Below are 54526 nucleotides of genomic sequence, written 5' to 3' on the forward strand. Positions count from 1 at the left end.
CGCCCGCATGAAGGACTTTTTCGAATCCTTCGGCGAGCACTGAACCCAAACCAAGGCCGCCACGCTTCCCGAACGTCATCAACATCTTATGCCAGATCGCGCCTTGCCTTGGACCTGTTAGCTGCTAAGTAGCGTTCGGGGAGTGTTGAGGAGAACTTGCATGGCACGTGGTCCGGGATTGCGGAAGGCGCTGGCGGAAAAGTTCGACGACGAACTCAAATTCTTCAAAGGCTGGATCGACAAGCCGAAGTCGGTCGGTTCGATCGTGCCGACAAGCTCCATCACCGCCCGCAAGATGGCTTCCATCGTCAATCCGAAGTCCGGCCTGCCGGTGCTTGAAGTCGGACCCGGCACAGGCGTCATCACCCGTGCAATCCTCGCCCAGGGCGTTAAGCCCGAAAACCTGTACGCGGTCGAATATTCCACCGATTTCGTGCGCCATCTGCGCCAGCTCTATCCCGGCGTCAACGTCATCGAGGGCGATGCCTTCAATCTCAACGCCACGCTTGGCGAGAAGAGCGGGATGGTTTTCGATTCCGTCGTCTCCGGCGTGCCGCTGCTCAATTTTCCGGTCGCACAGCGGATCGCCTATATTGAAAGCCTGCTAGACCGCATCCCGGTTGGACGGCCGATCGTGCAGCTGACCTATGGGCCGTTGTCGCCGATCCCGCCCGGCCGCGGCAATTACACGGTCAAGCATTTCGACTTCATCTTCCGCAACATCCCGCCGACGCAGCTGTGGATCTACCGGCGGGAAGCGCATTAGCTGGTATTGGGGGCGGGAGAAGTCTCTGGCGCCTTGTAGAGGATCGACGTCTCCCGAAGGAAGCTCGATTGAGGGTCGATCCACATCCTTGACTGTTATCCGCCTCGCAAACTCGTGGCGACTTCTCTGATCGCCGCGCACATGGCCCGCACGGCCGTTGCTTCGGCGCTGCTGGAGAACAGAAGCAACAGAGGCCGACGCGCACGCGGCTCCAGAGGACGCCTCGCGACGGTTCGCTGCCAATCGGCCGGAAACGCCAGGCCTGGCGCAATCGACAAACCGCGCCCGGCCCCAACCAGAGCAAGCAGCGCCGCCATATCGCTCGCCGACAGGATGACAACTGGCGCAACGCCAAAATCCTGGAACAATTCGGCAAGCATTGGTCCGCAGCCGCCGCTCGACATGATGAATGGCTGGCCGTCGAGAGCGCGGATCGGAAATGACCCGCCTTGGACTGAGTTCTTTTGCGATGACGCCACAAAGAGTTCGTCGTCGACAAGTTCCTCGGCTTGGCAATTGCCGGCGATGTAGGACAGTCCAATATCGGCGGCACCGCGATCGACCCACTCCGCCACCTCGGTATCCGTGCCCAAGAGCAGTTCGACAGCAAGCTCCGGGTGCCGGACGGAAGTAATGTTCAACGCATATGGAGCAATCTTTACCTAGGCGCTGCTGACCAGCGCGAGCCGTACTCTGCCTTTGATGGAGTGTTCCCGTAGGCCGGCAAGACGGCCTAAAGCATGCAAAGCGGCGCGCGCCGCATCCAAAGCCGCCTCGCCGGTTGCGGTGAAAGCGACACCGCGCCGATCACGTATGACGAGGGGCGCGCCAACGATCTCCTCCAGCGCCTTCATTGCATGGCTTATGGCCGATTGAGAAAGACAGAGCCGCTCGGCGGTTTTCGTGAAGCTGCGCGTCTCGCTGAGCGATGTCAGGACGCGCACCATCGTGATGTTGATATTAGCTTTGTTCATGGCTGCCGAAATATCTTTCATTTCGCTCATATTAAAGAGCGCTGTAGGTTTTGTGAAGGTGAGGGAAACGACCCTCGAAATCGGCGAGCGGCTTTCCTGGCCTCTCCGGCATGCAGGCGTGCGGTACGACGAGACTGAAACTGGAGTATCGCATGAGCTACCTTCCGCAATTCCTGACCCTTGCTTCGGTCTTCCTGCTCGGCGCCATGAGCCCAGGACCCGATTTTGTAGCCGTGACTTCCCATGCGCTGATCAGCCGTCGCGCGGGGTTCCATGTGGCGCTTGGCATTGCCGCAGCGATCATGGTGTGGGCGGCTCTCGCGATGTGTGGCCTGGGCCTCGTACTGACGCAGATTGCATGGGCTCACCTTGCCGTCCGGATCGCCGGTGCCGTGTATCTCGGTTACCTGGGCAGCAAGATCCTTTTGTCGGCTTGGCAGGCGCGGCTACCGCTGGCCGTCGGTGGCGCAGAGACTACGGCTCCTTGGCGAAGCGGATTCGTTGTCGGAATTACAAATCCGAAGACGGCCGCGTTCTTCGCGAGCCTGTTCATATCGGTATTGCCGATGCAGGCTCCGATCTGGGTCCAGGCAGTGTCGCTGGCCATAATCGGGCTGGTCGCGATGGCGTGGTTTGGGCTTGTCGCGCTAATGTTCTCCACAAGAAGGGTTCGGTCGGTATATGGCAGCGTCCGCAGGCCGATAGATGCCTTGCTCGGAGTTGCACTCATCGCGCTGAGTGCAAGAATTGCGGTCACCCACTAGCAATAGCCCAGCTGCTCGGCACACCTTCGCGCGCTTGCCCCCCGATCGTTTCCGTTTTTTGGGCCAGTGCGTTGATTTGCGCAGCCTCTGGCTGTACCTGTCCGGGAACAAGAGTGGCCAATGGCTGTGATCGCGAAAATCCTCGTCTTCGCCGGCTCGGTGCGCAGCGGCGCCTTCAGCGGCAGGACCGCCGATGTGGCGCAGAAGGAGCTGGCCATGCAAGGCGCCGAGGTGACGCGCATTTCGCTGGCCGACTATCCGCTGCCGATCATCGACGAGGACCTCGAAAAGGAAAAAGGCGTTCCCGACAACGCCGTGAAGCTCGGCCGGCTGATCGCCGCCCATGACGGGCTGCTGATCGCGACGCCGGAATATAATGGCTCGATCCCGCCACTGCTCAAGAACACGATCGACTGGGTAAGCCGGGTGCGCCTCGATGGCGGCTGGCCGGTGAGGCCATTTGTCGGCAAGGTCGCCGGCCTGTGCTCGTCTTCGAACGGACATTTCGCCGGGATCCGCTGCATCAACCATCTGCGCGCCGTGCTGGTGCGCTGCCAGCTGGAGATGGTGACGCCGGAATGCTCGGTATCCGATGGCGGCAGTGCCTTCGACGGCGACGGCAATTTCAGGGATGATAGACTGACCAAATCGATGGAGCACCTATGCCGCACGCTGATCGAAACCTCGCGCATGCTATCGACCCGGACCGGGGCATGATTTCCACAGCCATGCAGGCCCATACCATGAGAGACAGGCTGATCGTCGGCCTCGACGTGCCGACGGTGAAAGAGGCCGAACAGGCGGTGCGCGAACTCGACGGCGTCGTCTCCTTCTACAAGATCGGCTACCAGCTGGCCTTCGCCGGCGGGCTCGACTTCGCCAGGGAGTTGGCCAGCGGCGGCACCAGAATCTTCCTCGACATGAAGCTGCTCGACATCGACCACACGGTGGCCAAGGGTGTCGAGAACATCGTGCGCATGGGCATGACCATGCTGACCATCCACGCCTATCCCAAGGCGATGCGGGCCGCGGTGGAGGCCGCCAGGGGCAGCGACCTGTGCCTGCTGGCGGTCAGCGTGCTGACCTCGATGGACGAGCAGGACGTGATCGACGCCGGCTATGAATATGACCCGCACACGCTGGTGCTGAGGCGCGCCGAACAGGCGCTGCATGCAGGCATGGGCGGCGTCGTCTGCTCGGCCGAGGAGGCGGAAGCGGTGCGCCGCATCGTCGGACCCGACCTGGCGGTGGTGACGCCGGGGATACGGCCCAAGGGCAGCGACCATGGTGACCAGAAACGCGTGGTGACGCCCGGCCAGGCGATCCGCAACGGCTCCAGCCATCTTGTTGTGGGCCGGCCAATCGTGGCGGCAAGCGACAGGCGCGCGGCGGCGGAAGCCATACTGGAAGAGATGCGCGCCGCGTAACGAGGAGAAGAAAATGCGCAAGGGATACTGGATAGCCCGCGTCGATGTGTGCGACGCTGAAGGCTACAAGGACTATGTCGCTGCCGCCAAGCTCGCTTTCGACCGTTTCGACGTGAAGTTCCTTGCCCGTGGCGGTGAGCATGAAAAGGCCGAGGGGCCTGGCCGCGCCCGCAATGTCATTATCGAGTTCGAATCGCTCAGCGCGGCGCATGACTGCTACCACTCGCCGGAGTACCAGCGCGCCGTGGCCATCCGTCAGAAAGTAGCCGATGGCGAGATCGTGCTGGTCGAGGGTATCTGACGCGCGAAGCTGCTCTGCTCAGTGCGGCGCTTCCTCCTGCGCCAGCACCTCCAGTTGATGGCGGTGCCCCGACAGCTCATAGCCGACAACGGTGACGGCCGGCGCTAGCGTGAGTAAGATGAGGCAGACCGCCATGTCGACGCCGGCAATGGCGGCGATGATGGCAAGTGCGACGACCGCAGCCGTTCCCGCCAGCAGCCAGACGTGGAGTGGATCGAAGCGCTGGACGAGATAATAATACAGCGCATAGATCGCCCCCAGGAACACGCCTAGCGGAATGGCGACTGACAGCAGGGTCGCTACCGGGCCGTTATGGGTCATGTGCTCGATGAAATAGGCCGCGACATGCAGCCCGGCGCCGGTGGCGACGATGGCAGCGACGATCACCATCTGGCCATAGCCCCAGACGAAGGAACGGCTGCGGTGCTGGTGCAGCACCGTCCCCGAGGGCAGCATGTAATAGACCCACCACATGCCGAAGGTGAGACCCATTCCGGCAATGCCGATCAAGGCGGCATCGAGGTTCCAGCCCTGCTCCTCGACCACGGCCGACAGCGTCGCCAGCGTGCCGACCACCCCTTCGCCCAGCGCGATAATGGCGAACAGGCTGTAGCGCTCGGCGACGTGATGTGCGTGCCAGGGCGTGCCGCCATCCCGGCGTTCGGCGATGACCGGTCCGGCAAGCTCGATGAGAAGCAGGACCGCGCCGAAAGCCAGGCTCGTCGCCAGCGAGAAATCGACCAGGATCTGCACCACCCAGCCGATCTGGGCGATCGCGATGGCGATGGCATAGGTGAGACAGGCACGCCGCCGCCCAAGGTCCTGCCGCGCCGCGCGCAGCCATTGGAAGATCATGGCGACGCGCATGATGACGTAGCCCAGCACCATGACCGAATTGTTGAGGTGTTCGCCATGCTCGATCGAGGCGAACATGCGCGGCAGGCCGATGGCCAGCACCAGCACGCCGATCATCTGCACCATGGTGACGAGGCGGAAGATCCAATCGTCGGTGTCATAGGCGGAGGAAAACCAGGAGAAATTGATCCACGCCCAGCAGATGGCGAAGCTGGCAAAGCCGAAGCCGATCAGCGCCGCCGCGTAGTTGCCCTCGGCAAGGGCGTGCGCCAGTTGCGCGGCGGCAAGGCTGAAGGCGGTGACGAAGGTTAGATCGAACAGCAGCTCGAGCGGCGTGGCGACGCGATGCGCCTCGTGCGGATCGCGCCCGGCCATGCGCCTGATGTGATGGTGGAGGGAGCTTGCTGGTGTGCTCATCGCGCGGCCTTGCCTGAGGACTGTCCCGCGACACTAAAGGTGGAGCAAAAGCCGTCAAGGCGCGGTAGGTCGCGCTGGTCCCTCGACCGTTCAGATCGCCTGTCGGTTCAGTCGGTTCGCCGCCGTCTCGGCAACCGCATCGGCCAGCGTCATGCCCCATTGCATCAGGCAATAGGCGCGGAAATCGAAGCAGGGCAGGCCGGGACAGACCTCGAACTCGATGAGGTGGACATGGTCGTTAGCCTCGACCCTGAAATCGAGGGAAAACACGTCTCGCAGGCCGAGCCCGCTGACCAGCCGCTCGGCGATGCGGCGGATGGTTGCCGCGGCTGCCGGCTGGGTGTCGGCAACCGCCTCCAGCACCGGCTCGCTGTATAGTCCAGCCGCCTTGGCGGCCTCTCCGGTGTCGCCGTAAAGCGCCATCGAGTCCGCCATGGTCTGGAAATCGCCGCCGGAGTCGACGAATGCAACGCCGAGCGCTTCCGCCCCGGCATCCGTTTGCAGCCCAAGGAAGCTGGCGCGGACATTGCGACCGCCGACATAGGGCTGGACGACGACATCGTCGCGATAAGCGGCATAGACCCGCCGGCTAAGCTCCAGCGCATGGGCCAGGTCGTTGCAGCGTGAATCCGGCCAGATGCCTACCTTGGAGCCGAGCCGGTTCGGCTTGACGAACCAGCCGGCTTCCGAAGCTGGCGGGTCGGCCAGCCAGCGGCCGTCGCGGGCCAGGCCTGCCTGCGGCGCCGGCAGGCCGAGCGCGCAAAGCACGGCGCCGGAACGGAACTTGTCCTGGCAAAGCGCGAACAGCGCATCGTCGGCTCCGATGGTTCTAAGCCCATTCAGCCTGGCAAGTGCGGGCGCTGCAGCACCGCGGAAATAGGCAATGCCGTCGGTCAGCGTCCAGACCAGCGTGGTTGCGGGATCGGCCTTCGCCAGCGCGCTTGCCGCATCGTCGAGTGCAACCGGCATAAAGGCGAAGCCGCGCCGCCCGCAAGCGGCAGTGAGCTCATCGAATTCGGGCGCGAGATCGGTCGATTGCGCCAGATAGGACGAGATTTCCAGGGCGCGCTCGGCGGGAAAGCCGTCGGCGACCAGCCGGTCGAGACAGGCCTTTTCCGGCTCATGGACGAGGATCAGGGTCGGGCGCGGCATGGATCAGGACCTTCGGTGGTGTTGTCCCACCATGGCATGGCCCCTGCTTCAGACTTGCGCGAAACCGACCGAGGCGGACGCCTGCGCGACAGCGCTCAGGCGATGACCACGCGCGGCTCGAAGCGGCCGTTGACGGGGATGTCGAGCAGGAAGGTCATGCCGGCCTGTGGGTCGAGCTTGCGCTGCTTGTCGTCCTTGCCTTTCCAGGCCGAGGTCACCGCCAGCCGATCGGCCTTGGCGCCGACAAAGGCCGGGCACGAGGACTGCCCCGCCGGCACGGCAATTTCGCGCAACAATGTGCCGTCCGGCGCATAAGCCTTCACCGCCTTGCCGCCCCAGACGGCATTCCACAGCACGCCGTCGCGATCAACGACCGAGCCGTCGACAAAGCCCTTGGACGAGCGATGGTCGACGAACACTTTGGACTCGCCGACCGGCAGGCCAGTCGCCGGATCGCAGGCGACCCGCATCAACAGGCCGGTCGAGGTGTCGGTGTAATAGGCAATCGAGCCGTCTTCGGAAAAACAGATCGAATTCGATACTGTGATGCCGGTGTAAAGCGTGCGCAATTCGCCCTTGAAGAACCAGTAGATGGCGCCGGCGCCCTTCTCCTCACCCTTGCCCATCGTGCCGACCCAGAAGGCGCCGCACGGATGGACGCGCGAATCGTTGGAGCGGGTCAGCGCATTGTCGGCCTCGATGGGCGTATGCAGCGTCAGCTTGCCGGTCGAGACGTCGCGGACATGCAGGCCGGTCTCGGTGGCGATGAGCTGGCGATTGTCATCGACAATGGCGATGGCGCTGGCCATCTGACCGAGCTCATGGACTTTCCGCGCGCCGGACGTGACACCCTGCTCCAGCAGCAGGCCGTTGACAATGTCGAACCAGAACAGCGTATCGGTGGCGGGATCGTAGCTCGGCCCCTCGCCGAGCTCGCAGACATGGTCCGAGAAAACCGAAACGTTTTCCATCATGCCGCTCCGCCGAACGCCGCATCCCAGGCCGTCACCGCCGCCTGCGCGCGCGAGGCCACCTCGTCGACGCTCATGCCGGGTTTGAACAGGCTGGAGCCAAGACCAAAAGCAGTCACCCCAGCGGCTTTGTAGCCGGCAAAGTCTTTGTCGGAAACGCCGCCGACGGCGCCGACCACGGTATCGGCCGGCAGCACGGCCCGCATCGCCGAAATGCCGCTAGGCCCGAGCACGCTTGCCGGGAAGAATTTGAGCGCCGAAGCCCCAAGCCTAATCGCCTGAAAAGCTTCGGTGGGGGTGAACACGCCTGGCATCGTCACCATGCCATGGTGCATGGCGCGGGCCATGACTTCGGCATCGATGTTGGGGCTGACCAGCAGCCTCCCGCCGGCCTTGGCCAGGGCGTCGACATCGGCTGAAGTCAGCACCGTGCCGGCGCCGACCAGCGTTGTCTTGGGCACTGCGGTGACAATGCTGGCGATCGATGAAAACGGCTCCGGCGAATTGAGCGGCACCTCGATGGCTTCGATGCCGGCGTCAAACAGCGCCTGGCAGATGGCAACCGCCTCGCTGGGTTTGAGGCCGCGCAGAATGGCGATAAGACCACGCTTGAGCTTCGGGAAGGGGGCGGTCTGGGTCACGCTGTCACTCCACTCTGGTGAGTCATTTGGCGATCATGCCATTTTCCCGCGCTGCCTCGATAAGGCCGGCACGCACCGCCTCGTCGGCGTCGACCGTCCTGACGGCAAGCCCTGCAAGGTCGAGCGCCTGGCGGTAGAGGGCTGCTAGCGACCCCGAGGCGACCAGCACGATTGCGGTGGTGCTTTCGCCATAGCGGCGGCCCGCCGAGGCGATCTCGCCGCCGATCAGCAGGCCGGACAGGCAAGCGGCGGCATCGTCGGCCTTGAGGTCCTGCAGCAGGCCGGCGGCGCGGATCGAGAACAGCCGCGAGGTGACATCGCCGCCCTCGGCCAAAGCCTTGCGGCACCATTCCCGGAACAACGGATTGTCCGGAATGACCGGCTTCGGGCTCTCGCCCAGCGAATGGCGCAGGATCGAGTGAGTGGCCAGCACCGAAAACAGCTCTCCGGTCGGCCAGGTGCAGAAGCCGTCGACCGCGCCGTCTTCAACCAGAACCCACTTCGAATGGGTGCCGGGCATGCAGACGAGATGGCGACCTTTTGCCGGCAAACCGGCGCCGGCAAGCTGGGTTTCCTCGCCGCGGATTACGTCCGGCGCATCTTCCAGGCGCTGCGCCAGGCCAGGCACGATGCGGATGTCGCGGCTCTGGCCGGGAATGCAGGCGGCCCCCGCGAGGATGGCACTGAGCGGCCCCGGCACGGTGACGTAAGGCGCTTCCAGCCAACCCTGGCGCGAGCCGGCCATGCCGCAGATGATGACCGGCAGTGTGTCAGGTGCGCCGAGCGCCGCCAGATGGCCCTCGAGGATGATCGAAAAGCCTTTTTGCTGCGCGGTGATCAACCCATCATCGCCGCGACGCTCGGCAAGCACCCCGCCCGCCTCGTCGACCAGCCAGACCCGCATGCGGGTCGTGCCCCAGTCGACGGCGGCGACTGCTGGCGTGCCTTTTGCCGGATTTTGATTCACCGGGCTCACAGGAAACCCCCGTCGACGATCAACATCTGCGCCGTCAGCATACGTGAGGCGTCGGAGGCCAGGAACAGCACTGTGCCGACGATGTCGTCGGGCTGCATGACCTGCTTGATGCATTGCTTGGCGACATGGGCGGCGAGCCTCTCCTCGGTGACCCAGAGTTCCCGCTGCCGCTCGGTGATCACCCAGCCCGGCGCAATCGCATTGACGCGGATGCCGTCGACCCCAAGCTTGCCCGCGAGACCTTTGGTGAGGCCGAGTATGCCGGCCTTGGCGGCGGTGTAGGCCGGCATATCGGGGTGGTTGATGAGATAGGAGGTTGAGGTGAAGTTGATGATCGACCCGCCGCCGGCCCGCTTCATGCCCGGCGCGACCGCCTGTGCGGTGAAGAAATGCGGGCGCAGATTGACGGCGAGATTGTTGTCCCAGAACTCGACGGTAACGTCGGCGACGTCGTGGCGTTCGTCCCATGCGGCATTGTTGACCAGCACGGTGACGTCGCCATGCGCCTCGGCCGCTTTGGCGGCCGAAGCGCGCAACGCCTCGACGTCACGCAAATCGGTCTTGAGGTAGAGCGGTCGCCGGCCAAGTTCTTTTTCGACGCGGTCGGCAAGCAGCGTGCTTGGGCCATCGGCGATGTCGATGAAGGCGACATGGGCGCCTTGGCGAACGAAGCCCTCGGTCAGTGCCGCACCAATTCCGGAACCGCCGCCGGTGATCAGCACCGAGGCTCCCCTGAGGTCGGCAAAATCGGCCGATGGCATCATATTTTTCTCTCCCGATCCGGTCGGCGCGCATCCTATCCAGCCAAGTCCGGGGAGCAAGGGCGAAAACGGCGATTTGTTTGGCTTATGTCAGACAAAAGGACGCAAGATGGCGGCCACAGTCGATCTTGGCTCGCACCGCTGACTTGCTCGACGCAGGCAAGACCGCCGGTCAGACTGCCTTGGCGTAGAGGGCGCCGCGATAGGAATCGCGGAGGTAGCCGAGCGTGGCGTCGGCGTCGACCGGTTTGCCGAAGAGATAGCCCTGGCCGCCGGCGCAGCCGAACTGGACGAGGCGGTCGGCCTGCGCCTCCTCCTCGATGCCTTCGGCGACGACATCCATGCCGAGCCCTTCGCACATGGCCAGAATGGCGCGGATGATGTGTTCCGACGGGCGGTCGTCGAGGATCGAGGAGACGAAGGCGCGGTCGATCTTGAGCTTGTCGAAATGGAATTCGCGCAAGCGGCCGAGCGAGGACTGGCCGGTGCCGAAATCGTCGAGCGAGACTCGGATGCCGACGCGACGCAGGTCCTCGACGATCTTCTCGGCCGAGGCCGGATCGTTCATCAGGCCGGTTTCGGTGATCTCGATCTCCAGCCGTCGCGGATCGAAGCCGGTGCGGTCGAGGATCGACAATATGTGCAGGCCGGTGTTCTGGTCGACGAGTTGCGAGGGCGACAGGTTGAAGGACAGGAACAGGTCCTTCGGCCAGCTGCGCGCCGCTTCGGTCGCCTTGCGCAGCACCAGCTGCGATAGCGGGCCGATGATGCCGCGCTCTTCGGCGATCGGGATGAACACGGTCGGCGGCACCACGCCGAGGTCGCGATCGGTCCAGCGCGCCAGCGTCTCGAAGCCGATGGTGCGGCGGGTGGTCAAATCGACGATGGGCTGGAAATGCGGTTCGACCTCACCGGCCGAGACGGCACGGCGCAGCGCCTGTTCGATGCGGGTGACGCGCTTGGCCGCCTCTTCCATTTCGCGGGTGTAGACGACGACCCGGCCACGGCCCGAACGCTTGGCGTGGTAGAGCGCCGTTTCGGCCTTGTTGACGAGGATTTCCGTGGTTTCGTCGCCGGAATAAAAGAGCGAGCAGCCGACCGAGGCCGAAAGCCTGGCGGTGCGTTCGCCGACATCGTAGGGCGCCGACAGGATTTCGATCATCATGCGCGACTTCTCGGCCGCCGCTTCCTCCGAGAACACCATCGGATACAGGAAGGCGAATTCGTCGGAGCCGATGCGGCAAACGGTGGAGTGGCTGTCCATCGAAGCGCGCAGCCGCATTGCCACCTGGATCAATATGTCGTCGCCGGCCTTGTGGCCGAACAGATCGTTGATCGGCTTGAAGCCGTCGAGGTCGAGAATGCCGACCGTGAACGGCGCGGGATCGTCCGCACGGTCGCTGATCAGGCGATCGACCTTGTCGAAGAAGCGGCGATGGTTGCCAAGCCCGGTCAGCGCATCGGTGAACGCCAGATCCGAGTTTTCCCTGCTTGCCTGCCCGGTGCCAAACGTCGTTTGCATCGGTATCCCTGTTTGTGACGCCCGAAATTTAGGCTGAGACTGGCAGCAAAGCGTTTAGGAAGCGTATCGCGAAATCGATTTTTCGCTGGCGAATGATGCTTTAGCGGACGCGGTAGAGTTCGACCGGGTCTCCGCGCGTTTCGGCCACCGGTTCGAGCCAATCGGGGACGCTTCCCTGCATCAGCCCGGCCAGGAAGCCTTGCGGCGCCTTGGCGGCGAGCACCTTGCTTTCGGCGCTGCCGCGGCACAGCGCCACCAGGCCGACGTGATGAGCCGCTGCGATCGTCCCCGCCTGGTCCGCCGATCCGAGGAAGGCATCGAGCGCAAGCAGATCGCCGGCGATGTTGCGATGATAGGGGCCGGCAAAGACGCGGTGCCCGGAATAGGCAAGGATGGGCGAGCCGAGATTGGAAATGGCAAGCACCGTGGTGTCCGGCAGCCGGGCCAACGCCGCGAAGGAGGCCTTGCGCTCGCAGGACGGATCGCTGTCGGTGTCCTGTGCCTCGACCGAGACCTTGCTGGCCTCGAATACGTTCGACGTCGCGGCGGCAGCACCGGCCCAGACGGCATTCACCGACACCACCCAGACCGCCGCCATGCGCAGCGATACGCTGCGCGCAGGGCTGATCCTCGCCCGTTCGCGCCAGCTTGCGATCCAGGCCGACAGCGGGATGGCGGCAAAGGCGATCGAGAATGTCGAGCCGCGGACCTGCCAGGCGCTGACGATGAAGGCGCCGACCAGCAAGGCGCCGACGAGGCTGTCCTGGCGGCGCCATGGTCCGCGCAGGCGAAGCGCCATCAGCGCGATCGCCACCAGCGGCGTGACATAGCGCGCCGCCAGCGAGGCCGGCTCATTGACGGCAATACTGAACAGCGACTGCGCCTCGTCAATGTGATCGAGCCACAATTCCTTGAGGCGCGGATCGAGGTTTGCGTAGGGAGCCGCAAGGCATTGCGGAAACAGCGCCACGACGACGGCGCCCAGCCCAAGCGCGAGCAGGGTAAGCGAGATCAGGCGGCGGCTGGCCGTGCCATTGGACACCGTGAGCGACGTCACGGCGGCAAGGCCCAGTCCGGCGATTGCCGCCACCACGAACTGCACAGCCGAGAAGGCATCGCACTGCGGCTGGCCCATGGCCGATGGCGGGATGGTGGTGACGAAGACCAGGGCTGAAACCCCGGCAAAGCCGAGACCGAAATCCCTGGCGATCCGGCGTTCGCCGCCGGGATCGACGACGAACAGCAAAGCGATGCAGGCGCCGATGGTGGCAACATAGGGCGCGGTTTCCATGCCGACGGCCAGCGTCAGGGCCGCACACAGCCCGGAAATCAGCGCCGCCCAGCGACGCGCCGGCGCCTCGAGCAGCAGGCTGAGGCTGGCCATGGTCAGCGTCAGCTGGACATTGTGATGATCGAGCGCACCCGGCAAGAAAATGCCGATGAAATGCAGCGCCGCCGCGCCGATGACGATAGCAGGCAGCACGGCGCCGACGCCGGCGAAGCTGCGTGCCGCACGGGCTGTAAAAAACACCGCCAGGCAAAACAGCAGCGACGGCCACAGCACCTGTGCGATCGCTTCGGCCATGGCCATGCTGCGGGTCAGCGCCGAGGCGGCGAGGATGATGACGGCGAGCGGTGCGTCGACCAGCCGCGACCAGTGCATGACGAAACCGCCTTCCGGCCCCATCCTGTACTGATGCAGGTCGAACCAGCCCTGGCCGGCCAGCATGTCGCGAACCTCGACCAGCCGCAGCAGGCTGTCATTGTCGCCGCCGGCATTGCTCAATTCGCGAAAGCCCGTGGCGGCATTGACAGCCAGCACCACCAGCATGGCAAGCAGCGCCAGCGTCATATCGGACTTCCAGGAGGAAGCACCCGCCTTGGCTGCGTTCATCATCATGACCTTCGTCGGAAAGACTGCGGCCTTAAACCTAGCCTTAACAGCTTCAATAAATAGTAAAGTCGCCTGAGCGAGGCCGCATATGAGCGCGGCCGGAGGCTCCGCCGGGTGTCGGGAGACGGAAATGCCGCACGAAGTCCGCCATGAGCCGGCCATTGCCGTGCTCCTGCCTTGCTACAATGAGGAACTGACCATCGCCGAGGTGGTGCGGCGCTTTCGCGAGACGCTGCCATCGGCCGAGATCTATGTCTATGACAACAATTCCAGGGATTTGACCGCGCTCAAGGCGCGCGCAGCGGGCGCCATCGTCGTCCGCGAGCCGCGCCAGGGCAAGGGCAATGTCGTGCGGCGCATGTTCGCCGACATCGATGCGGACATCTATCTGATGGCCGATGGCGACGGCACCTATGCGCCGGAAGATGCCTCGCTGCTGATCAACATCCTGCAGACCGAGCGCTGCGACATGGTGGTTGGCACCAGGCGCGGCGTCACCGACGATGCCGGCCGTTCCGGCCATGCCTTCGGCAACCGCATCTTCAACAGCCTCTACAAGCGGCTGTTCGGCGCCGACTTCACCGACATCTTCTCCGGCTACCGCGTCTTCTCGAGGCGTTTCGTCAAGAGCTTTCCCGCGGTTTCCGGCGGCTTCGAGATCGAGACCGAAATGTCGGTGCATGCCTCGCAGCTCAAACTGCCGGTGAGCGAGATCGCGCTCGATTATGGCCGCCGGCCTGAGGGATCGTCGTCGAAGCTGTCGACCTATCGCGACGGCGCCAGGATCCTGTGGATGTTCGCCATGCTGATGAAGGAAACGCAGCCGCTGCGCTTCTTCGGCGCCTTCGCGATTTTCTTCCTGGCGTCGAGCCTTGCCCTGATGACGCCGGTGCTGATCGAATTCGCCCAGACCGGCCTCGTGCCGCGCATGCCGACCTGGGTGCTGTCGGTCGGCCTGCTGCTGCTCTCGATGCTTGCGATGGTGACCGGATTGATCCTCGATTCGGTATCGCGCGGACGCGCCGAGCAGAAGCGCATTTTTTATCTCTCGGTGCCGTCGGGCCGGGTCGAACGGCGCGAACGCACTGGTGAAATCCCGAAGGCCGAACCGGGCAAGACGCCCCGGGCCGCCTGAGGCCGTGAGCCGGCTCGTCCGCTTCGTCCTGGCCGGCGGCGTTGGTTTCGTCGCCGATGCCGCGGCGCTCTGGCTGCTCTTGGCGGTGACGCCGCTCGGTCCCTTCGTCGCCCGTGTCCTGTCGATCGGCTTTGCGCTGTGCGTCACCTGGCAGATCAACCGGCACCTGACCTTTTCGCCGTCGAGCCGCGGCGTGGCTAGCGAGGGTGCGCGCTATGGCGGCGTCGGCATCGCCACCAGCATCGTCAACTATCTCGTCTACTGCGCCATCCTGTTCGCGCTGCCGGCAATGCCGCCGCTGGCGGCACTTGCGATCGCCTCGCTGGTAGCGATGGCGCTGTCGTTCCTCGGTTACTCCCGGCTGGTCTTCGACTGTTAGGGGGTCTGGGCCAAGCAAGCGCGATTGGCAGAAGCCGCCAAGTTCCGTATATCGGCGACTTGCCTTGCCGCAATTCCGGACGGAAAACCGCTACGCACTTTTCCTGGACTTGCTCGACCCGCTGGAGACCAAAAGATGACCCTGAAGATCGCCGTCCAGATGGACCATGTCTCCACCGTCTCGATCGCCGGCGACACGTCGTTTGCGCTGTCGCTGGAGGCGCAGCGGCGCGGGCACCAGCTGTTCCACTACACGCCGGACCGGCTGTCGATGCTGGGCGGCAAGGTGTTTGCCCGCATCGAGGAGATGAAGCTCCGCGACGAGAAGGGCAATCATTTTTCGCTGGGCGACAAGGTGCGCACCGACCTGTCGGAGATGGATGTGATCCTGCTGCGCCAGGATCCGCCCTTCGACATGAATTACATCACCACCACGCATATTCTGGAGCGCATTCACCCGAAGACACTGGTCGTCAACGACCCGGCCTGGGTGCGCAACAGCCCGGAAAAGATCTTCGTCACCGAATTCCCCGATCTGATGCCCGAAACGCTGATCACCAAGGATCCCCAGGAGGTCGCGGCCTTCCGCAAGGAATTCGGCGACATCATCGTCAAGCCGCTCTATGGCAATGGCGGCGCCGGCATCTTCCATCTCAAGGGAGACGATCGCAACCTCGCCTCACTGCTCGAAATGTTCGCCCAGCTGTCACGCGAGCCGTATATCGTCCAGCGCTATCTGAAGGATGTGCGCAAGGGCGACAAGCGCATCATCCTGATCGACGGCGAGGCGGTCGGCGCCATCAACCGCGTGCCGGCCGACCACGATTCCCGCTCCAACATGCATGTCGGCGGCCGCGCCGAAAAGACCGAGCTGACGGAGCGCGAACGCGAGATTTGCGCCCGCATCGGCCCGTCGCTGAAAGAGCGCGGCTTCATCCTGGTCGGCATCGACGTGATCGGCGACTACATGACCGAGATCAACGTGACCTCGCCAACCGGCGTGCGCGAAGTGCAACGCTTTGGTGGCGCGGATATCGCCAGCCTGTTCTGGGACGCGGTAGAGGCGAAGCGGCGGAATTTGGCCGCGTAGTGTGCGTTGCTACGGAGGACTTTGGTGGGTCCAGAGAAGCATCGAAAGATGCTCTTTATCGGGTAAGACTGCCGAGCAAGCGGCTCATCAAATCAAACTATGTCCCGGAAGCGCCGAGGCCTCAGTTTCGGAGGAAGGAGACCGATAAGTCTGGTCTGCAATTTTCGCTGTGGTGTTGCCCAGTCTTTCAGCAGAAAACCCGCATCGGAGTTCTTTTCCAGCAATGCAAAAGCCGCAGACAGTCCGATCAGGTCGACCAAGGTCCTGCGCATTGAGTGGCGGGAGATTAAATGCGCCAGTCCCGGCGCCACTTCGCACCAACGATTGGCCAGTGCCCGCCGTATCGCTATTTCAGTATCAGGCGACATCCTGCCGAGGCCAACTCCGGTACCCAGGATGCGCCCGTCCGCCCAGCCATTGCCGCCGTGAAGCCGATAACTGCCAAGAGCCCGCCCAATCCTCACGGTTCCGCCGATCATATGGGCGGCACGAGCCATATAACCATCGGCACATATCCTTATTTCGTCCGGATCGGATGGACGCATGATTTCAAGCGGAGCTCGACGAAACATCATCCCCGATGTGGTTGACCAAAACCAACCCACGGTACCCCGATCAATAAATAATAATGTCGGGTCAGCTTCGGTGTCGACATGCAGGTAGCCGCTCATTTTCGGCATCGATCGCGGGTCGTTCAGGTGGAATACGGGATGACCGCCCGCAAGCAGGTTGCCGGCCGTATCTATCACCACCTCATCGGAGCTCGACATTGCCGCGATACGGGTTTGGCTGAGATGCGCTCTCACATGGCATTCTATGAAGTCAGGATGCCAAGCATCGTCACCGTCAAGAAAGGAGATCAGGGGCCCGGCTGTCGCGTCAAGCCCGGTCATCATTGCTGTCAACTGCCCGCCATTTTGCAGTCGGGGCAGAAAGCGGAAACGACTGTCGCCAAGCTGGGACAGACACTCTTCAATCCTTCGGCGGGAACCGTCGGTCGAAAAATCATCGACCACCACGCATTCGAACGCAGTGTATGTCTGCGCCGCTACGGATCGGATCGCAGTGTCGATGAATGCCTCTTGATTGAAACAGCCTACGCAAACGGATACGGTTGGTAGCGCGATGTGAGAACCAGCTCCGCTTGGGACGATGTTTTCTTTCAAGAGGCGCTTCTCCGTACACCAGATTTGATCGCCTGAGATATTCCGTCGATCAAATGGCGGTGTTTCTTTGCCAAATTTCTCTCTATCGAAGCGAGTTTTTCTCCGCACTCAAGATCGCAATTGCCGCATGTTGACCCTACAGCACGGGTATCGCCCTCCTACCAAATTCGAGATTGTCAGAGCCATGCTGCGTCATGGCCACAACCTCAGAAAAGGGCACCCTTCCGCGAAGTCGCAACCTGCTCTTCAGGCCAGTTTGCTGTCGGACGATCCGTTCATATCCTATTCGGGAATGTCCGGTACGCCGCTCGGATTAGCAAGTCATATGCCTTTCCTTCCACGCGGCCACCGCGCCTGGTTTCTCATCTCGCCAACCTGGTCCATCGAAAACAGTGCTAGCGTCAAAACCATCCGGACCTATGCCGTTCTGCATAGACTCAAGAACCCCCGTCACTCGCTAATCTTCCTATCCAACACTCAGGCCGAGGCTGATCTGTTGAATCAGTCCGGCGAGGCCGCCGTCCTGCACAACAAGACGTCAACAACCTCCGAACACATATTCAGGCCTCTCGATGACGTCCCTGTAGAATTTGATGCAATCTACAATGCGCAGCTGGCTCCGTGGAAGCGCCATGACTTGTCGCTTGGCATCCAGCGTTGCGCATTTGTCTTCTATCGAGATTCAAGCGGATCCTCCACGACGGAGTCGGAAAGAGCGCGAATAAATCGGCATAGGGAGCTCGCGCCGCATCACGTCTTTATCAACGAGTTTGACGGCACCGGCAAGCCTGTCCGATTGGCACCGGCTCAGGTGAACACGCATCTAAATCGTGCAGCCGTGGGAATCTGTCTCTCTCACCTGGAAGGACCAATGTTCGCCAGCACGGAATATCTTCTCGCGGGCCTTCCAGTGGTCACGACGCCGAACCATGGCGGCCGAGACCTTTATCTGGATGACGACTATTCGCTCACAGTTCCACCCGATCCTCGATCCATCGCGGAGGCTGTCTTAGCGCTGAAGGAGCGACGAATTCCCCGGGATTACATTCGTTCGCAAACTTTGAAACGAATCGAACGAGACCGCGGGCGGTTCATAGACCTTGTAAACGAGATTTTTCTGGAGAGCGGCTCTTCGCGCCGGATCGCCCTGCCTTGGCCTTTCAGATATCCTGTCATGGAGTGGCTTCCACCGCAGGTCGCGATCGATCGATCGCTTTCAGGTTCGGTCGATGCCTTCATCACCGCTTAGAAGCAACACCCTCAGATCGCCGAAGGGCCTAGTCGCCCTTGTTAAACGCGGTCGAGGAGGCGGAGCAGCCGTTCCATTTTGCTTGACCATCTTCCTTTTTTGCAACCGGCACAGCGCGCTGCAGCCACCACGAATGCATGTTCCTGTAATGTTCTTGCCTTGGCCTGAAATCTATGGTTGTCTTGTCCTGACGTCGCTCGCGGTCTGAACCACAAGGCCGAGGCGAGCCGATATCCGGGGGCAGAGCAAGATGGTGGCGCGGGTTCGCACGGTTGCTTTCCAGGGCATCGAGGCCGTACCGGTCGATGTCCAGGTGATGATCGCGCCGGGCAAGGTCGGCATGCAGATCGTCGGGCTGGCCGACAAGGCGGTGGCCGAAAGCCGCGAGCGCGTGCAGGCGGCACTGCATGCGTCGGGGCTGTCGATGCCGTCGAAGAAGGTGACGGTCAACCTGGCGCCTGCCGATCTTCCTAAGGAAGGGAGCCATTACGACCTGCCGATCGCGCTCGGCCTGATGGCTGCACTCGGCGCCATTCCGGGCGACATGCTGGCCTCCTATGTCGTGCTCGGAGAATTGTCGCTCGACGGCACCATTGCCACGGTCGCCGGCGCGCTGCCGGCGGCGATCGGCGCCAATGCCGAGGGAAAGGGCCTGATCTGCCCGTTCGGCTGCGGGCCGGAAGCGGCCTGGGCGGGCAAGGATTTCGACATATTGGCGCCGCGCAGCCTGATTGCCATCGCCAATCATTTTCGCGGCACGCAGGTGCTGTCGCGGCCCGAGCCCGGCATCCATGTCTCGGCCCGCGACCTGCCCGACCTTTCAGACATCAAGGGCCAGGAAAGCGCCAAGCGGGCGCTGGAAGTGGCGGCGGCCGGCGGCCACAATCTGTTGATGGTCGGGCCTCCCGGCTCGGGAAAATCGATGCTGGCGCAGAGGCTGCCTTCAATTCTGCCGCCACTGGCGCCCAAGGAACTTCTTGAAGTCTCGATGATCGCCTCGGTGGCCGGCGAGCTCGGCGAAGGCAAGCTCACCGACCGGCGGCCGTTCCGCGCCCCGCACCATTCGGCTTCGATGGCGGCAATGGTCGGCGGCGGCATCGGGGCGCGGCCGGGCGAAGTATCGCTTGCCCATAACGGCGTGCTGTTCCTCGACGAGTTTCCCGAATTCACGCCGCAGACCTTGGATGCGCTGCGCCAGCCACTGGAGACCGGCGACTGCATGATCGCGCGCGCCAACCACCGCGTCACCTATCCAGCGCGCATCCAGCTGGTGGCGGCGATGAACCCGTGCCGTTGCGGCATGGCCGGCGAGCCCGGCTATCGCTGCCTGCGCGGTGAGCGCTGCCGCACCGACTACCAGGCGCGCATTTCCGGCCCGCTGCTCGACCGCATCGATCTCAGGATCGAGGTGCCTGCGGTTTCGGCCGCCGATCTGATCCGGCCGGATCGGGCGGAGAAAAGTGCCGCCGTTGCGCAGCGCGTCGCGCGCGCCCGCACCATCCAGCGCGAACGGTTCGAGCGGCTCGGCGTGACCAGCGCGACCACCAACGCGCATTGCTCGCCTTCTGTTATCGAGGACATCGCGATGCCGGATGCCGCCGGCCTGTCTCTGTTGAAGGACGCCAGCGAAAAGCTCGGCTTTTCCGCGCGCGCCTATCATCGGGTGCTGAAAGTGGCGCGCACGCTGGCCGATCTCGAAGCGAGAGAAACCGTCGGCCGCATTCACCTGGCCGAGGCGATTTCCTACCGCATGATGTCGGAGCGGGTGGCGCAGGCGGCGTAACGCTCCTCCTTGAGGGGAAGGTGGCCCCGAAGCGGCAGGGTGGGGGTCGCCGAAGAATGGTCGATCTTTTTGGAGCCGAGCCGAGAAAGGGCCTCTGCAATGACATTGCTTGTAGTGTCGTCCGAAGGGAGTCGCCGCACTTCACGCAGGACCCCACCCGGCCCTTCGGGCCACCCTCCCCTCAAGGGGGAGGGAAATGCAGGCGCTAATTCGCCCGCTCTTTCGCCTTCAGCTCCAGCCGCCGTGCGTGCAGCACCGGTTCCGTATAGCCATTCGGCTGTTCGCGGCCTCTAAACACCAGGTCGCAGGCGGCGTGGAAGGCGATGGAATTGTCGAAATCGGTGGCCATCGGGCGGTAGAGCGGGTCGCCGACATTTTGGAGGTCGACGATCGCTGCCATGCGCCGCAGCGAATCCATCACCTGGATCTGCGAGCACACCTTGTGGTGCAGCCAGTTGGCGATGTGCTGCGAGGAGATGCGCAGCGTGGCGCGGTCTTCCATCAGGCCGACATCGTTGATGTCGGGCACTTTCGAGCAGCCGACGCCCTGGTCGATCCAGCGCACGACATAGCCAAGAATACCTTGCGCATTGTTGTCGAGTTCGCGCTGGATCTCGTCGGGGGTCCAGTTCGGCCGCACCGCCACCGGCACCGACAATATATCATCGAGCTTCGCCTTCGGCCGGCTCTTGAGCGCCGCCTGGACGGCATGGACATCGACCTTGTGATAGTGCGTGGCGTGCAACGTCGCCGCCGTCGGCGACGGCACCCAGGCGGTGCTGGCGCCGGCCTTGGGATGCGCGATCTTCTGTTCCAGCATCGCCGCCATCAGATCGGGCATCGCCCACATGCCCTTGCCGATCTGGGCATGACCGGCGAGCCCGCATTCGAGCCCGATATCGACATTCCACGCCTCATAGGCGGAGATCCAGGCGGCCTGCTTCATGTCGCCCTTGCGGATCATCGGCCCGGCTTCCATCGAGGTGTGGATCTCGTCGCCGGTGCGGTCGAGGAAGCCGGTGTTGATGAACACGACGCGTTCCTTGGCGGCGCGGATCGCCTCCTTGAGGTTGACGGTGGTGCGCCGCTCCTCGTCCATGATGCCCATCTTGATGGTGTTTGCCGCCATACCGAGCAGCGCTTCGACGCGGTCGAAAATCTCGACTGCGAAGGCGACTTCCTCCGGCCCATGCATCTTCGGCTTCACCACATACATCGAGCCCGCGCGGGAATTCATCCGACGCCCGTTGGCGCCGACATCGTGCAGCGCGATCAGCGCCGTCATCGCCGCATCCAAGATGCCTTCCGGCACCTCGTTGCCATCGCGGTCGAGGATGGCCGGATTGGTCATGAGGTGACCGACGTCTCGCACCAGCATCAGCGAGCGGCCAGGCAAGCTCAGCGCGCCACCACTGGGCGCGGTCCAGGCGCGGTCCGGATTGAGCTTGCGCGTGAAGGTTTTGCCGCCCTTGCTGATTTCCTCCGCCAGATCGCCCTTCATCAGGCCGAGCCAGTTGCGGTAGACGATGACCTTGTCCTCGGCATCCACCGCCGCGACCGAATCCTCGCAGTCCTGAATGGTGGTCAGCGCCGATTCCAGGATCACGTCGGCAATGCCGGCCGGGTCGGTGCGGCCGATCTGGTTGGTGCGGTCGATGAGGATCTCGATGTGCAGGCCGTTCTGGACCAGCAGGATGGCTTCCGGGTTGGCGCCGTCGCCGCGGTAGCCGGCAAATTGTTTCGGGTTGGCCAGTGTGGTGCCGCCGGCGCCGGCGCCGAGCCGCAAGGTGCCACCCGAAACCGTCAGCCCGTTCACGCCGGCCCATTTGCCCGAGGTGAGCGGCACGGACTCGTCCAGAAAACTCTTCGCCCAGGCAACCACCTTGGCGCCGCGCACGGGGTTGAAGCTTTTTCCCTTCTCGGCGCCACCGGTCTCGGCAATGGCGTCGGTGCCGTAGAGCGCATCGTAGAGCGAGCCCCAGCGGGCATTGGCGGCGTTGATCGCATAACGCGCATTCATCACCGGCACCACCAGCTGCGGCCCGGCAACGGTGGCGATCTCGGGGTCGACATTGTCGGTCGACACGGAAAAGGCCGGCCCTTCGGGCACGAGATAGCCGATCTCACGCAAGAAGCTTTTGTAGGTCTCCATATCGATGGGCGCGCCATTGGCGCGGTGCCAGGCGTCGATCTGTTCCTGCATGGCGTCGCGTTTGGCCAACAGCGCCCGGTTCTTCGGCGCGAGATCATGGACGATGGACGAAAAGCCGTTCCAGAAGGCGTCGGCGGCAATACCGGTACCCGGCAGCGCTTCGCCGACAAAGTCATGCAGTTCGCGGGCAATCCGCAATCCGGCGATCTCGACGCGATCGGTCATCAGGGCTTCTCCAGATGAAAGGCTTTGCGGCCTTTGGCATGTCAGGGGTGAAGGGTCAATTCAGCTTAGGGTGAAGGCGGGGATTTTGAAGCTGCTGATCTCCCCCCAAGGGGACCCCAAGGGGGGAGATTACCTAAACCGCAATCCTCGGCCGACCCGATGCAACCGCCACCACATGCGCTTCGATAAACATCCGTTGGGCCTCAACGGTAGACACCTTGAACTCGGTCGAAACGTCGATCTCGGCATTATCCGTGCCGGCATCCTTCGCCCGCTCGGCTACGATCGCCCGCACATCAGCCTCCGCTGCCGCGATCGCCTTGGCCTCGTCCGTGAAGTCGCGCACCGTTTGCCCCGACGCGACCCGGAACAAACCTTCCTTGGGCTGGCTGACGCGGGCTTCGGCCGAGACGCGGACCTGGCCGACGACGGCGCCGAGCGCGTTGGCGACGTCGGTATCCTCCGGCACCACGCACTCATTACCGACCAGCTCGGCCAAGCCGGCATAGTGCAGCGGCGCCGAGGCGCCGAGGCCAATGACCGGACGATCGAGCGCGACGCTGAGCCTTGCGATGCCGGGATGGGAATCGACGGCGCGCTGCACCAGCGCATGCGCGACGGTGGCGGCGCCATCCAGCCCATCCTCGGCAAAGGCGGTCTCCAGAATGTATTCGGCCGACCAGCGCGTCAGCGTCAGCAGCACCCGTTCGGAAATCACCTCCGGAGACGGCGCGATGTACTGGCCTCGCCCATCACGCTTGCGGGCAAACAGTTCGGCGCCGAGCCGGGCCGCAAGCGGGTCCCAGTTGGCCTGCTTGCCGAGCACATGGGCGGCGTCCGAGGGGGTGAAGCCCGAGATATGCACAAGACCGCGCGAGACCAGCCGGTTCAGCGTGGCGTTCTGGGCGTTCGAGGTGAGCAGCCTGTCGATGGCGAGCGGCACCGCACCAATCAGTTCATACAGTTTCGCCTCGGGCGCGGTCAGGCCGGCGGCGAGCCTGTCCGGCACGCCGGTGCGCAACGCAAAGCGGCCGTCCATGCGGCCGGGGTTGGGCGCCCTGAGCTGGCGCTCGAGCTCCGATGTCACGGAAACACCATGCATCATGCCGGCCAGCGCCAGCGGCACCAGGCGGCGCGGCCCGAGCAGGATTTTCGGGTTGAGCGCGCCATCTTCCAGTGCCACCTCGGAATCGCCGCCGAGGCCGAAAGTGCGCATGGCGACCGCCTCGACCATGGTGCGGAAGCCGCCGACAGTGGCGCCTTCGGGATCGAGCCGAGGACGGCCGCCGTCGAGCACGGCGACATCGGTGGTGGTGCCGCCAATGTCGGACACCATGGCGTTGTCCAGGCCCGTCATGTGGCGGGCGCCGACCAGGCTGGCGGCCGGGCCGGACAGGATGGTCTCGATCGGCCGCTGGCGGGCAAACGCCGCCGAAACCAGCGCGCCATCGCCGCGCACCACCATCAGGGGGGCTACGATGTTGCGGGCCTCCAAAAATCCTTCGGTTGCCGCCACCAGCCGGTCGATCATCGAGATCAGCCTGGCGTTGAGCAAGGTGGTGAGCGCGCGACGCGGACCGCCGAGCTTGGCCGACAATTCATGGCTGGCGGTCACCGGCAGGCCGGTCTTTTCGCGGATGAGGTCGCGCGCGGCGAGTTCATGCGCCGGGTTGCGGGTGGCGAAATAGGCGCACACGGCAAAGCCCGACACCGAGGCGCCGAGTTCAGGGAGTGCTGCTTCCAGCCCCGACAGATCGAGCTTGGCCGCATTGCCGTGCACGTCATGGCCGCCCGGACAAAACACCACCGGATCGGTGCCGAGCGCCGTCTTCAGCCCGTCGCGCGCAAGGTCGGCCCCGGTAAAGCCGATCATGATGAGCGCCACACGCCCACCCTGGCCCTCGACCAGCGCATTGGTGGCGAGCGTCGTCGACATCGACACGAGTTTGATCGCGGCCGGATCGGTGGCCGATTTTCCCAGCACCGCATCGACCGCGCCGGAAATGCCGACGGCAAGATCGTGCCGCGTGGTCAGCGCCTTGGCCTTGGCCAGCACCTTGCCTTTTGGCCCGCCTTGTTCCGACCACAGCACGGCATCGGTATAGGTGCCACCGGTGTCGATACCGAGAAACAGGGGTTTTGGCTTGGCGGTCATGTCTGGCGGTCCGGGATTCTGCTCCCCCGCCCTTAGCCGATACGGCCCGGCTGATAAAGGCGGGAGAGGTGGGCCAGTTTGACCCTCGTCGCCGCTCATGCCCGCCAAACTTTGTAACGGTCACATTTTTTCATTGGTGCGTGGCCTGCCTTTGCGTGCACCATGCGCCGATCTCATCCCTTTCAGGACTTCGCCATGACCACGCTCCCCGGCATCGCCGACATCCATGCCGCCGCCGCGCGCCTCTCCGGCCTGATCGCCGAAACGACCTTGATCGAATCGCTGGAACTCAACAAACGCTTCGGCGGCCGCATCCTGTTCAAGCCGGAGACGCTGCAGCGCACCGGCTCGTTCAAGTTCCGCGGCGCCTACAACAAACTGTCTTCGCTGAGCGAAGAAGAGCGCAGCCGCGGCGTCGTCGCCTTCTCCTCAGGCAACCATGCTCAGGGCGTCGCCGCGGCGGCTGCCATGTTCGGCGTCAAGGCGGTCATTGCCATGCCGGCCGACGCGCCGGCGATGAAGATCGCCAATGTCCGCAAGATGGGCGCCGAAGTGGTGCCGTTCGACCGCTTTCGCGACGACCGCATCACGGTGGTGCGACCCTACATGGACAAGGGCATGGTGCTGGTGCCTCCTTTCGACGATCCGGCCATCATCGCCGGCCAGGGCACGATCGGTCTCGAACTGACGCGCCAGGCAAAAGCGCTCGGCGTCAGCCTCGATGCGGTCGTCATTCCCTGTGGCGGCGGCGGCCTGACGAGCGGCATTTCGATCGCCGTCAAGGATGCCTCGCCGGCCACAGCAGTCTGGGCCGTTGAGCCCGAGCATTTCGACGACACCCGCCGCTCGCTGATCGAAGGAAAAAGGGTTTCCAACGAGCCCGGCCACAGTTCGATCTGCGATGCCATCCTCACCGCAGAGCCCGGTGCCATCACCTTCGAGATCAACCGCAAGAACCTCGCCGGCGCCATCGCCGTCTCCGACAAGGCGGCCGCACAGGCGGTGCGCGACGCCATGGCCCATCTCAAGCTGGTGGTCGAACCCGGCGGCTGCGTGGCGCTGGCGGCGCTCTCGTCAGGCGAGATCGAACTGTCGGGCAAATGCGTCGCCGTCGTGCTGTCAGGCGGCAATGTCGATTTCACCACCTATGCCGAGATCATGGCCGCGGCCTGAGAACCGATATGGCAGACGCTGAGATAAGGGCGGCTCTCGATCGCCATTGGGCTGCCTCCGATGCCAATGATCTCGAGACGGAGCATCAGATCTATCGCGAGGACGCGGTGCTCGATTATCCGCAATCAGGCGAGCGCATCAGCGGACGGCACAACATCCAGTCGTCGCGCGCCACGCAGCCCAACCGGAAGCGCTTTGCCGTGCGGCGGATCACCGGGTCAGGCGACCTCTGGATCACCGAATATGTCCTGACCTATGACGGGATTCCGTCCTATACGGTGAGCATCATGGAGTTCGTCGATGGCAAAGTGGTTCGCGAGACCCAGTATTTCGGCGATCCGTTCGAGCCGGGGCAGTCGCGCGCGCAATGGGTCGAACGGATACCTTGAAACACGGCGGCGGTAGCATGACCGGCCACCATCCGCTCGATCGTGCCGAACTGCCTGATGATACGGCCGATCTCGCCCGCTATCTCATCGGCAAGCTCGTGGTGCGGGAGCTGCCGGAAGGCATCGTCAGCGGCCGTATCGTCGAGACCGAGGCCTATGTCACCGGCGACGCCGCCGGGCACGGCTATCGCGGCATGACGCCGCGCAACCGTTCGCTGTTCCTCGGGCCCGGACACGCCTACGTCTATCTCGCCTATGGGGTCTCCTGGATGCTCAATGTCTCAAGCGAGGGGCCGGGCACCGGCACCGGCGTGCTGATCCGGGCGCTGGAGCCGCTCGAAGGCATCGCCATCATGCGGCTGAACCGGGGCGTGGAGCGCCTGCGCGACCTGGCGCGCGGGCCGGGGCGGCTCGCCCAGGCATTGCGGATCGACCGTTCGCTGGACGGCCTCGATCTGTGCCGCCAAGGCCCGCTATGGCTGGCAGCCGACGAGCATCAGGCCAGCGACATCGGCCAAGGCATCCGCATCGGCATCACGAAGGATGCGGACCGCCCGCTGCGGTTCTATGTCAGAGGCAGTCCGTTCGTCAGCGGTCCGCGATCGCTCAATTCCTGAACGCTCAGTCGAGCGTGCGCCTGAACCGCACCAATGCGACGCCGGCAAACAAGGCCACGAACCCGACCAGCCAGGCGATCTCGCCCGCAACCGCCGGCAGTTCGGCGCCCTTCAGCATCACCGCGCGGGTGATGCGCAGAAAATGCGTCAGCGGAAAAATCTCGCCGAAGGTCTGCGCCCAGCCCGGCATGCCGCGATAGGGGAACATGAAGCCGGACAGCAGGATCGACGGCAGGAAGAAGAAGAAGGTCAGCTGCAGCGCCTGCATCTGCGTGCGGGCGATGGTCGAGATGGTGTAGCCAAGCAGCACCAGCGCCAGCACGAACACCAATACGGCTGTAAGCAGCAGCGACATGGAACCGGTGAAGGGGATGGCGAACAAGAGCTTCGACGCCGCCAGCACCACCACCACCTGGACGCCACCGACCACAAGATAGGGCAGCACCTTGCCCAGCATGATCTCAAACGGGCTGGACGGCATGGCGAGCAGGTTTTCCATCGTGCCGCGCTCGGTCTCGCGGGTCAGCGCGATCGAGGTCATCATCACCAGGGTCATCTGCAGGATGACGCCGAGCAGGCCGGGCACGATGTTGTATTGCGAGATGCCTTCCGGATTGTAGCGCTGGTGCACCACCACATCGAGCTGGCCCCTGGCGGCCTCACTCGCCGCCTCCTGCATGCCTTGCGCCCGAAGCAGCGCCTGGCTGGCCACTTTGCTTAGCGTCGAGATGGCGCCGCTGGCGGCGGCCGGGTCGGTGGCGTCGGCCTCGATGAGTATCTGCGGATTGTCGCCGCGCTCCACCCGGCGGCCGAAATCGGCCGGGATGGTGACGACGAAGGCGACATCGCCGCGCGCCATCAGGAATTCGGCATCCTCGGCACTTTGCGCGACATGGTCGAAGCGGTAGTAGCCGGTCGTCTGCAGGGCTGCGACAATGGCGCGGGTGTAGGGGTCGTTGCTGGTCGCCACCAGTGCGGCAGGCAGGCTTTTGGGATCGTTGTTGATAGCGTAGCCGAACAGCACCAGCTGCATAAGCGGCACGCCCAGCATCATGGCGAAGGTGATGCGGTCGCGCCGCATCTGGATGAATTCCTTGATCAGCAGCGCACCGAGCCTGGCGAAGGAGAAGACGCTGTTCATGCCATATTGTCCTTCGAGCCGGACATGAACTGGATGAAGACGTCCTCGAGGCTGGTCTCGCCGGGTTTTACGCTGACGCCCTTGTGCTCCTTCTCGACATCGGCGAGCGCCTTTTCGAGCTTTGCCTTGTCGGAGCCGACGACATGCAGCGTCGCGCCGAACGGCGCCACCTGGTCGACGCCGGGCCGGTCCCTGAGTGCATCGGCGACCTGGTCGAGGCGCGGTCCCTGCAGCACGAAGGTGGTCAGACCGGCATTCGTCACCACCTCGTCCACCGTGCCGGTGGCCAGCATCTTGCCGTAGGAGATGTAGCTGATGCGGTGGCAGCGCTCGGCTTCGTCCATGTAGTGGGTGGACACCAGCACGGTCAGACCGCCGCTCGCCAGCCGGTGGATCTCGTCCCAGAATTCGCGCCGCGCCTTCGGATCGACGCCGGCGGTCGGCTCGTCGAGCAGCAGCAGCTTCGGCTTGTGCATGATGCAGGCGGCCAGTGCCAGCCGCTGCTTCCAGCCGCCTGACAGCGTGCCGGCGAGCTGGTTGCGGCGGCTCGTCAGGCCAAGCTCTTCCAGCGTTTTCGACACATGCTCCTCGACCGGCTTCAGCCGGTAGAGCCGCGCCACGAATTCGAGATTCTCGCCGATCGTCAAATCCTCGTAGAACGAGAATTTCTGCGTCATGTAGCCGACTTCGCGCTTGATGCGGAGCGACTCGGTGCGGACGTTGAAACCCAGCACCGTACCTTCGCCCTCGTCGGGCGTCAGCAGGCCGCACATGATGCGGATGGTCGTCGTCTTGCCGGACCCGTTGGGCCCGAGAAAGCCGACGATCTCGCCCTCGCCCACCGTCATCGTCACATGGTCGACGACAGTCTTGTCGCCGAAACGCTTGACCAGGCCATGAACGTCGATGGCGTTCATTTTGCGGAGGCCGCCAGCTCGACATCGACGATCTGTCCCGGCTGCAGCGCTTGCGCCTTGCCCTCAGGCCGCGCCTCGACGAGGTAGACCAGCTTCTGCCGGTTCTCGAGCGAGTAGATCACCGGCGGGGTGAATTCCGGGTCGGGCGAGACATAGCTGACGCGCGCCTTCACCTCCGGCCCGCAGCCGTCGCAATGGACGACAAGCAGCGTGCCGACCTTGATCGACGAGAACGCACTTTCCGGGACATAGACGCTGAGCTTTACCGCACCGTCCGGCAACATCGAAATGACAGGCGCGGTCGGACCGGCGGTGTCGCCGGGATTGCGGATGACGTCATTGATGCGGCCGGGCGAGGGTGCCGCCAGCACGCGCTTCGATAGCCGCCACTCAGCCTGTTCCAACGCCGACTGCGCCTGTTTGACCTGATTGTCTGCCGCCTTGATCGTTTCGGGACGCGCAGGCAGACCGCCGACGGCGAGGTTGGCCTGCGCCTGGCCGACCTGCGCATTGGCGGTCTCCAGCGTCGCGGCGGCGGTGTCGTAGTCGGCCTGCGTGCCGGCACCGCGCTTGAACAGGTCGGCGGCGCGGTCGTATTTGCGCTTGGCATCCGTGGCCTGGGCCTTGGCCATGTCGACCTCGGCCTTCAGCACCGCGATCTCCTCCGGCCGCTTGCCGATCTGCAGGTCGGCCAGCTGCGCCTGCGCCTGGGCGAGCGCGGCCTCTGCCTGGGCGACGGCGATTTTTGCGTCGGCGCTTTCGAGAGTCACCACCGGCGTGCCTGATACAACACGGTCGCCGCGCTTGACCGCGACGGTCTCGACCTGCGCCACTTCGATCGGCGCCAGCAAGACATAGTCGCCCTCGACATAGCCGACGGCAAGCGGCGCTGCCGGCGCGCAGGCGCCGAACAGCTGGGCTGCGAGCGGCAGGGAACAGAGAAAACTCATCGCTTGCCCTCCTTGCGGGCGACCGGATTTCGGGCCGCCAGTATGGCGCCAAGATTGCTTGTGACCGCCGCCACCACCTTGGCGGCTTCGGTGTTACCGATCTCGCGCCAGCCCATACGACGCATCACTGCTTCGCGGCCGATGCGGAAATAGATGACCTGGCCGATCAGCGTGAAGACCACGAGCTTGGTGGCCTCGCTTTCGGCCGGCTCGCCCGTCGCCTGTTCCCAGATCTGGCAGAGGCGGCGATGCGTCGGTTCGAACACCCCGTCATAGATGCGGTCGAGGGCGGCCGTCGGATGCGACAACTCTCTAAGTACGAATTGTACGATATCGCCCGCCTCCGGCCGGGCGACGATAAATCCTACCATCCGCTCCAATGCGGTCGAGAGCTGCGCCCGCGCCGTCTCTGAACTGGCTTGACCTTGCACTTGCATGCCGCCGAGCGCCTGGCCGGCAACCGCCTGGATGGTCTCGACGATGTGGTCGGCGGCGGCCCCGCGCAGCCCTTCCTTGCCGCCGAAATGATAGGCGATGGAGCCGATGTTGGCCTTCGCCTCCGCCGCGATCTCGCGCGTCGAGGTGCCGTCGAAGCCCTGCCGCCCAAACAGTTTGAGCGCGGCCAGCACCAGTGCGGCGCGCGTCTGCTCGGCGGGCGATGTCTCCTGGCGAGGCATTTTGTCGGGCGCGGATTTGATCATATCGGCCTGTTTAATCAATCGATTGATTAAAGTCAAATTGATGTCTACGGCGGCTTGCCATGTCGGGCCGCAGACGCTTTAGTGCGCGGCCATGGGCAAGGAAGTCGAACGCAAGTTCCTGGTCTCCAGCGCCGAATGGCTAGAAATGGCCGAGGCGAATATACGCATTCGCCAGTTCTATCTTGCCGCAGCACCTGGCCGCACCGTGCGCGTGCGCATCAGCGACGGCAGTTCGGCGAAGCTGACGCTCAAATTCGGCAGCAAGATCCGCGAGCGCGACGAATACGAATATGAAATTCCTCTGACTGATGCCGAGGAGATGCTGGCCTTCGCCATCGGACATGTCATCGAGAAGACACGCCACCATGTTAGGCATCGCGGCTATCTCTACGAAGTCGATGTTTTCGGCGGGATCCTAGCCGGCCTTGTGGTGGCCGAACTGGAGACGCCGGAGGATGTACCTGACGAAATGCTGCCTGATTGGCTCGGCCGCGAAGTGACCGGCGAGCAGAGATTTTACAACGCGTCGCTCGCCCTAGAGCCGGATGATTTTAGGTCGGGTCGACCTAAAATCGGAATCCGGCTCTAAATCAAAAGAGATGGAGCATGATGTCGTCCGAAAACCGCTTCACACTTTTCGGCATCATGCTCTAGGGGGATTCCGGAGATCGCCGCATGAGCTTTCGCATCGATCCGCGCCTGCCGCTGACCGGCGAGGTCAGGCGTATCCTTGGCGAGGAGATCGGCAAGGCGCTTGCCCATCTGGCCGTCGCGCGCGACCAGCCGGAGCAGGCATTGCACAAATGCCGCAAGCGGCTGAAGAGCGCGCGCGCCTTGCTGCGGCTGGTCCGTTCCGGAAATGAAACATTCTGTCGGACTGAGAACCAATGCTACCGTCAGGTGGCGGCGCTGCTTGCCGGGCCGCGCGAGGCGACCGCGCTGGTCGAGACCGTCGACCGGCTGGCAGCCGCCTTTCCCGAGCAGGTTGCCGGCGGCGGCCTCGACAGCGTGCGCGACCGGCTGATTGCCCGCCAGCATGAAATGCATGCCGGCGCCGGCCTCGACGCCGCCATAGGCGCGGCCACCGCCGCCTGCGAGGAAGGCCTCATCAGGATAGAGCGGCTGCTGCTCCCCGATCTGCCTGAGCATGCAGCCGATGTGCTTGCGGAAGGCGCTCGCAAGACCTTGCGCCGTGCCAGGAAGGCGCTGGACCGGGCGGGATCGCGCGGCGAAGCAGAGGATTTCCACGATCTGCGCAAGGCTGCCAAGACCCATTCGATGCATTTGTCGCTGCTCGGCCGGCTGTGGCCGACGCCGATCAAGGTGCGGCGCAAGGTGGTCGACGAACTGGGCGAAAGGCTCGGCGAACTGCACGACGTCTTCGTCATGCGCGTGTTGCTCGAGGCCGACGGTGAGCCGCTCGGCGATGCGCAGGACACAAGGCTTCTTGGCAAGCTTTTGAAGCGCTCGGAAAAAAGCCTGAAGAAGAGCTGCCTCGCCGGAGCGGCCGAGCTGTTCGGCGACAGCCCCAAGCGCTCGACAAAGAAACTCGCGCGCAATGCGCGCGACGACCTCGCCGGCCCGGTATTGTCGAAAGAGGTCCCGGTCGGTTGATCATGGCCGAGGACGTCACCTCGTGCTAGTCACACTTTACCATGACCGCGCCGCGCGACACGCTTCTCGACCGACTTGGCCGCTGGCTTGCCGGCCGGCTGCAGGACGAATCCTCGGGCTATGAGCCCTACACGCCGTCCGACGCCGAGACGTTGCGGCGCACGCTCGAACCCGGCGACATCCTGCTCATCGAAGGCAACCAGAAGATCTCCGCGGCCATCAAATACCTGACACAGTCGACGTGGTCGCATGCGGCCTTCTATATCGGCGATGCGTTGTCCGAACCGGAGGACGGATCGGAACGGCGTCGGCTGATCGAAGTCACGCTCGGCGAAGGCTGTGTCGCCGTGCCGCTGTCGCGCTACCGCACCTACAACACCCGTATCTGCCGGGCGAGCGGGCTGGCGCCGGAAGACCGCGACCATGTCGTCGCCTTCATGATCGGCAAGCTCGGCCTGAAATACGATCTCAAGAACATCTTCGACATGCTGCGCTTTTTCCTGCCGACGCCACCGGTGCCGGTGCGCTGGCGCCGCCGCATGCTGGCTTTCGGTTCCGGCGATCCGACGCGCGCCATTTGCTCGACCCTGATCGCCGAAGCCTATGGTGAGATCCGCTACCCGATCCTGCCCGAGATCACCCGCGCGCCCGGCCGCGCCTCGGCGCAGTCGAACTATTCGCGCCGCGAAATCCTGCACATCCGCCACCACTCGCTCTACACGCCGCGCGACTTCGACCTGTCGCCCTTCTTCCGCATCGTGAAACCGACGCTGGAATTTGGTTTCGACTACCGGGCGGTGACCTGGGAAGATAGGGCCGCTGAGGCGAAGGCCGCCGAATAGCAACCATTCAAACCGGCGCCGATGGCGAGTGGCGCCCTATGAGATCATTCGAGACAGTGTCGATGATCTCAGCGGAAAGCGTCGGATCGGGCACGACGCGGGAGAGGATCACCGATCCGACCATTTCCGCTAGGAATGCGATCGCGGCACTCCGCTTCGCGGCCGGGTCGCTTCCCGGCAGGAGTGAAATGATCAACGCGACATAATTGCTGACGATGCTTCCGAAGAACGATCGAAGCGCTGGATCGTCGTGCCGGGCGGCATCGGCCGCCAGTGCGGTGAGGCTGCATCCGTGCCCCGGATTGTCGCGATGATGGTCCGAGATGTAGTGGCGCACGAGCGTCTCAAACGGAGTATCGGTCGAAGCGAGCCGGGCGGATAGATCGGCGCTCATGTCACTGAAGGCCCGCTGCATGGCCTGAACGATGAGGTCGTCCTTCGACTTGAATTGTCGGTAGAAGCCTCCGTGGGTAAGCCCGGCCGCGCTCATCAGATCGGCAATGCCGATCCCGTCGATCCCTTGTTCGCGGAAGAGCTTTGCGGCGGCATCGATGACCCGCTCTCGATTTAACTCGACCATCTCCTTGCTCACCTTCACGACCGCATCCTCTCCTATTGATGATGGTCGACATATAAGACGTGGCGGAGGCGCTTGACAATGATTATGGCGGTCATTATCACCCAATGATTACGATCATAATCATTACGCAGGAAAGTTGAGATGACACAAGTTCAGTCGCGCGCCGAGAAGATCGCGCTGATCACCGGCGCTTCGGGTGGCATCGGGCATGCGGCCGGACTTGCGCTCATCCGGGCGGGGTATCGCGTGTTCGGCACCAGCCGCCGAGCTGCGCCCAACGAAGTGCGTCAGGGCATTCACATGGTCCCTTGCGACGTCACCGATGATGGGTCCGTCAGAGACGCCATCAAGCAAGTTGTCGCCCTCGCCGGCCGGATCGACGTACTGGTAAACAATGCGGGCCGCAGCCTGATCGGCGGCGCCGAGGAATCATCGGTCGCTCAAGCCCAAAGCCTGTTCGACATAAATGTCTTCGGCATTGTTCGCATGACCAATGAAGTGCTGCCCATCATGCGCAGACAGGGCGAGGGCCGGATCATCAACATCAGTTCGGTGTCCGGTTTCCTGCCGGGGCCATTCACCGCCCTCTACACCGCCACCAAACACGCAGTCGAAGGATATTCCGAGTCGCTCGATCACGAACTTCGAACGTTCGGCATCAGGGTTTCCCTTGTCGAGCCCGCCTTCACCCGCACCGGACTGGAAGAGAACGCCGAACAGCCTGACCGGATTTCCGGCGTCTACGAACAGGGGCGCTCAGCCATGAATTCGACCTGGCGCAACAGAATCGCGAGCGGCGATCCGGTGGAAGCCGTGGCCGACAAAGTGGTACAGGCAGCCACCGAAAAGACGCCGAGCATGCGCTATACGCCTGGCAAAACGGCAGGCCGTCTTCGCTTCATGCGGCGCTTCGTGCCCGAAAACATGTTCGACAAGAGCTTCCGCAAGCAGATGGGCGTGGCCGATTGATCTAAAATCAAGGCATCGCCAGGCCAGTCCGGCAGGCGAGCCTCCTTTCGCCGAGGAGCGACGAATGAAGTCCTATTTGTGCAAATATATTCCGCCGCGTTCCGACTTTCTGGCAACGATGACCACCGATGAGGAAGAGTGGATGAAGCAGCACGGAGCATTCCTGGATGACCTGCTTGAAAAGAGGCTTATCGTCGCGCACGGCCCCGTGATGGACCCGGCTGGCGGTTATGGGGTGTCGCTCTATCGGATTGCCGATGATCTGGACATAGAGGCGATCACCTCGGAGGACCCGATCGTGAAGAATGGCGCCGGGCACTACGAACACCATCCGATGCTGCATTTGAAAACGCACGGCTAACCATTTCGACCAAACCGCATCGATGCGGCAGCGAAAGTCGCTCTCGAACGGGCCAGCTTTGCGCACGCTGGCGGGCGCGATCCTGTCGAGGTTTCTGGCGTCCATCCTGCCGAGGTGCAGGCGTCTCACATGGCGGCCTGCATCACGCCGAAACCGCGATGGCGCGCTGGTTTTCGGCTCTGTGTTCGACCCAGACATGGACCGGTTCGTCCCGGCCGCGGATGCTAACCGGTCCATGATCGCGCGCATTCAGCTGTGTCCCGAGCGATTCCGCCTTCGCGGCCTCAATCAGTCGTGACCCAAAGCAAATATTCGCCTGAAGCTCCCGGCAGAGCGCCTGCAAACGGCTGGCGACGTTGACGGTGTCGCCCACCACCGCGAAGGACAGGTTGCGCTCGCTGCCGACCGCGCCGAGGACGACGGCGCCATATTGTGCACCGATCCGAACGTCCAGCGGCGGATATCCCCTGGACACACGCTGGACATTCCAGTCTTCGATAGCGGCGATCATCGCTTCAGCGCACCGGATGGCCCGGGTTGCGTCGTCATGGCTGGCTTGCGGAACCCCGAAGGTCGCCATGATGCAATCGCCGATATAGTTGTCGACGGTGCCATGGTGGTCGAAAACGACCTGCTCCATGCGACGGTGGAACTGACGCAGTAGTTCGAACACTGCTTCGGCCGGATGATCCTCGGAATAGTGTGTGAAGCCGACGATGTCGGCGAACAGCACCGCGATATCCTGCCGGCGGACCGGACCGAAGGGCTCGTCATCCGAGGCGAGCTGGTCGACGACATTGGGCGAAAAATGCCGGGCGAGATTGGCGCGGGCGCGCTCCGCCTTGACATAGTCTTCCGACAGATGCCGGGAACGGGAGACGACCAGCGCCATGATCGCGCCGATAATCAGGACAACCAACACATTGGTCGCCTGCGCGAACGTATCGACGAAATTGGGGTTGAGATAGAGATTCAGTCGCTCTGTCATCGGCAGCGAATAGAGGTTCGTTGCCGGAATGACGGTTCCCGCATGAAAAACCACCCATCCCACCCCGATCGTCCACGTCAAGGCCGCGAGCGCGCCGAGATAGAGCGCCAATCGTGTCGAAAGGGTCAGCGCGCCAAGGCATACGAAAATCAGCAGGAATTTGAAGCTGCCCTCGCGCAGTTGCATCGCGGCCGGCGCGACCTCGAGGGAAAACGGGTTGGGCGTTACCAGCAGAACGGTCAACAGAATGATGTCCAGCGTACCGACGAGGTAACCGATCCACCATGGCGCGTTGCGACGGCGCGCAAAGCGAAACTGGATCAGGCCGACGAGTTGGAACAGCGCGAGGCCCGCCAGCACGAAGAGCAGCGAGGCATCCCAGCGGCTGATCAATGAAAAGAAGCAGGAGATCACGGCGAGCGATGCCGTGCGCGCCCAGAACTGCAATGCAGCACCCTGGCGTTCTGCGCGCTCCCGCAAATTTTTCAGGCGCGAATAGCGGCGAAGTTCAAGTGTTGGCGCGGTCGGCATAGGATCACTTCGATTTTGCGGGGACGGTCACGCATTCGGCAAACCCGCCCCGTACAGTCAGGCAAATCAGCGCGCGAACTCTATCATGGTTTCGTTTTTGAAACGCGGCTGGCGCGTCAAGCCGGCAACGGACGGCGTCCCTTTGCCGGAGCGGTGGGCCGGTCGGACGCACCGGCATCCCTGGGGTGCGGGCCGATCGGCATGATCGCCGGAAACGGGGTTGCGCCAAAAGCAAACGTCCATTTGTAGCCGGTCAGCCCGTCTTCCGGCGTCGTGTGCTGGTCGTGATGGGCGAGCAGTTTGGCGCGCTCGGCCAGTTCCTCCGCCTCGCGCTTCACCATCTCCGCCGTCTCCGGCCGCATCCGCCTGGAGAAAGAGACGAAGGTCGCTTCCCGCTCCAGATGGGTGATCGCCCAGCCGATGAAATTCTTGTTTGTCATCTCGAATAGCGGCCTGAGCGGCCCTTCGAAATTCCACTGGATCGGTGTGTCGACCAGCAGCCGTGCCGACAGCCCGCTGCCCAGCGCAATGAGGCCGAGCGCTTCGAGATCGCGCAGATAGAGGAACATCGAGGCTTCGCTCAAGCCCTGCGAGCGCATGACGCCCTCGGGCGTGAATTTCTCCGATAGCATGACGAAGATGAACAGCAACGCCGGCCGTCCGGCAAGCTTGCGCTCGACCTCTGGCGCGATGCGGTTGACCGGTCCCGGCCCCCGGTTCATCGACCCCAGCACGTTTTCCAGCTCGACGCCGGCGGCAGCGCAGATCCCGACGAGACGGTCGAGCTTGCAGTTGCGCTCGTGGAAGATGCGCTTCACCGTCGGCTCGGAAACGCCCATCCGCCCGGCAAGCTCACGATAGGTGACGCCTTTGGCCTTCAGCGTCCGCTTCAGCGCCCCGAAGATCAGGCCGTTCATGGAATGCACCTCTTTTCTCGCGATTTGGTATCGCGTTTCGATACTAGCGGCAATCGCCCTTCCGGAAAAGTATCGACATCTCTAGCTCTCCGCCATCCACCACAGGAGACCTGGCAGTGAAAACCCTCATCACCTCGATTTGCGTCGCCGCCTTCGGTATCGCGCTCGCACCTGCGGCCGAGGCCGCCGAACTCTGGCGCGCCTCGGGCTTCGAGCAACCGGAATCGGCGCTGTTCGACGCCGCCAACAATCGCATCATCGTCTCCAACATCGTCGGCAATCCCGGGGAGGCCGACGGCAACGGCTATCTCTCGGTGCTGTCGCTGGACGGCAAGATCATTAGCCAGCACTGGACCGACGGCATGGATGCACCAAAAGGCTCGGCGATCTCCGGCGGCAAGCTCTACGTCGCCGATATCACCAAGGTGCGCATCGTCGATCTCGCCAGCGGCAAGCTGGTCTCGACCATCGATGTGCCCGGCGCCGTGTTCCTCAATGACGTGACATCGGACAGTTCGGGCAAGGTCTATGTCACCGACATGCTGGCCGATGCGATCTATCGTATCGACGGCAACAAGCCGGACCTGTTCGTGAAGGATGCGAAGCTCGCCGCGCCCAACGGCATCTTTGCCGATGGAGGTCGGCTGATCGTGGCGTCCTGGGGCAAGGGCATCAAGCCTGATTTCAGCACCGTCGAACCCGGCGGCCTGCTGTCGGTCGATCTCGCCAGCAAGGCAATCACACCGCTGCCCGGCGCGCAAAACTTCGCCGACCTCGATGGCGTCGTCGCCATCGGCGACAGCATCTACGCCACCGCCTACATGACCGGCAGGCTCTATCGCTACAAGGTTGGCGGCACGCCGGAGGCTGTGGCGCAGTTCAAGCCGGGCAGCGCCGACATCGGCACCGACGGCAAATCCGTGATCTATGTGCCGCTGATGAACGAAGGCAAGATCGCGGTGCTGAGCCTGGACTGACGGCGCACATTTGCCGGCTCAGCCAACGGGCGCGGTTTTGAGTTGCGCCCGCGAATCCTTGATCGAGGCGGCAAAGGTCACCAGCGGCCGCTTGACGCCGTGGTTGATCAGCATGCGCCGTGTCTGCGGCGAGGCACCGGCGATGATGAAACGCACCCCTGCGCGCTTCGCCTTGTGCGCCGCGCCCTCGATGACATTGGCCGCGGTGGAATCGAAGAACGGCACCGCCGAGCAATCGAGGATGAAGTTCTTGCGCTGGTCGGCGATGCGGTCGAGCACCGTGCCGACAGTCGAGGCGGCGCCGAAGAAGAAGGCGCCGGAGATGCGATAGACGACGGTGTCGGCGTCGCTTGCCTCGCTTGCATCGTAGGCGCGGCCGCTGCTGTCGGCGACATCGTCCTGCACCAGCGGCAAATCCGCCTCCACGGCGATCGACTTGGCCATGCGGTCGATGAACAGGATCGAGCCTAGCGCGAAGCCGACGACGATGCCTTCGGTGAGATCGCGGAAGACGACGATCAGGAAGGTTGCCATCAGCACCAGGGCGTCGCCGCGCGAAGCGCGCAGCAACGTGGCGAAGGCCTGCTTCTCGAACATGTTCCAGCAGACAACCGCCAGCACCCCGGCAAGGGCGGCAAGCGGGATGTAGCTCGCCATTGGTGCGGCCACCAGCATGAAGACCAGCAGAAAAAGCGAATGCAGCATGCCGGAAACCGGCCCATGCGCGCCGGCCCGCACATTGGTGGCGGTGCGGGCGATGGTGCCGGTGGTGCAGATGCCACCGAACAGGGCAGACGCGATGTTGGCAAAGCCTTGCGCGACAAGCTCGCAATTGGAACGGTGCCGCCGCCCGGTCATGCCATCGGCGACCACGGCCGAGAGCAGCGATTCGATGGCGCCGAGCAGCGCAAAAGCCACCGCATCCGGCAGCACCGCAAGCGCCTTGTCGAGGCTGAGCGCCGGCAGCGCCGGAAATTGCAGGCTGCGCGGAATGCCGCCATAGCGGGTGCCGATCGTTTCCGCCGGCAGCGAAAGCAGCGCCACGACAAGGGAGGCCAGTCCGACGGCGATCAGCATGCCCGGCCAGCCGGGCCGCCAGCGCTTCACCCCGACGATGGTGGCGATGGTCAGCGCCGCCACCAGCGTTGCCGAGATATTGAGCGTGCCGGCCGCGTGGCCGATCGCCATCAGCTTCGGCAGCAGCGGCCCGGGCTCCGGCCCGGCAAGCCTCAGCCCGAACAGTTCGACGATCTGGCCGGAGAAGATGATGATCGAGATGCCGGCGGTGAAGCCGACCGTCACCGGGTAAGGGATGAATTTGATATAGGTTCCGAGCCGGAGATAGCCGATGGCGAGCAGGAAGATGCCGGCCATCATCGTCGCCAGCAGCAGTCCGTCGACGCCTTCGCGCTGCACCGTCGCCGCCACCAGCACGATGAAGGCGCCGGCCGGGCCGCCGATCTGGAAGCGGCTGCCGCCGAGCGCCGAGACGATGAAGCCGCCGACAATGGCGGTGAACAGGCCGCGCTCCGGCGTCACGCCCGAAGCAATCGCAATCGCCATCGACAGCGGCAACGCGACAATAGCGACGGTCAGCCCGGCCATGAAGTCGGCCTTGAACTGCGGCAGGCGGTAACCTTCGCGCCAGACCGTCACCAGCTTGGGCGTGAACAGCTCTGAAAATGTCGGCTTTGCCGACTTCTGGGCCGGTTGATGCACTGCCCGCCGGATCTGATCCATGGACTGCCTTCCGCTTGCGTGAAGGCGGCGGGATCGTCGGCAGGACTGTCGGCGGTCGCCGTCGCGACTATATGCCGGCTCAGCCTTGCGGGTTCGGCGGCGCGACCGGCTTGAGGCGCACGCCCCGGCCGCCGCGCTCGCTGGTCTGGTTCTCGCCGATGAGCTCCACCCCGGCCTCGTCGAGAGCCTGGATAACCTTCATCAGCGTATCGACCACACCCCTGACCACGCCGTCACTCGCTTCCATGCGCTGGATTGTCGGAAGCGAAACGCCGGCACGCTCGGCGAGCGTCTTCTGATCGATGCCGGCCAGCGCCCTCGCGGCGCGCATCTGGGCGGCAGTGATCATCGGTCGGAACCCCCGTCTGAGTCTGCGGAGACGACGTGTAATACAATCATAGTGATGTTTCAACCATCATAAAGCATACATGAAACATGATCTCTCCACAAAGCCGGATGGCGGGATACGGGATGAGCATGCTACGCTACCGCCTTGGCTCTTACTGGCGGGGGAATATCAGTTGAATATTTTCAGGACCTTGACGACGTCGGCAGCCTTGCTGTCGGCGGTTTTTCTGCTGGCAGGCTGCGGACACGGGCTGATCAACCGGCTGATTTGAATGTCGCTCCGGATCGTCAGTCTTCGGGCTCGTTGCCATCGGCCACCGCCTTGTTCCGCTGCAGCATTCGCGCCGCCAGCCAGCACAGCGTCGCCCAGGTGAAGCCGGCGCACCATCCCGCCAGCACGTCGGAAGGCCAGTGGACGCCTAGATAGACGCGGCTGACGCCGACCAGCAGCGTTACCAGCACCGCCAGGCTGAGGACATAGATTTTCGTCGTTCGTCCCGGCAGGAAGCGCGCTGCGAGCGAGCCTAGCGTGAGATAGGTCACCGCCGACAGCATGGCGTGGCCGCTGGGAAACGACAGCGACGTCTCGTTCGCCAGGTGCGAGACAAGATCGGGGCGCGGCCGGTCGATGCCGGCCTTGAGCAAGGTCGACAGCAGCTGCCCGCCGGCCACCGCGACAAAGATCAGCAGCGCCGTCCTCGGCCTACGGATCAGCAGGAGGTAGACGATCACCGCCGTTACGATCAGCGCCAGCACGCTGGAGCTGCCGAGGCTGGTGATGTCGCGCATCGCGCCTTCCAGCCATGCCGGGCCGACGGGAACATCCGGCTGACCCACTTTTCGGAAAGCGAGCAGGATCTCAGTATCGAAAGCGTGCGGCGTGGTGGCCCGCGCCACCTCCATCAGTTCCTCGAAGCCCCACAGCCCGGCGGCTATCACCAGCCCGGCCAGCAGCACCGGAAATTCAAGCCAGTTGGTGAACGCACGCGGGGTCTTCATCGGATTACAGTCGCCCCTGCAGGTAAGGCCCGAGCGAGATCAGCACCACCGCCGCGATGGCCAGCACGATGCCGGTCGCCTGCAAGGCATTGACGCGTTCGCCGAAGAACACCAGCGCCACCACATTGACCGCCACCAGCTGGATCACCGCCGACAGGCTGAACGAGACCGACATGCCGAACTCACGAACCAGCCGCAGCATCATCAGATTGCCCGCCGTATAGAGCGCCAGTGTCAGCACGATCTTGCCAAGGCTTGGCGCCAGCCCCCATTGCTTGGCCGCGATGGCCGCCAGCAGGAAGATCACCGTCGAAATGACGAGCTGCGCCAGTCCCCAGAAACTCACTTTTGTGCCTCGCTGTCCTTTGTGGCAGCTCTTGTTTCGCAAGCGTGGCGGCACGTCAAGCAGACTGCGGCGGAACAGGCCACGGCCGAGGTGCTGAATGAATGGCAGCGCGATCGCGGTCTGACTGCCACGCTCGGTCGGATTCGTGCAAACCCAGGCAGCTGCGCTCAAGCATTGGAAAAGAATGGACTTTTAAACATGGCGTCCTACGTCTTCTGGAGGAGACTGCGATGCCAAAGTCCGTCTATGACCGTGGCCTGCTGAAACCCGACGACATCGCCAGGCTGCAACGCGTGTTCGACGAAGCCTGCCGCAGGCGCGACGTGCATCCCGATTCCGCGGATGCGCGGGAGATCGCGCTGAACCTGCTTGCGCTGCACAATGCCGGCATGGTCGAGGAAGATATGCTTATGGAAACCGTGGGTTTCCGCCGGTTGGAGCCGAAATCAGCCTGAGGCCCGCAAGGCGGCCTGGAGCAATTCCAGGAAAAGTGTGAAGCGGTTTTCCGTCCGGAATTGCGTAAAAATAAAGGCCTCTAGCCGGCGCGCTGCACGACGGCCACATTCATCTCTGCCCGCAGCCTGAAGCCGATGGATTCGTACAACCCAACCGCGCCGGCATTGCTGGCATAGGCATGCAGGTAGGGAACTTCGCCGCGCGCAAAAATTCGGTTGGCCACGAACACCGACAGCAGCCGGCCGAGGCCGCTGCCGCGAAATTCGGGATGCGAGCAGACGCCGCTGAGTTCGCTGTAGCCGGGCTGCTTCATGCGCTCGCCGGCCATCGCCGCCAGCCGGCCGTCGATCTTCACGCCCCAGAACTCGCCGAGGCTCAGCGCCTTGAGCGTGAACGGGCCGGGCTTGGTCAGTGACGCCAAAGCAAGCATCTCGGCCGCGTCGTCCTGCGTCAGCTGCTGTACACGCTCGTCCGACACGGAAGGCAATGGCGCCTCGGCAGCCATCTGAACGCCGAAGGCGGTCACGGTCGCGGTCAGTTCCGGCGGCAAGGCAATGGGGTCCGCCTGGAGCATGAACACGCTCTCACCTGCAGGAATGAGGCTTGCGAGCGCCTGCAGGCTCTCAGCGTCGTCTGCCCCGGAAGCCGCGAAGGGGACGATCGAGGAGGGATAGCGCCTGGCGAGCCTGTCGCCATACGCAAAGATCCGATGCCGCGTGTCGAGCGCGCTCCAGACCGGACGATCGAGGACATGGCTCATGGCGCGACATCCTGTTTCACACGACGGTCGAGCGGGGCCGCGGCCAGGCCGTCCTCCATTGCCGAGAGTTGTTCGAGAAGCGGCCCTGCAAGGCCTTTGCACAAGTCGGCAACGGCGTTCTCGATGCGCGGCCAAACGTCTCGCTTCGCCTTATCGACCAGGCGCTGGCCGTTCGCGGTCAGCGAGATCATCCTGCGGCGCTGGTCGTCGTCCGATGGCGCGGCCTCGACCAGCCCCAACTCGGCCAGCAGCGCCACGCTGCGCGTCACCCCCGGCTGGGTGATCCCCAGTGACTGCGCCAGCTCGCCGACAGGCAGCGGCCCGAGCCGGTCGAGCGCGGCCAGCAGAGGATACTGGCTGGACTGCACCGGCACCTCCAGCCCATCGAGCATGCGCTGCGTATCGGTCTGCAAATGCTCGCCGATACGCTTCAGCCTGCTGCCGAGGGTGAGGTAGCCAAGGGATCGAATGATGTCTTCCATGGGTGATCCGCCTGCTGGATAACCATAACATGTTATATAACGATGCAATGAACGAATTCAAGCGCCTGCTTTGGAGGTTGGCCGCTCGCATCTCGACTTCGTCATCCTTGGGCGAAGCAGGAGCGAAGCTCCGTCGCGGAGACCCAGGGATCATGCCTTGGCCGTGGAAGCAGCGGAGCAGAACCTGCAACGCAGCGTAGCTCAGAAGTCACGGCATGGATCCTCGGGTCTGCGCCGCGTCGCTACGCTCCTTGCTTCGCCCGTGGATGACGACGGGATGGCGTTCGCCCAATCGCCAGGATATTCGATCCCGTCTTGCAGATGCGTTGAACCACCAGTCCGCGCCACAGCAGCAGCCCGAAGTGCGGTGGTTCTCCGTCCAGAAGCGCTCGTCTACAACCCCTTGGCGATCTGACGGGCAATCGCTTCGGCCTGCAAGCCGGCGCTGTGAAAATAGCTGGTCAGGCTTGGCCGCATGCCGATGAACCACAGGCCGGGCTGGCCGCCCGGGGTGCCGCCATTGGCCTTCGGCACGCCCTTGGCGTCGAGCACGCCGAGATCGCCCAGCATGGCCTCCAGGCCGGTGCGATAGCCGGTTGCCGCGATCACCACATCCGGCTCGAGCACCGTGCCGTCGTTCAGCCGCACGCCGGCGCCTTCGAAAGCCGCCACCGGCGCCACCACCGAAATCCGTCCGGCCTTCAGCGCGGCGACGGCGCCGTCGTCAACGGCAATAGCGATCTGCTCGACGCCGAGCCGGCTGGCGCCGCCCTTCGGCGCCGGCGGCAGGCCGAAGCGGGTGAGGTCGCCGAACACCAGCCGCTGCGTCGCGGCAATCGCGGCATCGGCAATCCACGTCGGCAGCATCGCCATGAAACCGCCGAAGCGCGCCACGGCGACCTTGCCGATCCGCTTGGGCATCAGCGATGGACCTTGCCTGGCCGACAGCCACACGGCTTTCGCGTCGGCGCGGGCGAGGTGGTTGAGGACGTCGAAGCCGGAATTTCCGGCCCCGACTATCAGCACTTTTTTGCCCGCATAGTCGTCCGCCGTGCCGAAGTCGGCGGCGTGGATCAGTTTGCCCGAAAAGGAGGCCTTGCCCGGCCAGTCCGGCGTCCATGGCAAGCGGTCGCGGCCGGTGGCGACGATGACATTGCGGGCGCTCAGCGTTTCCCGGCCCGTATGGACGAGCCAGCCATTGCCTCTGCGTTCGATCCGCTCGACGGCGGTGCCGAATTCGACCCTTATGCCGCGCGCGCGGGCAAAATCCTCGAGATAACCGACGATGGCATCCTTGTTCGGAAAGGCGGCGGTGCGTGGCGGATAGGCAAGGCCGGGCAGGGCCGATAGCGCGCGATGCGTGTTGAGGGTCAGCTTCTCGTGCCGCCCTCGCCACGGTTCGGCGATCCGCGGCTCCTTTTCAAGCACGACGACCCGCACGCCGCGCCGGCCAAGCGCGTCGGCGGCCGCCAGCCCCGCCGCTCCGGCGCCGATGACGATAACCGTATAGTCGGGTCCTTTCGGCCCCAGGACGATAGGCATCGTTTCGCTTGTCGTAGCCGCCATTCGGTCGAGATTTCCTTTCAGGTGCGCCATGGGGACCCGTCCTATATGGCACGTCCCATATGGCACAGGGGCGATATGATCGATAATGAGGTCGCGTCAATGCGACTGATTCGAGGCCTTGGGGGCAAGCCTCTGTTTATCATCGGCACGCGGAAGCTCGACCATGCCCTCCTTGCGCATCTTTCTCGACAGACTGCTGGAGGGCGCCGCAGCCAAGGTGCCGCGCCAGGATTTTTCGCATGTCGAGCGGCTGGCGCTTGTCCGCCAGCACGGCGACTTCTCGCTGGCCTATTCGACCGCCGTGCAGCAAAAACTGTCCTATTTCGGCGACGCCGACGGCTACATCGCCTTCGGCACCAAGATGAAGCACCATTTCGCGCTCGGTGACCCGGCCGCCCATCCGGCCGATCGGCCCGACTATATCAGGCGCTTTGTCGAAGCCGCCGACAGCCCGTGGTTCGTGCAGATCGGCGAACCGACGGCGCGCGTTCTGGCAGGGCTCGGCTACCAGGTCAACCGCCTCGGCGTCGACACGCGGCTGGAGCTGCCGGCTCACGATTTTTCCGGCAAGCGCAACGAAACCGTGCGCTATTCCGAACGCTGGCTCTTGAAGAAGGGGTTTTCCTTTGGCGAAGGAGCGGTCTATCTCGACGAGGTCCAGCGCCTGTCACAGAACTGGCGGGCCGACCGCATCGTCAAGCGCTGGGAGATGGCGTTCCTCAACCGCCCCTTTGCCGATCATCTCGGCATCGATATGCGCCGTTTCGTGCTCTACAGCCCGGAAGGCGAGCTCGTCGCTCTGCTCGATTTCGATCCGATGTTCCGGGATGGCAAGGTGATCGGCTATACCACCTCGTTCAAGCGCAAGCACATCGATGCCTCGCCGCATGCCGAAATCGGGCTGACCAAATTCGCCGTCGACCGGTTTCGCAATGAGGGCATTTCGGTCGTCACGCTCGGCCTGTCGCCGATGCTCGATGTCGGAGCCAACAGCTTTGCCGAATCGAGCTTCTGGCGCAACGCCTTCGAGCGGGCCTATGAGTCGCCCTGGGTCAACCGCAGCAAGTTCAACCTCAAGGGCCAGGCGGCGTTCAAGCGCCGCTTCCATGGCGTCGAAGAACCGACCTACATCGCCTTCCGCGAGGGCAGGCTGATCGAGATGCTGGGGTTGCTGCGCCTCATCAAGGCGATCTAGCAAGAAGCGTGGCGGCCAACGTGGCCAATTTGCCCCCAGCAAAACTGTTGATTTGACCGGCGCACGGGCGATCGCCTATTTGCATGTCGCTCAAAAGTGGTCCCGATTTGAGCAAACGACATGCATAAAAACAAAGACCTAATGCGCGTCGCCTGAGTCCGTTCAAACGCGACGCGCTTTAGAGCGGCAGGGTCAGTTGCGCAGCCGGTAGCCGGTGCGGAAGATCCAGGCGACGATGGCGATGCAGATGGCGAGGAACACCATCGTCATGCCCAGGCTGACGGCGACCGAGACATCGGACTTGCCGTAAAAGCTCCAGCGGAAACCGCTGATCAGGTAGACGACCGGGTTGAACAGCGTCACCGTGCGCCAGGTCTCGGGCAGCATGTTGATCGAATAGAAGCTGCCGCCGAGGAAGGTCAGCGGCGTGATGATCAACAGCGGCACCAGCTGCAATTGCTCGAAGCTTTTCGCCCATATGCCGATGATGAAGCCGAACAGGCTGAAGGTCACCGCCGTCAAGACAAGGAAGGCCAGCATCCAGAACGGATGCTGGATGGTGAGCGGCACGAACAGCGAGGCCGTCGCCAGGATGATCAGGCCGAGGATGATCGACTTGGTCGCGGCGCCGCCGACATAGGCGATGACGATCTCCAGATACGACACCGGCGCCGACAAGAGCTCGTAGATGGAGCCGACGAATTTCGGGAAATAGATGGCAAAGGAGGCGTTGGAGATCGACTGCGTCAACAGCGACAGCATGATCAGGCCGGGCACGATGAAGGCGCCGTAGCTGATGCCGTCGATCTCGGTGATGCGCGAGCCGATGGCCGAGCCGAAGACGACGAAATAAAGCGATGTCGAGATCACCGGCGAGACGATGCTCTGCAGCACGGTGCGGAACGCACGCGCCATCTCGACCCGGTAGATCGCCCATACTGCTCGCCAATTCATGGCTCTTGCCTCAACAGATTGACGAAGATCTCCTCGAGCGAGCTGTTTTGCGTGTCCATGTCGCGGAACTGGATGCCGGCCGTCTCGAGTTCGCGCAGCAGCGATGCGACGCCGGGGCGTTCGCTCTGGTTGTCATAGGTGTAGGTCAGCTGTGTGCCATCGCCCGACAGCTCCAAGGCGTAGTGCGAGAATGCATCGGGAATGGCGGTGAGCGGGTTGCGCAATTCGACGATCAGGCGCTTGCGGCCGAGCTTGCGCATCAGTTCGGCCTTGCCCTCCACCAGGATGATCTCGCCGCGGTTGATGACACCGACACGGTCGGCCATCGCCTCGGCCTCTTCGATATAGTGCGTGGTGAGGATGATGGTGACGCCATCGTCGCGCAGCCGCCGCACCATCGCCCACATGTCCTGGCGCAGTTCGACGTCGACGCCGGCCGTGGGTTCGTCGAGGAACAGGATGCGCGGCTCATGTGACAGCGCCTTTGCAATCATCAGCCGCCGCTTCATGCCGCCCGACAGCGTGATCGCCTTGGCGTCCTTCTTGTCCCACAACGACAGGTCGCGCAGCACCTTTTCGACGAAGCCCGGATTGGGCGCCTTGCCAAACAGGCCGCGGCTGTAGGTTACGGTTGCCCAGACGCTCTCGAACGCGTCGATGGTCAGCTCCTGCGGCACCAGCCCGATCAGGCTGCGCGCGGCGCGGTAGTCTCGGTTGATGTCGTGGCCGTCGACGGTCACCGTTCCCGACGAACGGTTGACGATGCCGCAGACGATCGAGATGAGCGTCGTCTTGCCGGCGCCGTTCGGCCCCAGCAGCGCGAAAATCTCGCCGCGTTCGATGTCGAGGTTGATTTCCTTCAGCGCCTTGAAGCCGGTGGCGTAGGTCTTGGTGACCCCGGAAATCGAAATGATGGAAGGCAAATTAGTGGAAGACATGAGGCCGAAAACGACTGTTTGAAAGAGGCGGGGATTATTATTGCGCTGAATGTCGGTGCGCACGGCGCGAAGTCAATGCCGCTGCTGACAATTGTGAACAAACGTTCCCCTTTTGCCGTTTCGTCATGGGGGTATCGGGGCACTGACGGATTGATCCCATCTGCTGCGACAACGCGCCCCGCGTGACGCCAAGCCGCTTTGACCGGACCGCATCCGCCGCCTATTCTGCGCTAACAACAGCAGCCGGAGCCCGCATGGACCCGCTCATCCTGTCGCGAATGCAGTTCGGGGCGAATATCTCGTTCCACATCCTGTTTCCGACCATCACGATTGCGCTTGGCTGGGTGCTGCTGTTCTTCAAGCTCCGCTACAACGCCACCAATGATTCCGCCTGGATGCGCGCCTATTTCACCTGGGTGAAAGTGTTCGCGCTGTCCTTCGCCATGGGCGTGGTCTCCGGCGTCACCATGAGCTTCCAGTTCGGCACCAACTGGCCGGGCTATATGGAAAAGGTCGGCAACATCGCCGGGCCGCTGCTTGCCTACGAGATCCTCACCGCCTTCTTCCTCGAAGCGGCCTTCCTCGGCATCATGCTGTTCGGCTTCCGCCGCGTCTCCAACCGCGTCCACACGCTGGCGACGGTATTGGTCGCCGGCGGCACCACGCTGTCGGCCTTCTGGATCATCGCGCTGAACTCCTGGATGCAGACGCCGGCCGGCTTCGAGATGATCGACGGCAAGGCGCATCCCGTCGACTGGTGGGCGATCGTCTTCAACCCGTCCATGCCCTACCGTCTGACGCATATGCTGCTTGCCTCCGGCCTGACGGTGTCGTTCCTGATCGCCGGCTTGTCGGCGCTGCGCTACCTCACCGGCGACCGGTCGGAATCGATGTGGAAGGCGCTGCGCACCGGCGTCTTCACCGCCGCCATCCTAATCCCGATCCAGATCTTCGCCGGCGACCAGCACGGGCTGAACACGCTGGAGCACCAGCCGCAGAAGATCGCCGCCATGGAGGCGAACTGGAACACCGGCCCCAACGTGCCGCTGGTGCTGTTTGCGCTGCCCGACGAGGCGGCGAAGGAAAACAAATTCGAGATCGCCATTCCCGACGGCGCCAGCCTGGTGCTGCGCCACGCCACCAGCGGTATCGTGCCGGGGCTCAACGACTATCCCGGCCTGCACCCGCCGGTGTTCCCAGTGTTCTGGGGCTTCCGCATCATGGTCGGCACCGGCATTTTGATGCTCATCGTCTCGTGGTCGGCGACCTTCTTCCTCAAGCGCCGCCACAGCCTGCCGAGGCCGCTGGCCATGCTGATGGTGCCGATGGCGCTGTCGGGCTGGCTGGCGACGCTGGCCGGCTGGTACACCACCGAAATCGGCCGCCAGCCCTGGCTGGTCACCGGCGTGCTGAAAACCGCCGACGCTATCGGCCCGGTCGCCGGCAGCCATGTCGCGCTGACGCTCGCCATCTATCTCCTCCTCTATGTGCTGCTGCTGATCGCCTATCTTGGCGTGCTGGTGCACCTGGCGCTGAAGGCCGCCAAGGACGGCGATACCTCGCCGCTGCCGGGCGTCATGAAGACGGCGATGTCGCAACCGGCCGCAGCGGAGTGAGGAATGGTCCGCGTAGCGGACGAAAAGCCAACGATTTGGCTTTTCGAATGACGAACGCCCGGAGCAATAGCGAAGGGCAGAACCGTTGATGAGAGGGATGACAGACCGATGAGCTTCGACTGGCCAACCGCGCTGCCCCTGATCTTCGCCGGCCTGATGGGCCTCGCCATCCTGATCTACGTCATTCTCGACGGTTTCGATCTCGGCATCGGCATCCTGTTCTCGGTCGCCGAAGATGCCGAGCAGGACACCATGATCGCGGCAATAGGCCCGTTCTGGGATGCCAACGAGACCTGGCTGGTGCTGGCCGTCGGCCTGCTCCTGGTCGCCTTTCCGCTGGCGCATGGCGTCATCCTCACCGCGCTCTACATTCCGGTCTTCGTGCTTTTGGTTGGCCTCATCCTGCGCGGCGTCGCCTTCGATTTCCGCGCCAAGGTGCCCGCCGGCAAGAAGCACCGCTGGAACCGCATTTTCTTCCTCGGTTCCGTCATCGCCTCGCTGGCGCAAGGCTATATGCTCGGCGTCTATGTGCTTGGCCTCGATGTCGGTTTTGGCGGCATCGCTTTCGGGGCGCTGGTGGCGCTCTGCCTGTCGGCGGCCTATGCAGCGATGGGCGCGGCCTGGGTCATCTACAAGACCGAGGGCGAATTGCAGAGGAAGGCGGTGGCCTGGCTGCGCACGGCCCTGGTGCTGACCGCGCTCGGCATGGCGGCGGTGTCGCTGGCGACCCCATTTGCCAGTCCGCGCATCTTCGCCAAATGGTTCGTCTGGCCCGAAATGCTCTATCTGTCGCCGCTGCCGATCCTGTCGGCGCTGCTGTTCCTGTGGCTGTGGCGGCAGACCTTCCACCTGCCCAAGCCCGACGATCGCCACGCGCTGCGGCCGTTCCTGACGCTCGCCGCCATCTTCGCGCTCGGCTTTGCCGGGCTTGCCTGGTCGTTCTACCCCTTCGTGGTGCCCGAGAGGCTGACCATCTGGCAGGCGGCGTCGGCGACGGAAAGCCTGGCCATCATCCTCGCCGGCACGGTGGTCGTGCTGCCGGTGATCATCTTCTATTCGTTCTATGCGTATCGGGTGTTTGGGGGCAAGGCGACGGATCTGACGTATGATTGAAGGGCTCTCTAATCGCGGTTTGCGCGAGGCACCCCCCTCTGGCCTGCCGGCCATCTCCCCCTCAAGGGGGGAGATCAGCTCCTCACTGCGGCCTTCGCCAACCTTGCAAGATGAGCACCGTCAGCGACGCTGCCAATCTCCCCGCATGAGGGGGAGATGCCCGGAAGGGCAGAGGGGGGTGCTGTCCCGCTGGCGTCTCAGGTAGGGCGTCGCCGCTCTCTGCGTCCGGCCAAGTCCTATCGCCCCTCAGCTCTTCCCCGCCAGCACCAGCACCGGTTTCTCGCTGTACAACCCCGGGAACAGCGACTTCAAATTCGCCACCTTGGGCAGGTCGTTGTAGACGATGTAGGGGTAGGTCGGGTTCAGCGTCAAAAAGTCCTGGTGATATTCCTCGGCCGGATAGAAGGTTTTGCCCGTCTCCAGCGTGGTGACGATGGGCTTGGCAAACACCTTCGCCTGGTCGAGCTGGGCGATGTAGCTCTGGGCGATCTTCTGCTGCGCATCGTTCTCGGCAAAGATGGTCGAGCGGTACTGGGTGCCCGAGTCGGGGCCCTGGAAGTTCAACTGCGTCGGGTTGTGGGCGACCGAGAAATAGACCTGCAGCAGCTGGCCGTAGGTCACCTTGGACGGATCGTAGGTGATCTCGACCGATTCGGCGTGGCCGGTGCGGCCGCTGCCCACCGTTTCGTAGACGGCGTCATCCTTGGCGCCGCCGGTGTAGCCGGAGACGGCCTTGGTCACGCCCTTGACGTGCTGGAACACGCCCTGCACGCCCCAGAAGCAGCCGCCGGCGAAGATAGCCTTCTCGCTGCCGCTGGCGGCCTTCTCGTCCACTGCCGGCGGCGGGATCACCACCGCGTCCTCGGCCGAACGCGCCGGGCTCTGCCAGAAGGCAGCCGCCGCGGCGGCGACGATGAGCGCGGCAAGCGCGCTCTTGAAGATCGGCGTTCTCGTCCTTGCAATGCCGGTCATGTCTGATCTCCTTGATGGTGGCGAAGACTATACGACAGAACGTCCCGCCTGGTTTCTCAAATTGCCGTGCGCCGGCCCGGCCATTGTGCGGCCGGGCCATGGGACCAAGCCTTATTGCGCGGGCGCCATGGCGTCCGCCGGCTTCATCGCATCCGTTGCGGGCTTCATCGCATCAACCGGCTTCATGGCGTCGGTGGCGGGTTTCATTGCATTCGTCGCCATTGGGTCGGCGGGCTTCATGGCACCGGTCGCCGGCGCCATGGCATCGGTCACGGGCTTCATCGCATCGGTGGCCATCGCCGGCTTCATGGCGTTGGTCGCTTCGTCGGCGCTGGCGCCGGCGGCGAAGGCGGTCATCGAAAGCGCAAAAGCGAGCGCGGTCAGGGTCTTGGTCATGATGGTATTTCCTCCTTGAAGAGGGCGCGCGGATGCGAGCCCGGTTATGCCGCGCTAGCGGCGTTGCGTAGAAAAAGAATCAGTCGGCGGCTGCAGCCAGGATCGGCCCACCACCCGGCGACTGCACCAGCACCGCGGTGCTCAGCCCGCCGCTTGCCGCCGGCAGCGGCAGTGTGGTGGCGTCGCCGCTCCAGCTGCCGAGTTTCTCCAGCGAGTGCACGACATTGGCATGCGGCAGCGTGCGCCCGGTATTCTCGCCGCGCGCCACCGGCACTTCGATGACGCCCTTGTTGTAGCGAACCAGCCAGACATCGGCGCGGCCGGCCGGCGCGGAACCGGCGCCGATGCTGATCTTGCCGCCGTCGAGCGACAGCATCGGCCCGTTCGTGTGACCGCTCGCGGAAATCAGCTGCTCGATCTCGCCGGGCGCTACACCCACCGCATCGGCACCGCCATTGACCACCACCTGCGGCGTGAACGGGCCGGAGCGGCCGAGCGACGGCTCATAGCGCACCTGGCGCTGGGTAAATTCCTCGCGGCCGAAAATGTCTTTCCAGCCGAGATAGTCCCAGTAGGTGACGTTGAACGACAGCGCCAGAACGCCCGGCTCGTCCTTGACCTTGATCAGATTGGCATTGGCCGGCGGGCAAGACGAACAGCCCTGGCTGGTGAACAATTCGACCACGGTGAGCGGCTGGGCGAAGGCGGCGCCGCCAAGCATCATCAGCGCCGCGCCTACGGCAGCCAGCATGCCGGCGCGTTTTGGGTTAAGTCCAGTCATCGGGGGTCTCCGTTGCGGCGGGTTCATCCCACACTTCGTCGCTGCCCGAGGCTTCGTTACATGGTTCACCGCTTCGTGATTGGGGGCGGACGCGTCGTTGCCTTCTCCCCTTGTGGGAGAAGGTGGATCGGCGCGAAGCGCCGAGACGGATGAGGGGTGTTCCAGCGGAGTGAGACGTTGGTTAATCTAACGTCATGCCACATCAGCCCGTCGCTCCTGCCAAACGAAACTTTGCCCGTTCGCTCCGACGTGAAATGACGGAGGCGGAAGACAAACTGTGGCACGAACTACGTGACCGCAGGCTCGATCGGATTAAATTTCGGCGCCAAGTTCCTGTTGGAAAATACGTCACCGATTTCGCTTGTCTTGAATCACTCCTCATCATCGAGATCGATGGGAGTCAGCATGCGGACTCAGAGTCAGACCAGGCCCGTAGAACGGAACTGGAGGCGAGAGGCTTTCGTGTGTTGCGCTTTTGGAACGACGATGTCCTGAAAGACATGGACAGCGTCTGCACCACGATAATCGCTTATGTAAGGGATGTCAGTTTGCAGCCATGGCGGTGAAAGAACGCCGGCGTCAAGCTGGAACACCCCTCATCCGTCTCGGCGCTGCGCGCCGATCCACCTTCTCCCACAAGGGGAGAAGGCAAGGGCACCGCCACCCCGCTTGCCCCTGCAACCCGCCCCTGCTAAAGCGCGCGCCATGAGCACGCCTCTCGACCACATCCGCAATTTCTCCATCGTCGCCCATATCGACCATGGCAAATCCACGCTTGCCGACCGGCTGATCCAGTCCACCGGCGGGCTGGAGCTGCGCGACATGAAGGAGCAGGTGCTGGACTCGATGGACATCGAGCGCGAGCGCGGCATCACCATCAAGGCGCAGACGGTGCGGCTGAAATACCGCGCCAACAATGGCGAGGACTTTATCCTCAACCTGATCGACACGCCCGGCCATGTCGACTTCGCCTATGAAGTGTCGCGTTCGCTCGCCGCCTGCGAGGGCTCGCTGCTGGTCGTCGACGCCTCCCAAGGCGTCGAGGCGCAGACGCTGGCCAATGTCTACCAGGCGATCGACAACAATCACGAGATCGTCGTGGTGCTGAACAAGGTCGACCTGCCGGCCGCCGAGCCCGAGCGCATCCGCGAGCAGGTCGAGGAAGTCATCGGCATCGACGCCTCCAACGCCGTGCTGATCTCGGCCAAGACCGGCCTGGGCATTCCCGATGTGCTGGAGGCCATCGTCCACCAGCTGCCGCCGCCGCGCGAAGGCGATGCCTCGGCACCCCTGAAAGCCATGCTGGTCGACAGCTGGTACGACGCCTATCTCGGCGTCATCGTTCTGGTGCGCATCATCGACGGCGTGCTGAAAAAGGGCGCGACCATCCGCATGATGGGCACCGGCGCAAAACACCTGGTCGAGCGCACCGGCGTGTTCACG

At 63.7% G+C, this 54526-nt stretch carries 59 protein-coding genes (2 of these 59 only partly in view); 27 read left to right on the forward strand and 32 right to left on the reverse strand.

Annotation, left to right across the window (positions count from 1 at the left end; genetic code table 11):
* Together dnaJ and pmtA are read left to right on the forward strand one after the other, a co-directional pair.
* Positions 1-43: the end of a molecular chaperone DnaJ gene (gene dnaJ, locus NKI88_RS12935; RefSeq protein WP_023681322.1), read on the forward strand. It extends 1088 nt beyond the left edge of the window; only the last 43 of its 1131 coding nucleotides appear in the window; its start codon lies beyond the left edge, outside the window; the stop codon is at positions 41-43.
* Between the two features lie 117 nt (positions 44-160).
* Positions 161-766 carry a phospholipid N-methyltransferase PmtA gene (gene pmtA, locus NKI88_RS12940; protein WP_023687484.1) on the forward strand — a complete coding sequence of 202 codons (606 nt, stop codon included), beginning with the start codon at positions 161-163 and terminating at the stop codon, positions 764-766.
* A 95-nt stretch (positions 767-861) separates the two neighbouring features.
* Here the strand turns inward: pmtA and NKI88_RS12945 are convergent, their stop codons facing one another.
* Positions 862-1407: a LysR family transcriptional regulator substrate-binding protein gene (locus tag NKI88_RS12945; protein WP_023696047.1), complete on the reverse strand. Its 546-nt coding sequence runs from the start codon at positions 1405-1407 to the stop codon at positions 862-864.
* Between the two features lie 21 nt (positions 1408-1428).
* On the reverse strand, positions 1429-1770 hold the full coding sequence (locus NKI88_RS12950; protein WP_352655459.1) for a helix-turn-helix domain-containing protein: 342 nt from the start codon (positions 1768-1770) through the stop codon (positions 1429-1431).
* Positions 1771-1892: 122 nt separating this feature from the next.
* On the opposite strand from NKI88_RS12950, the gene NKI88_RS12955 reads away from it, so the two are divergent.
* The 4 genes from NKI88_RS12955 to NKI88_RS12970 all read left to right on the forward strand — a co-directional run bounded on the left by NKI88_RS12955 (position 1893) and on the right by NKI88_RS12970 (position 4232).
* The gene (locus NKI88_RS12955) at positions 1893-2504 is read left to right on the forward strand and encodes a LysE family translocator (protein WP_352655461.1); all 612 of its coding nucleotides are present in this window, start codon (positions 1893-1895) and stop codon (positions 2502-2504) included.
* 120 nt (positions 2505-2624) lie between these two features.
* Entirely contained in the window at positions 2625-3221 is a 597-nt protein-coding gene (locus NKI88_RS12960) for an NADPH-dependent FMN reductase (protein ID WP_023701964.1), read from the forward strand.
* Positions 3218-3931 (forward strand): orotidine-5'-phosphate decarboxylase, encoded by a 714-nt coding sequence (pyrF, locus tag NKI88_RS12965; RefSeq protein WP_023701963.1) that lies wholly within the window; start codon positions 3218-3220, stop codon positions 3929-3931. The genes NKI88_RS12960 and pyrF overlap by 4 nt, the downstream gene beginning before the upstream one ends.
* A gap of 13 nt (positions 3932-3944) precedes the next feature.
* Positions 3945-4232 carry a DUF1330 domain-containing protein gene (locus NKI88_RS12970; RefSeq protein WP_352652502.1) on the forward strand — a complete coding sequence of 96 codons (288 nt, stop codon included), beginning with the start codon at positions 3945-3947 and terminating at the stop codon, positions 4230-4232.
* A gap of 18 nt (positions 4233-4250) precedes the next feature.
* Here the strand turns inward: NKI88_RS12970 and NKI88_RS12975 are convergent, their stop codons facing one another.
* From NKI88_RS12975 to NKI88_RS13010, 8 genes are all read right to left on the reverse strand, one after another.
* A complete protein-coding gene (locus tag NKI88_RS12975) occupies positions 4251-5504 on the reverse strand; it encodes a low temperature requirement protein A (RefSeq protein WP_352655464.1) in 1254 nt (417 codons plus the stop codon).
* A 90-nt stretch (positions 5505-5594) separates the two neighbouring features.
* Positions 5595-6656, reverse strand: a complete 1062-nt coding sequence (locus tag NKI88_RS12980; protein WP_352655466.1) for a D-alanine--D-alanine ligase family protein — start codon at positions 6654-6656, stop codon at positions 5595-5597.
* Between the two features lie 95 nt (positions 6657-6751).
* Positions 6752-7627, reverse strand: coding sequence for an SMP-30/gluconolactonase/LRE family protein (locus NKI88_RS12985; RefSeq protein ID WP_352655468.1), 876 nt, complete (start codon positions 7625-7627; stop codon positions 6752-6754).
* Positions 7627-8268, reverse strand: a complete 642-nt coding sequence (locus tag NKI88_RS12990; protein WP_023741331.1) for a 2-dehydro-3-deoxy-6-phosphogalactonate aldolase — start codon at positions 8266-8268, stop codon at positions 7627-7629. The genes NKI88_RS12985 and NKI88_RS12990 overlap by 1 nt, the downstream gene beginning before the upstream one ends.
* Before the next feature lie 22 nt (positions 8269-8290).
* Positions 8291-9235 carry a 2-dehydro-3-deoxygalactonokinase gene (locus NKI88_RS12995; protein ID WP_352655520.1) on the reverse strand — a complete coding sequence of 315 codons (945 nt, stop codon included), beginning with the start codon at positions 9233-9235 and terminating at the stop codon, positions 8291-8293.
* A gap of 5 nt (positions 9236-9240) precedes the next feature.
* Positions 9241-10008, reverse strand: a complete 768-nt coding sequence (locus NKI88_RS13000) for an SDR family NAD(P)-dependent oxidoreductase (protein ID WP_352655470.1) — start codon at positions 10006-10008, stop codon at positions 9241-9243.
* 169 nt (positions 10009-10177) lie between these two features.
* Positions 10178-11527 carry a putative bifunctional diguanylate cyclase/phosphodiesterase gene (locus tag NKI88_RS13005; RefSeq protein ID WP_352655472.1) on the reverse strand — a complete coding sequence of 450 codons (1350 nt, stop codon included), beginning with the start codon at positions 11525-11527 and terminating at the stop codon, positions 10178-10180.
* A gap of 100 nt (positions 11528-11627) precedes the next feature.
* Positions 11628-13427 carry a GtrA family protein gene (locus NKI88_RS13010; RefSeq protein WP_352655474.1) on the reverse strand — a complete coding sequence of 600 codons (1800 nt, stop codon included), beginning with the start codon at positions 13425-13427 and terminating at the stop codon, positions 11628-11630.
* 124 nt (positions 13428-13551) lie between these two features.
* On the opposite strand from NKI88_RS13010, the gene NKI88_RS13015 reads away from it, so the two are divergent.
* The 3 genes from NKI88_RS13015 to gshB all read left to right on the forward strand — a co-directional run bounded on the left by NKI88_RS13015 (position 13552) and on the right by gshB (position 16024).
* Positions 13552-14556, forward strand: coding sequence for a glycosyltransferase (locus tag NKI88_RS13015; protein ID WP_023710382.1), 1005 nt, complete (start codon positions 13552-13554; stop codon positions 14554-14556).
* Positions 14557-14560: 4 nt separating this feature from the next.
* On the forward strand, positions 14561-14935 hold the full coding sequence (locus NKI88_RS13020) for a GtrA family protein (RefSeq protein WP_023821716.1): 375 nt from the start codon (positions 14561-14563) through the stop codon (positions 14933-14935).
* A gap of 135 nt (positions 14936-15070) precedes the next feature.
* Positions 15071-16024, forward strand: coding sequence for a glutathione synthase (gene gshB / locus NKI88_RS13025; RefSeq protein ID WP_023821715.1), 954 nt, complete (start codon positions 15071-15073; stop codon positions 16022-16024).
* A 92-nt stretch (positions 16025-16116) separates the two neighbouring features.
* Here gshB and NKI88_RS13030 read toward each other — a convergent pair whose 3' ends face one another.
* Positions 16117-17190: a glycosyltransferase family 2 protein gene (locus tag NKI88_RS13030; protein WP_023714454.1), complete on the reverse strand. Its 1074-nt coding sequence runs from the start codon at positions 17188-17190 to the stop codon at positions 16117-16119.
* A gap of 184 nt (positions 17191-17374) precedes the next feature.
* Here NKI88_RS13030 and NKI88_RS13035 point away from each other — a divergent pair, with 184 nt between their 5' ends.
* The gene (locus NKI88_RS13035; RefSeq protein ID WP_155921611.1) at positions 17375-18439 is read left to right on the forward strand and encodes a glycosyltransferase; all 1065 of its coding nucleotides are present in this window, start codon (positions 17375-17377) and stop codon (positions 18437-18439) included.
* Between the two features lie 250 nt (positions 18440-18689).
* On the forward strand, positions 18690-20222 hold the full coding sequence (locus NKI88_RS13040) for a YifB family Mg chelatase-like AAA ATPase (protein WP_352655477.1): 1533 nt from the start codon (positions 18690-18692) through the stop codon (positions 20220-20222).
* Between the two features lie 205 nt (positions 20223-20427).
* On the opposite strand, the gene NKI88_RS13045 is transcribed toward NKI88_RS13040, so the two are convergent.
* Together NKI88_RS13045 and NKI88_RS13050 are read right to left on the reverse strand one after the other, a co-directional pair.
* Positions 20428-22599 (reverse strand): malate synthase G, encoded by a 2172-nt coding sequence (locus tag NKI88_RS13045; protein WP_352595214.1) that lies wholly within the window; start codon positions 22597-22599, stop codon positions 20428-20430.
* A gap of 133 nt (positions 22600-22732) precedes the next feature.
* Positions 22733-24754 (reverse strand): hydantoinase/oxoprolinase N-terminal domain-containing protein, encoded by a 2022-nt coding sequence (locus NKI88_RS13050; protein WP_352595217.1) that lies wholly within the window; start codon positions 24752-24754, stop codon positions 22733-22735.
* A 195-nt stretch (positions 24755-24949) separates the two neighbouring features.
* Between NKI88_RS13050 and NKI88_RS13055 the strand changes: the two genes are divergently transcribed.
* Genes NKI88_RS13055 through NKI88_RS13065 form a run of 3 tightly spaced genes read left to right on the forward strand, consistent with a single transcriptional unit; the run spans position 24950 to position 26933 of the window.
* Positions 24950-25927 carry a threonine ammonia-lyase gene (locus tag NKI88_RS13055; protein WP_352655479.1) on the forward strand — a complete coding sequence of 326 codons (978 nt, stop codon included), beginning with the start codon at positions 24950-24952 and terminating at the stop codon, positions 25925-25927.
* Positions 25928-25935: 8 nt separating this feature from the next.
* Positions 25936-26316, forward strand: a complete 381-nt coding sequence (locus NKI88_RS13060; protein ID WP_023681284.1) for a nuclear transport factor 2 family protein — start codon at positions 25936-25938, stop codon at positions 26314-26316.
* 17 nt (positions 26317-26333) lie between these two features.
* Positions 26334-26933 carry a DNA-3-methyladenine glycosylase gene (locus tag NKI88_RS13065; protein ID WP_023748245.1) on the forward strand — a complete coding sequence of 200 codons (600 nt, stop codon included), beginning with the start codon at positions 26334-26336 and terminating at the stop codon, positions 26931-26933.
* A 4-nt stretch (positions 26934-26937) separates the two neighbouring features.
* Here NKI88_RS13065 and NKI88_RS13070 read toward each other — a convergent pair whose 3' ends face one another.
* Genes NKI88_RS13070 through NKI88_RS13085 form a run of 4 tightly spaced genes read right to left on the reverse strand, consistent with a single transcriptional unit; the run spans position 26938 to position 30642 of the window.
* A complete protein-coding gene (locus NKI88_RS13070; RefSeq protein ID WP_352655482.1) occupies positions 26938-28074 on the reverse strand; it encodes an ABC transporter permease in 1137 nt (378 codons plus the stop codon).
* On the reverse strand, positions 28071-28991 hold the full coding sequence (locus tag NKI88_RS13075) for an ABC transporter ATP-binding protein (protein ID WP_352655484.1): 921 nt from the start codon (positions 28989-28991) through the stop codon (positions 28071-28073). Before NKI88_RS13075 ends, NKI88_RS13070 begins: the two co-directional genes overlap by 4 nt.
* A complete protein-coding gene (locus tag NKI88_RS13080) occupies positions 28988-29941 on the reverse strand; it encodes an HlyD family secretion protein (RefSeq protein ID WP_023739818.1) in 954 nt (317 codons plus the stop codon). Before NKI88_RS13080 ends, NKI88_RS13075 begins: the two co-directional genes overlap by 4 nt.
* The gene (locus NKI88_RS13085) at positions 29938-30642 is read right to left on the reverse strand and encodes a CerR family C-terminal domain-containing protein (protein WP_352655486.1); all 705 of its coding nucleotides are present in this window, start codon (positions 30640-30642) and stop codon (positions 29938-29940) included. Before NKI88_RS13085 ends, NKI88_RS13080 begins: the two co-directional genes overlap by 4 nt.
* 91 nt (positions 30643-30733) lie before the next feature.
* Between NKI88_RS13085 and NKI88_RS13090 the strand changes: the two genes are divergently transcribed.
* The 3 genes from NKI88_RS13090 (at position 30734) to NKI88_RS13100 (ending at position 33098) form a co-directional block, all read left to right on the forward strand.
* The gene (locus NKI88_RS13090) at positions 30734-31231 is read left to right on the forward strand and encodes a CYTH domain-containing protein (protein ID WP_023681278.1); all 498 of its coding nucleotides are present in this window, start codon (positions 30734-30736) and stop codon (positions 31229-31231) included.
* Positions 31232-31317: 86 nt separating this feature from the next.
* Positions 31318-32256, forward strand: a complete 939-nt coding sequence (locus NKI88_RS13095) for a CHAD domain-containing protein (protein ID WP_352655488.1) — start codon at positions 31318-31320, stop codon at positions 32254-32256.
* 41 nt (positions 32257-32297) lie between these two features.
* Positions 32298-33098 (forward strand): C40 family peptidase, encoded by an 801-nt coding sequence (locus tag NKI88_RS13100; protein ID WP_023681276.1) that lies wholly within the window; start codon positions 32298-32300, stop codon positions 33096-33098.
* A 7-nt stretch (positions 33099-33105) separates the two neighbouring features.
* Here NKI88_RS13100 and NKI88_RS13105 read toward each other — a convergent pair whose 3' ends face one another.
* Positions 33106-33696, reverse strand: coding sequence for a TetR/AcrR family transcriptional regulator (locus NKI88_RS13105; protein ID WP_352655490.1), 591 nt, complete (start codon positions 33694-33696; stop codon positions 33106-33108).
* A 123-nt stretch (positions 33697-33819) separates the two neighbouring features.
* Here NKI88_RS13105 and NKI88_RS13110 point away from each other — a divergent pair, with 123 nt between their 5' ends.
* Both NKI88_RS13110 and NKI88_RS13115 read left to right on the forward strand, forming a co-directional pair.
* The gene (locus NKI88_RS13110; RefSeq protein WP_023673282.1) at positions 33820-34647 is read left to right on the forward strand and encodes an oxidoreductase; all 828 of its coding nucleotides are present in this window, start codon (positions 33820-33822) and stop codon (positions 34645-34647) included.
* A 64-nt stretch (positions 34648-34711) separates the two neighbouring features.
* Complete coding sequence (locus NKI88_RS13115; RefSeq protein WP_023703852.1) at positions 34712-35008, forward strand: YciI family protein; 297 nt, start codon at positions 34712-34714, stop codon at positions 35006-35008.
* Positions 35009-35150: 142 nt separating this feature from the next.
* Here NKI88_RS13115 and NKI88_RS13120 read toward each other — a convergent pair whose 3' ends face one another.
* Positions 35151-36527 carry an adenylate/guanylate cyclase domain-containing protein gene (locus tag NKI88_RS13120; protein ID WP_352655493.1) on the reverse strand — a complete coding sequence of 459 codons (1377 nt, stop codon included), beginning with the start codon at positions 36525-36527 and terminating at the stop codon, positions 35151-35153.
* 116 nt (positions 36528-36643) lie between these two features.
* Positions 36644-37444: a helix-turn-helix domain-containing protein gene (locus NKI88_RS13125; protein WP_352655495.1), complete on the reverse strand. Its 801-nt coding sequence runs from the start codon at positions 37442-37444 to the stop codon at positions 36644-36646.
* Positions 37445-37560: 116 nt separating this feature from the next.
* Here NKI88_RS13125 and NKI88_RS13130 point away from each other — a divergent pair, with 116 nt between their 5' ends.
* Positions 37561-38421 carry an SMP-30/gluconolactonase/LRE family protein gene (locus tag NKI88_RS13130; RefSeq protein WP_352655497.1) on the forward strand — a complete coding sequence of 287 codons (861 nt, stop codon included), beginning with the start codon at positions 37561-37563 and terminating at the stop codon, positions 38419-38421.
* Between the two features lie 18 nt (positions 38422-38439).
* Here the strand turns inward: NKI88_RS13130 and NKI88_RS13135 are convergent, their stop codons facing one another.
* A complete protein-coding gene (locus NKI88_RS13135; protein WP_023819281.1) occupies positions 38440-40161 on the reverse strand; it encodes a SulP family inorganic anion transporter in 1722 nt (573 codons plus the stop codon).
* Positions 40162-40240: 79 nt separating this feature from the next.
* A complete protein-coding gene (locus NKI88_RS13140) occupies positions 40241-40510 on the reverse strand; it encodes a helix-turn-helix domain-containing protein (protein WP_023673276.1) in 270 nt (89 codons plus the stop codon).
* Positions 40511-40589: 79 nt separating this feature from the next.
* Between NKI88_RS13140 and NKI88_RS13145 the strand changes: the two genes are divergently transcribed.
* Complete coding sequence (locus NKI88_RS13145) at positions 40590-40781, forward strand: hypothetical protein (RefSeq protein ID WP_156940690.1); 192 nt, start codon at positions 40590-40592, stop codon at positions 40779-40781.
* 16 nt (positions 40782-40797) lie between these two features.
* Here the strand turns inward: NKI88_RS13145 and NKI88_RS13150 are convergent, their stop codons facing one another.
* Together NKI88_RS13150 and NKI88_RS13155 are read right to left on the reverse strand one after the other, a co-directional pair.
* Positions 40798-41508, reverse strand: a complete 711-nt coding sequence (locus NKI88_RS13150; RefSeq protein WP_023701943.1) for a phosphatase PAP2 family protein — start codon at positions 41506-41508, stop codon at positions 40798-40800.
* Positions 41509-41512: 4 nt separating this feature from the next.
* Positions 41513-41854: a hypothetical protein gene (locus tag NKI88_RS13155; protein WP_023681268.1), complete on the reverse strand. Its 342-nt coding sequence runs from the start codon at positions 41852-41854 to the stop codon at positions 41513-41515.
* A 230-nt stretch (positions 41855-42084) separates the two neighbouring features.
* On the opposite strand from NKI88_RS13155, the gene NKI88_RS13160 reads away from it, so the two are divergent.
* Positions 42085-42309, forward strand: coding sequence for a hypothetical protein (locus NKI88_RS13160; RefSeq protein WP_023687518.1), 225 nt, complete (start codon positions 42085-42087; stop codon positions 42307-42309).
* A gap of 80 nt (positions 42310-42389) precedes the next feature.
* On the opposite strand, the gene NKI88_RS13165 is transcribed toward NKI88_RS13160, so the two are convergent.
* From NKI88_RS13165 to NKI88_RS13175, 3 genes are all read right to left on the reverse strand, one after another.
* Positions 42390-43070, reverse strand: a complete 681-nt coding sequence (locus tag NKI88_RS13165) for a GNAT family N-acetyltransferase (protein WP_352655500.1) — start codon at positions 43068-43070, stop codon at positions 42390-42392.
* The gene (locus NKI88_RS13170; protein WP_352655502.1) at positions 43067-43552 is read right to left on the reverse strand and encodes a MarR family winged helix-turn-helix transcriptional regulator; all 486 of its coding nucleotides are present in this window, start codon (positions 43550-43552) and stop codon (positions 43067-43069) included. Before NKI88_RS13170 ends, NKI88_RS13165 begins: the two co-directional genes overlap by 4 nt.
* Positions 43553-43945: 393 nt before the next feature.
* A complete protein-coding gene (locus tag NKI88_RS13175) occupies positions 43946-45148 on the reverse strand; it encodes a flavin-containing monooxygenase (protein WP_352655504.1) in 1203 nt (400 codons plus the stop codon).
* Between the two features lie 133 nt (positions 45149-45281).
* On the opposite strand from NKI88_RS13175, the gene NKI88_RS13180 reads away from it, so the two are divergent.
* A complete protein-coding gene (locus NKI88_RS13180) occupies positions 45282-46313 on the forward strand; it encodes a phosphatidylglycerol lysyltransferase domain-containing protein (protein ID WP_023739828.1) in 1032 nt (343 codons plus the stop codon).
* Between the two features lie 192 nt (positions 46314-46505).
* On the opposite strand, the gene NKI88_RS13185 is transcribed toward NKI88_RS13180, so the two are convergent.
* Together NKI88_RS13185 and NKI88_RS13190 are read right to left on the reverse strand one after the other, a co-directional pair.
* Positions 46506-47267 carry an ABC transporter permease gene (locus tag NKI88_RS13185; RefSeq protein WP_023681263.1) on the reverse strand — a complete coding sequence of 254 codons (762 nt, stop codon included), beginning with the start codon at positions 47265-47267 and terminating at the stop codon, positions 46506-46508.
* Positions 47264-48190 carry an ABC transporter ATP-binding protein gene (locus tag NKI88_RS13190; protein ID WP_023692970.1) on the reverse strand — a complete coding sequence of 309 codons (927 nt, stop codon included), beginning with the start codon at positions 48188-48190 and terminating at the stop codon, positions 47264-47266. The genes NKI88_RS13185 and NKI88_RS13190 overlap by 4 nt, the downstream gene beginning before the upstream one ends.
* 269 nt (positions 48191-48459) lie before the next feature.
* On the opposite strand from NKI88_RS13190, the gene NKI88_RS13195 reads away from it, so the two are divergent.
* Complete coding sequence (locus NKI88_RS13195) at positions 48460-49821, forward strand: cytochrome ubiquinol oxidase subunit I (protein WP_023739829.1); 1362 nt, start codon at positions 48460-48462, stop codon at positions 49819-49821.
* A gap of 108 nt (positions 49822-49929) precedes the next feature.
* Complete coding sequence (locus NKI88_RS13200) at positions 49930-50934, forward strand: cytochrome d ubiquinol oxidase subunit II (RefSeq protein WP_023739830.1); 1005 nt, start codon at positions 49930-49932, stop codon at positions 50932-50934.
* A gap of 246 nt (positions 50935-51180) precedes the next feature.
* On the opposite strand, the gene msrA is transcribed toward NKI88_RS13200, so the two are convergent.
* From msrA to NKI88_RS13215, 3 genes are all read right to left on the reverse strand, one after another.
* Positions 51181-51906, reverse strand: a complete 726-nt coding sequence (msrA, locus tag NKI88_RS13205) for a peptide-methionine (S)-S-oxide reductase MsrA (protein ID WP_023681259.1) — start codon at positions 51904-51906, stop codon at positions 51181-51183.
* 111 nt (positions 51907-52017) lie between these two features.
* On the reverse strand, positions 52018-52302 hold the full coding sequence (locus tag NKI88_RS13210) for a hypothetical protein (RefSeq protein WP_352655507.1): 285 nt from the start codon (positions 52300-52302) through the stop codon (positions 52018-52020).
* Positions 52303-52381: 79 nt separating this feature from the next.
* Complete coding sequence (locus NKI88_RS13215; protein WP_502909454.1) at positions 52382-53083, reverse strand: DUF1223 domain-containing protein; 702 nt, start codon at positions 53081-53083, stop codon at positions 52382-52384.
* 194 nt (positions 53084-53277) lie between these two features.
* Between NKI88_RS13215 and NKI88_RS13220 the strand changes: the two genes are divergently transcribed.
* Together NKI88_RS13220 and lepA are read left to right on the forward strand one after the other, a co-directional pair.
* A complete protein-coding gene (locus NKI88_RS13220) occupies positions 53278-53649 on the forward strand; it encodes an endonuclease domain-containing protein (protein WP_352655509.1) in 372 nt (123 codons plus the stop codon).
* 139 nt (positions 53650-53788) lie between these two features.
* Positions 53789-54526: the start of a translation elongation factor 4 gene (gene lepA, locus NKI88_RS13225; protein WP_352655511.1), read on the forward strand. The gene runs 1068 nt beyond the window's last position; 738 of the gene's 1806 nt are visible here — the first part of the coding sequence; its start codon is at positions 53789-53791; its stop codon lies off the right edge, out of view.

This window comes from Mesorhizobium sp. M0317 (assembly GCF_040321555.1).
GTDB lineage: Bacteria > Pseudomonadota > Alphaproteobacteria > Rhizobiales > Rhizobiaceae > Mesorhizobium.

Excerpts from the sequence above, each read along its gene's own strand:
- pmtA (WP_023687484.1), top strand. The coding sequence starts at position 161 with ATGGCACGTGGTCCGGGATTGCGGAAGGCGCTGGCGGAAAAGTTCGAC.
- NKI88_RS12950 (WP_352655459.1), bottom strand. The coding sequence starts at position 1,770 with ATGAGCGAAATGAAAGATATTTCGGCAGCCATGAACAAAGCTAATATC.
- NKI88_RS12955 (WP_352655461.1), top strand. The coding sequence starts at position 1,893 with ATGAGCTACCTTCCGCAATTCCTGACCCTTGCTTCGGTCTTCCTGCTC.
- NKI88_RS12960 (WP_023701964.1), top strand. The coding sequence starts at position 2,625 with ATGGCTGTGATCGCGAAAATCCTCGTCTTCGCCGGCTCGGTGCGCAGC.
- pyrF (WP_023701963.1), top strand. The coding sequence starts at position 3,218 with ATGATTTCCACAGCCATGCAGGCCCATACCATGAGAGACAGGCTGATC.
- NKI88_RS12970 (WP_352652502.1), top strand. The coding sequence starts at position 3,945 with ATGCGCAAGGGATACTGGATAGCCCGCGTCGATGTGTGCGACGCTGAA.
- NKI88_RS12975 (WP_352655464.1), bottom strand. The coding sequence starts at position 5,504 with ATGAGCACACCAGCAAGCTCCCTCCACCATCACATCAGGCGCATGGCC.
- NKI88_RS12980 (WP_352655466.1), bottom strand. The coding sequence starts at position 6,656 with ATGCCGCGCCCGACCCTGATCCTCGTCCATGAGCCGGAAAAGGCCTGT.
- NKI88_RS12985 (WP_352655468.1), bottom strand. The coding sequence starts at position 7,627 with ATGGAAAACGTTTCGGTTTTCTCGGACCATGTCTGCGAGCTCGGCGAG.
- NKI88_RS13000 (WP_352655470.1), bottom strand. The coding sequence starts at position 10,008 with ATGATGCCATCGGCCGATTTTGCCGACCTCAGGGGAGCCTCGGTGCTG.
- NKI88_RS13005 (WP_352655472.1), bottom strand. The coding sequence starts at position 11,527 with ATGCAAACGACGTTTGGCACCGGGCAGGCAAGCAGGGAAAACTCGGAT.
- NKI88_RS13010 (WP_352655474.1), bottom strand. The coding sequence starts at position 13,427 with ATGATGATGAACGCAGCCAAGGCGGGTGCTTCCTCCTGGAAGTCCGAT.
- NKI88_RS13015 (WP_023710382.1), top strand. The coding sequence starts at position 13,552 with ATGCCGCACGAAGTCCGCCATGAGCCGGCCATTGCCGTGCTCCTGCCT.
- gshB (WP_023821715.1), top strand. The coding sequence starts at position 15,071 with ATGACCCTGAAGATCGCCGTCCAGATGGACCATGTCTCCACCGTCTCG.
- NKI88_RS13035 (WP_155921611.1), top strand. The coding sequence starts at position 17,375 with ATGCTGCGTCATGGCCACAACCTCAGAAAAGGGCACCCTTCCGCGAAG.
- NKI88_RS13040 (WP_352655477.1), top strand. The coding sequence starts at position 18,690 with ATGGTGGCGCGGGTTCGCACGGTTGCTTTCCAGGGCATCGAGGCCGTA.
- NKI88_RS13045 (WP_352595214.1), bottom strand. The coding sequence starts at position 22,599 with ATGACCGATCGCGTCGAGATCGCCGGATTGCGGATTGCCCGCGAACTG.
- NKI88_RS13050 (WP_352595217.1), bottom strand. The coding sequence starts at position 24,754 with ATGACCGCCAAGCCAAAACCCCTGTTTCTCGGTATCGACACCGGTGGC.
- NKI88_RS13055 (WP_352655479.1), top strand. The coding sequence starts at position 24,950 with ATGACCACGCTCCCCGGCATCGCCGACATCCATGCCGCCGCCGCGCGC.
- NKI88_RS13060 (WP_023681284.1), top strand. The coding sequence starts at position 25,936 with ATGGCAGACGCTGAGATAAGGGCGGCTCTCGATCGCCATTGGGCTGCC.
- NKI88_RS13065 (WP_023748245.1), top strand. The coding sequence starts at position 26,334 with ATGACCGGCCACCATCCGCTCGATCGTGCCGAACTGCCTGATGATACG.
- NKI88_RS13070 (WP_352655482.1), bottom strand. The coding sequence starts at position 28,074 with ATGAACAGCGTCTTCTCCTTCGCCAGGCTCGGTGCGCTGCTGATCAAG.
- NKI88_RS13075 (WP_352655484.1), bottom strand. The coding sequence starts at position 28,991 with ATGAACGCCATCGACGTTCATGGCCTGGTCAAGCGTTTCGGCGACAAG.
- NKI88_RS13080 (WP_023739818.1), bottom strand. The coding sequence starts at position 29,941 with ATGAGTTTTCTCTGTTCCCTGCCGCTCGCAGCCCAGCTGTTCGGCGCC.
- NKI88_RS13085 (WP_352655486.1), bottom strand. The coding sequence starts at position 30,642 with ATGATCAAATCCGCGCCCGACAAAATGCCTCGCCAGGAGACATCGCCC.
- NKI88_RS13090 (WP_023681278.1), top strand. The coding sequence starts at position 30,734 with ATGGGCAAGGAAGTCGAACGCAAGTTCCTGGTCTCCAGCGCCGAATGG.
- NKI88_RS13095 (WP_352655488.1), top strand. The coding sequence starts at position 31,318 with ATGAGCTTTCGCATCGATCCGCGCCTGCCGCTGACCGGCGAGGTCAGG.
- NKI88_RS13100 (WP_023681276.1), top strand. The coding sequence starts at position 32,298 with ATGACCGCGCCGCGCGACACGCTTCTCGACCGACTTGGCCGCTGGCTT.
- NKI88_RS13110 (WP_023673282.1), top strand. The coding sequence starts at position 33,820 with ATGACACAAGTTCAGTCGCGCGCCGAGAAGATCGCGCTGATCACCGGC.
- NKI88_RS13115 (WP_023703852.1), top strand. The coding sequence starts at position 34,712 with ATGAAGTCCTATTTGTGCAAATATATTCCGCCGCGTTCCGACTTTCTG.
- NKI88_RS13120 (WP_352655493.1), bottom strand. The coding sequence starts at position 36,527 with ATGCCGACCGCGCCAACACTTGAACTTCGCCGCTATTCGCGCCTGAAA.
- NKI88_RS13125 (WP_352655495.1), bottom strand. The coding sequence starts at position 37,444 with ATGAACGGCCTGATCTTCGGGGCGCTGAAGCGGACGCTGAAGGCCAAA.
- NKI88_RS13135 (WP_023819281.1), bottom strand. The coding sequence starts at position 40,161 with ATGGATCAGATCCGGCGGGCAGTGCATCAACCGGCCCAGAAGTCGGCA.
- NKI88_RS13140 (WP_023673276.1), bottom strand. The coding sequence starts at position 40,510 with ATGATCACTGCCGCCCAGATGCGCGCCGCGAGGGCGCTGGCCGGCATC.
- NKI88_RS13145 (WP_156940690.1), top strand. The coding sequence starts at position 40,590 with ATGAAACATGATCTCTCCACAAAGCCGGATGGCGGGATACGGGATGAG.
- NKI88_RS13150 (WP_023701943.1), bottom strand. The coding sequence starts at position 41,508 with ATGAAGACCCCGCGTGCGTTCACCAACTGGCTTGAATTTCCGGTGCTG.
- NKI88_RS13160 (WP_023687518.1), top strand. The coding sequence starts at position 42,085 with ATGCCAAAGTCCGTCTATGACCGTGGCCTGCTGAAACCCGACGACATC.
- NKI88_RS13165 (WP_352655500.1), bottom strand. The coding sequence starts at position 43,070 with ATGAGCCATGTCCTCGATCGTCCGGTCTGGAGCGCGCTCGACACGCGG.
- NKI88_RS13170 (WP_352655502.1), bottom strand. The coding sequence starts at position 43,552 with ATGGAAGACATCATTCGATCCCTTGGCTACCTCACCCTCGGCAGCAGG.
- NKI88_RS13175 (WP_352655504.1), bottom strand. The coding sequence starts at position 45,148 with ATGGCGCACCTGAAAGGAAATCTCGACCGAATGGCGGCTACGACAAGC.
- NKI88_RS13180 (WP_023739828.1), top strand. The coding sequence starts at position 45,282 with ATGCCCTCCTTGCGCATCTTTCTCGACAGACTGCTGGAGGGCGCCGCA.
- NKI88_RS13185 (WP_023681263.1), bottom strand. The coding sequence starts at position 47,267 with ATGAATTGGCGAGCAGTATGGGCGATCTACCGGGTCGAGATGGCGCGT.
- NKI88_RS13195 (WP_023739829.1), top strand. The coding sequence starts at position 48,460 with ATGGACCCGCTCATCCTGTCGCGAATGCAGTTCGGGGCGAATATCTCG.
- NKI88_RS13200 (WP_023739830.1), top strand. The coding sequence starts at position 49,930 with ATGAGCTTCGACTGGCCAACCGCGCTGCCCCTGATCTTCGCCGGCCTG.
- msrA (WP_023681259.1), bottom strand. The coding sequence starts at position 51,906 with ATGACCGGCATTGCAAGGACGAGAACGCCGATCTTCAAGAGCGCGCTT.
- NKI88_RS13210 (WP_352655507.1), bottom strand. The coding sequence starts at position 52,302 with ATGACCAAGACCCTGACCGCGCTCGCTTTTGCGCTTTCGATGACCGCC.
- NKI88_RS13215 (WP_502909454.1), bottom strand. The coding sequence starts at position 53,083 with ATGACTGGACTTAACCCAAAACGCGCCGGCATGCTGGCTGCCGTAGGC.
- NKI88_RS13220 (WP_352655509.1), top strand. The coding sequence starts at position 53,278 with ATGCCACATCAGCCCGTCGCTCCTGCCAAACGAAACTTTGCCCGTTCG.